Origin of the sequence: Blautia sp. SF-50 (assembly GCF_900101315.1) — a bacterium.
GTDB lineage: Bacteria > Bacillota > Clostridia > Lachnospirales > Lachnospiraceae > Blautia_A > Blautia_A fusiformis.
In genome coordinates this window covers 1-57,671 of the sequence record NZ_FMUW01000014.1, presented here as the reverse complement: position 1 = coordinate 57,671, position 57,671 = coordinate 1, and the positions used below count along the sequence as shown (strand labels likewise).

50 protein-coding genes, 8 tRNA genes, 1 rRNA gene and 1 riboswitch (1 of these 60 running past the window's edge) are annotated in these 57,671 nt (G+C 44.6%); of the genes, 16 read left to right on the top strand and 43 right to left on the bottom strand.

The window, feature by feature from the left end; all coding sequences use genetic code 11:
- Positions 1-1,591, bottom strand: partial view of a B12-binding domain-containing radical SAM protein gene (locus BLP57_RS10225; RefSeq protein ID WP_022426650.1) — the 5' portion only. Its footprint begins 95 nt before the window's first position; 1,591 of the gene's 1,686 nt are visible here — the first part of the coding sequence; it begins with the start codon at positions 1,589-1,591; its stop codon lies off the left edge, out of view.
- A gap of 222 nt (positions 1,592-1,813) precedes the next feature.
- Here BLP57_RS10225 and BLP57_RS10220 point away from each other — a divergent pair, with 222 nt between their 5' ends.
- The gene (locus BLP57_RS10220; RefSeq protein ID WP_092071439.1) at positions 1,814-2,494 is read left to right on the top strand and encodes a Crp/Fnr family transcriptional regulator; all 681 of its coding nucleotides are present in this window, start codon (positions 1,814-1,816) and stop codon (positions 2,492-2,494) included.
- Here BLP57_RS10220 and BLP57_RS10215 read toward each other — a convergent pair.
- The 3 genes from BLP57_RS10215 to BLP57_RS10205 all read right to left on the bottom strand — a co-directional run bounded on the left by BLP57_RS10215 (position 2,491) and on the right by BLP57_RS10205 (position 4,753).
- On the bottom strand, positions 2,491-3,399 hold the full coding sequence (locus tag BLP57_RS10215; RefSeq protein WP_092071436.1) for a DUF6020 family protein: 909 nt from the start codon (positions 3,397-3,399) through the stop codon (positions 2,491-2,493). The two genes, BLP57_RS10220 and BLP57_RS10215, sit on opposite strands and share 4 nt — an antisense overlap.
- A 102-nt stretch (positions 3,400-3,501) precedes the next feature.
- Positions 3,502-3,801 (bottom strand): thioredoxin, encoded by a 300-nt coding sequence (gene trxA, locus BLP57_RS10210; protein ID WP_021651804.1) that lies wholly within the window; start codon positions 3,799-3,801, stop codon positions 3,502-3,504.
- Positions 3,802-3,850: 49 nt separating this feature from the next.
- Entirely contained in the window at positions 3,851-4,753 is a 903-nt protein-coding gene (locus tag BLP57_RS10205) for an NAD(P)/FAD-dependent oxidoreductase (protein WP_092071433.1), read from the bottom strand.
- A gap of 310 nt (positions 4,754-5,063) precedes the next feature.
- Here BLP57_RS10205 and BLP57_RS10200 point away from each other — a divergent pair, with 310 nt between their 5' ends.
- Entirely contained in the window at positions 5,064-6,248 is a 1,185-nt protein-coding gene (locus tag BLP57_RS10200) for an iron-containing alcohol dehydrogenase (RefSeq protein ID WP_092071430.1), read from the top strand.
- A 130-nt stretch (positions 6,249-6,378) separates the two neighbouring features.
- Positions 6,379-6,451: transfer RNA gene (locus tag BLP57_RS10195), tRNA-Phe, on the top strand.
- Positions 6,452-6,555: 104 nt separating this feature from the next.
- On the opposite strand, the gene BLP57_RS10190 is transcribed toward BLP57_RS10195, so the two are convergent.
- Positions 6,556-7,635 (bottom strand): 3D domain-containing protein, encoded by a 1,080-nt coding sequence (locus tag BLP57_RS10190; RefSeq protein ID WP_092071426.1) that lies wholly within the window; start codon positions 7,633-7,635, stop codon positions 6,556-6,558.
- A gap of 162 nt (positions 7,636-7,797) precedes the next feature.
- Here BLP57_RS10190 and BLP57_RS10185 point away from each other — a divergent pair, with 162 nt between their 5' ends.
- Positions 7,798-8,487 (top strand): lysozyme family protein, encoded by a 690-nt coding sequence (locus tag BLP57_RS10185; protein WP_015524357.1) that lies wholly within the window; start codon positions 7,798-7,800, stop codon positions 8,485-8,487.
- Positions 8,488-8,653: 166 nt separating this feature from the next.
- Positions 8,654-8,726 (top strand) — tRNA-Gly (locus BLP57_RS10180).
- 165 nt (positions 8,727-8,891) lie between these two features.
- Here the strand turns inward: BLP57_RS10180 and BLP57_RS10175 are convergent.
- The 11 genes from BLP57_RS10175 to BLP57_RS10125 form a co-directional block, all read right to left on the bottom strand.
- On the bottom strand, positions 8,892-10,076 hold the full coding sequence (locus BLP57_RS10175) for a phosphoribosylaminoimidazolecarboxamide formyltransferase (RefSeq protein WP_092071423.1): 1,185 nt from the start codon (positions 10,074-10,076) through the stop codon (positions 8,892-8,894).
- A 38-nt stretch (positions 10,077-10,114) separates the two neighbouring features.
- A complete protein-coding gene (locus BLP57_RS10170; RefSeq protein ID WP_092071419.1) occupies positions 10,115-10,828 on the bottom strand; it encodes an IMP cyclohydrolase in 714 nt (237 codons plus the stop codon).
- Positions 10,829-10,914: 86 nt separating this feature from the next.
- Positions 10,915-10,996, bottom strand: a riboswitch (ZMP/ZTP riboswitch).
- 97 nt (positions 10,997-11,093) lie between these two features.
- On the bottom strand, positions 11,094-11,810 hold the full coding sequence (locus BLP57_RS10165; protein WP_242872606.1) for a peptidoglycan recognition protein family protein: 717 nt from the start codon (positions 11,808-11,810) through the stop codon (positions 11,094-11,096).
- A gap of 112 nt (positions 11,811-11,922) precedes the next feature.
- On the bottom strand, positions 11,923-13,377 hold the full coding sequence (guaB, locus tag BLP57_RS10160) for an IMP dehydrogenase (RefSeq protein ID WP_015524354.1): 1,455 nt from the start codon (positions 13,375-13,377) through the stop codon (positions 11,923-11,925).
- Positions 13,378-13,445: 68 nt separating this feature from the next.
- The gene (locus BLP57_RS10155) at positions 13,446-13,949 is read right to left on the bottom strand and encodes a DUF6106 family protein (RefSeq protein ID WP_015524353.1); all 504 of its coding nucleotides are present in this window, start codon (positions 13,947-13,949) and stop codon (positions 13,446-13,448) included.
- A gap of 113 nt (positions 13,950-14,062) precedes the next feature.
- The gene (gene groL / locus BLP57_RS10150; protein ID WP_022426640.1) at positions 14,063-15,682 is read right to left on the bottom strand and encodes a chaperonin GroEL; all 1,620 of its coding nucleotides are present in this window, start codon (positions 15,680-15,682) and stop codon (positions 14,063-14,065) included.
- Between the two features lie 47 nt (positions 15,683-15,729).
- Positions 15,730-16,014, bottom strand: a complete 285-nt coding sequence (gene groES, locus BLP57_RS10145; protein ID WP_015524351.1) for a co-chaperone GroES — start codon at positions 16,012-16,014, stop codon at positions 15,730-15,732.
- 297 nt (positions 16,015-16,311) lie between these two features.
- A complete protein-coding gene (codY, locus tag BLP57_RS10140; RefSeq protein ID WP_015524350.1) occupies positions 16,312-17,097 on the bottom strand; it encodes a GTP-sensing pleiotropic transcriptional regulator CodY in 786 nt (261 codons plus the stop codon).
- Between the two features lie 146 nt (positions 17,098-17,243).
- On the bottom strand, positions 17,244-19,316 hold the full coding sequence (topA, locus tag BLP57_RS10135) for a type I DNA topoisomerase (RefSeq protein ID WP_021651815.1): 2,073 nt from the start codon (positions 19,314-19,316) through the stop codon (positions 17,244-17,246).
- Between the two features lie 75 nt (positions 19,317-19,391).
- Entirely contained in the window at positions 19,392-20,279 is an 888-nt protein-coding gene (dprA, locus tag BLP57_RS10130) for a DNA-processing protein DprA (RefSeq protein WP_092071518.1), read from the bottom strand.
- Between the two features lie 25 nt (positions 20,280-20,304).
- Positions 20,305-21,840 (bottom strand): YifB family Mg chelatase-like AAA ATPase, encoded by a 1,536-nt coding sequence (locus BLP57_RS10125; protein WP_227589080.1) that lies wholly within the window; start codon positions 21,838-21,840, stop codon positions 20,305-20,307.
- 220 nt (positions 21,841-22,060) lie between these two features.
- Between BLP57_RS10125 and BLP57_RS10120 the strand changes: the two genes are divergently transcribed.
- A complete protein-coding gene (locus BLP57_RS10120; RefSeq protein ID WP_015524345.1) occupies positions 22,061-22,276 on the top strand; it encodes a helix-turn-helix domain-containing protein in 216 nt (71 codons plus the stop codon).
- A gap of 104 nt (positions 22,277-22,380) precedes the next feature.
- Here the strand turns inward: BLP57_RS10120 and BLP57_RS10115 are convergent, their stop codons facing one another.
- The 6 genes from BLP57_RS10115 to BLP57_RS10090 all read right to left on the bottom strand — a co-directional run bounded on the left by BLP57_RS10115 (position 22,381) and on the right by BLP57_RS10090 (position 33,354).
- Entirely contained in the window at positions 22,381-23,139 is a 759-nt protein-coding gene (locus BLP57_RS10115; RefSeq protein WP_092071416.1) for a hypothetical protein, read from the bottom strand.
- 60 nt (positions 23,140-23,199) lie between these two features.
- Positions 23,200-25,158, bottom strand: a complete 1,959-nt coding sequence (locus tag BLP57_RS10110; RefSeq protein ID WP_092071413.1) for a fructose-1,6-bisphosphatase — start codon at positions 25,156-25,158, stop codon at positions 23,200-23,202.
- A 98-nt stretch (positions 25,159-25,256) separates the two neighbouring features.
- Entirely contained in the window at positions 25,257-29,750 is a 4,494-nt protein-coding gene (locus BLP57_RS10105) for a PolC-type DNA polymerase III (RefSeq protein ID WP_092071410.1), read from the bottom strand.
- The gene (ispG, locus tag BLP57_RS10100; protein ID WP_021651821.1) at positions 29,750-30,814 is read right to left on the bottom strand and encodes a flavodoxin-dependent (E)-4-hydroxy-3-methylbut-2-enyl-diphosphate synthase; all 1,065 of its coding nucleotides are present in this window, start codon (positions 30,812-30,814) and stop codon (positions 29,750-29,752) included. Before ispG ends, BLP57_RS10105 begins: the two co-directional genes overlap by 1 nt.
- Before the next feature lie 84 nt (positions 30,815-30,898).
- A complete protein-coding gene (locus BLP57_RS10095; protein WP_092071406.1) occupies positions 30,899-32,047 on the bottom strand; it encodes a toxic anion resistance protein in 1,149 nt (382 codons plus the stop codon).
- Between the two features lie 71 nt (positions 32,048-32,118).
- On the bottom strand, positions 32,119-33,354 hold the full coding sequence (locus tag BLP57_RS10090; RefSeq protein WP_092071403.1) for a 5-bromo-4-chloroindolyl phosphate hydrolysis family protein: 1,236 nt from the start codon (positions 33,352-33,354) through the stop codon (positions 32,119-32,121).
- A 149-nt stretch (positions 33,355-33,503) separates the two neighbouring features.
- Here BLP57_RS10090 and BLP57_RS10085 point away from each other — a divergent pair, with 149 nt between their 5' ends.
- Positions 33,504-34,529, top strand: coding sequence for a branched-chain amino acid aminotransferase (locus tag BLP57_RS10085; RefSeq protein ID WP_021651824.1), 1,026 nt, complete (start codon positions 33,504-33,506; stop codon positions 34,527-34,529).
- A gap of 147 nt (positions 34,530-34,676) precedes the next feature.
- Here the strand turns inward: BLP57_RS10085 and BLP57_RS10080 are convergent, their stop codons facing one another.
- The gene (locus BLP57_RS10080; RefSeq protein ID WP_015524334.1) at positions 34,677-35,171 is read right to left on the bottom strand and encodes a dihydrofolate reductase; all 495 of its coding nucleotides are present in this window, start codon (positions 35,169-35,171) and stop codon (positions 34,677-34,679) included.
- Between the two features lie 23 nt (positions 35,172-35,194).
- A complete protein-coding gene (gene thyA / locus BLP57_RS10075; protein WP_092071400.1) occupies positions 35,195-36,043 on the bottom strand; it encodes a thymidylate synthase in 849 nt (282 codons plus the stop codon).
- A 224-nt stretch (positions 36,044-36,267) separates the two neighbouring features.
- Here thyA and BLP57_RS10070 point away from each other — a divergent pair, with 224 nt between their 5' ends.
- The gene (locus BLP57_RS10070; protein ID WP_092071392.1) at positions 36,268-36,798 is read left to right on the top strand and encodes a VanZ family protein; all 531 of its coding nucleotides are present in this window, start codon (positions 36,268-36,270) and stop codon (positions 36,796-36,798) included.
- A gap of 129 nt (positions 36,799-36,927) precedes the next feature.
- Here the strand turns inward: BLP57_RS10070 and BLP57_RS10065 are convergent, their stop codons facing one another.
- The 3 genes from BLP57_RS10065 to BLP57_RS10055 form a co-directional block, all read right to left on the bottom strand.
- A complete protein-coding gene (locus BLP57_RS10065; RefSeq protein ID WP_092071388.1) occupies positions 36,928-37,356 on the bottom strand; it encodes a hypothetical protein in 429 nt (142 codons plus the stop codon).
- A 37-nt stretch (positions 37,357-37,393) separates the two neighbouring features.
- Positions 37,394-38,938: a 4-alpha-glucanotransferase gene (malQ, locus tag BLP57_RS10060; protein ID WP_092071385.1), complete on the bottom strand. Its 1,545-nt coding sequence runs from the start codon at positions 38,936-38,938 to the stop codon at positions 37,394-37,396.
- A gap of 97 nt (positions 38,939-39,035) precedes the next feature.
- Positions 39,036-39,974 carry an alpha/beta fold hydrolase gene (locus BLP57_RS10055; RefSeq protein ID WP_092071513.1) on the bottom strand — a complete coding sequence of 313 codons (939 nt, stop codon included), beginning with the start codon at positions 39,972-39,974 and terminating at the stop codon, positions 39,036-39,038.
- A gap of 240 nt (positions 39,975-40,214) precedes the next feature.
- On the opposite strand from BLP57_RS10055, the gene BLP57_RS10050 reads away from it, so the two are divergent.
- The gene (locus BLP57_RS10050; RefSeq protein ID WP_242872605.1) at positions 40,215-41,378 is read left to right on the top strand and encodes a DUF5067 domain-containing protein; all 1,164 of its coding nucleotides are present in this window, start codon (positions 40,215-40,217) and stop codon (positions 41,376-41,378) included.
- A gap of 211 nt (positions 41,379-41,589) precedes the next feature.
- On the top strand, positions 41,590-41,805 hold the full coding sequence (locus BLP57_RS10045; protein WP_015524323.1) for a DUF378 domain-containing protein: 216 nt from the start codon (positions 41,590-41,592) through the stop codon (positions 41,803-41,805).
- A 105-nt stretch (positions 41,806-41,910) separates the two neighbouring features.
- Here the strand turns inward: BLP57_RS10045 and BLP57_RS10040 are convergent.
- The 5 genes from BLP57_RS10040 to epsC all read right to left on the bottom strand — a co-directional run bounded on the left by BLP57_RS10040 (position 41,911) and on the right by epsC (position 43,285).
- Positions 41,911-41,983, bottom strand: a tRNA-Gly gene (locus tag BLP57_RS10040).
- A 3-nt stretch (positions 41,984-41,986) separates the two neighbouring features.
- Positions 41,987-42,057 (bottom strand) — tRNA-Gly (locus BLP57_RS10035).
- A gap of 35 nt (positions 42,058-42,092) precedes the next feature.
- A tRNA-Gly gene (locus BLP57_RS10030) sits at positions 42,093-42,165 on the bottom strand.
- A 3-nt stretch (positions 42,166-42,168) separates the two neighbouring features.
- Positions 42,169-42,239: transfer RNA gene (locus BLP57_RS10025), tRNA-Gly, on the bottom strand.
- A 125-nt stretch (positions 42,240-42,364) separates the two neighbouring features.
- The gene (epsC, locus tag BLP57_RS10020; RefSeq protein WP_092071382.1) at positions 42,365-43,285 is read right to left on the bottom strand and encodes a serine O-acetyltransferase EpsC; all 921 of its coding nucleotides are present in this window, start codon (positions 43,283-43,285) and stop codon (positions 42,365-42,367) included.
- A gap of 156 nt (positions 43,286-43,441) precedes the next feature.
- Between epsC and BLP57_RS10015 the strand changes: the two genes are divergently transcribed.
- Together BLP57_RS10015 and BLP57_RS10010 are read left to right on the top strand one after the other, a co-directional pair.
- A tRNA-Ser gene (locus BLP57_RS10015) sits at positions 43,442-43,529 on the top strand.
- Positions 43,530-43,656: 127 nt separating this feature from the next.
- Positions 43,657-43,727 (top strand) — tRNA-Trp (locus tag BLP57_RS10010).
- Between the two features lie 172 nt (positions 43,728-43,899).
- Here the strand turns inward: BLP57_RS10010 and BLP57_RS10005 are convergent.
- From BLP57_RS10005 to BLP57_RS09970, 8 genes are all read right to left on the bottom strand, one after another.
- On the bottom strand, positions 43,900-44,328 hold the full coding sequence (locus tag BLP57_RS10005) for a cytidine deaminase (protein WP_092071379.1): 429 nt from the start codon (positions 44,326-44,328) through the stop codon (positions 43,900-43,902).
- Positions 44,329-44,364: 36 nt separating this feature from the next.
- Positions 44,365-45,156 (bottom strand): uridine phosphorylase, encoded by a 792-nt coding sequence (udp, locus tag BLP57_RS10000; protein WP_059085420.1) that lies wholly within the window; start codon positions 45,154-45,156, stop codon positions 44,365-44,367.
- Positions 45,157-45,309: 153 nt separating this feature from the next.
- Complete coding sequence (locus tag BLP57_RS18885; protein WP_092071376.1) at positions 45,310-45,504, bottom strand: PF20097 family protein; 195 nt, start codon at positions 45,502-45,504, stop codon at positions 45,310-45,312.
- A gap of 48 nt (positions 45,505-45,552) precedes the next feature.
- On the bottom strand, positions 45,553-46,152 hold the full coding sequence (locus tag BLP57_RS09990) for an NUDIX hydrolase (RefSeq protein WP_092071373.1): 600 nt from the start codon (positions 46,150-46,152) through the stop codon (positions 45,553-45,555).
- Positions 46,153-46,290: 138 nt separating this feature from the next.
- Positions 46,291-47,262: a D-2-hydroxyacid dehydrogenase gene (locus BLP57_RS09985; protein ID WP_092071370.1), complete on the bottom strand. Its 972-nt coding sequence runs from the start codon at positions 47,260-47,262 to the stop codon at positions 46,291-46,293.
- A gap of 71 nt (positions 47,263-47,333) precedes the next feature.
- Complete coding sequence (locus tag BLP57_RS09980; RefSeq protein ID WP_092071367.1) at positions 47,334-48,479, bottom strand: ABC transporter permease; 1,146 nt, start codon at positions 48,477-48,479, stop codon at positions 47,334-47,336.
- Positions 48,466-49,590, bottom strand: coding sequence for an ABC transporter permease (locus BLP57_RS09975; RefSeq protein WP_059085418.1), 1,125 nt, complete (start codon positions 49,588-49,590; stop codon positions 48,466-48,468). Before BLP57_RS09975 ends, BLP57_RS09980 begins: the two co-directional genes overlap by 14 nt.
- A gap of 12 nt (positions 49,591-49,602) precedes the next feature.
- Positions 49,603-50,532 (bottom strand): ABC transporter ATP-binding protein, encoded by a 930-nt coding sequence (locus BLP57_RS09970; RefSeq protein ID WP_059086850.1) that lies wholly within the window; start codon positions 50,530-50,532, stop codon positions 49,603-49,605.
- Between the two features lie 510 nt (positions 50,533-51,042).
- Between BLP57_RS09970 and BLP57_RS09965 the strand changes: the two genes are divergently transcribed.
- The 3 genes from BLP57_RS09965 to BLP57_RS09955 all read left to right on the top strand — a co-directional run bounded on the left by BLP57_RS09965 (position 51,043) and on the right by BLP57_RS09955 (position 54,018).
- A complete protein-coding gene (locus tag BLP57_RS09965; protein WP_242872604.1) occupies positions 51,043-52,056 on the top strand; it encodes a sensor histidine kinase in 1,014 nt (337 codons plus the stop codon).
- Between the two features lie 133 nt (positions 52,057-52,189).
- The gene (locus tag BLP57_RS09960) at positions 52,190-52,810 is read left to right on the top strand and encodes a response regulator (protein ID WP_059085416.1); all 621 of its coding nucleotides are present in this window, start codon (positions 52,190-52,192) and stop codon (positions 52,808-52,810) included.
- 65 nt (positions 52,811-52,875) lie between these two features.
- Positions 52,876-54,018, top strand: a complete 1,143-nt coding sequence (locus BLP57_RS09955; protein ID WP_092071364.1) for an RluA family pseudouridine synthase — start codon at positions 52,876-52,878, stop codon at positions 54,016-54,018.
- On the opposite strand, the gene BLP57_RS09950 is transcribed toward BLP57_RS09955, so the two are convergent.
- Entirely contained in the window at positions 54,000-55,406 is a 1,407-nt protein-coding gene (locus BLP57_RS09950) for an MATE family efflux transporter (protein WP_044961660.1), read from the bottom strand. The genes BLP57_RS09955 and BLP57_RS09950 overlap by 19 nt on opposite strands.
- A 309-nt stretch (positions 55,407-55,715) precedes the next feature.
- Between BLP57_RS09950 and BLP57_RS18270 the strand changes: the two genes are divergently transcribed.
- Positions 55,716-56,018 carry a helix-turn-helix transcriptional regulator gene (locus BLP57_RS18270; protein ID WP_242872603.1) on the top strand — a complete coding sequence of 101 codons (303 nt, stop codon included), beginning with the start codon at positions 55,716-55,718 and terminating at the stop codon, positions 56,016-56,018.
- Positions 56,019-56,256: 238 nt separating this feature from the next.
- Here BLP57_RS18270 and BLP57_RS09940 read toward each other — a convergent pair whose 3' ends face one another.
- Both BLP57_RS09940 and BLP57_RS09935 read right to left on the bottom strand, forming a co-directional pair.
- On the bottom strand, positions 56,257-56,868 hold the full coding sequence (locus BLP57_RS09940) for an ECF transporter S component (protein ID WP_059085414.1): 612 nt from the start codon (positions 56,866-56,868) through the stop codon (positions 56,257-56,259).
- A 465-nt stretch (positions 56,869-57,333) separates the two neighbouring features.
- Positions 57,334-57,671 (bottom strand): 23S ribosomal RNA (locus BLP57_RS09935); the annotation flags it as partial.

Here is a 57,671-nt window from a genome sequence, read left to right as displayed (position 1 = left end):
GCTTCTTTCCATCCCGGAACACCTCGATATGGGCGGTTTTCGGGATTTTTTTCGCTTTCCGGTAATCCCAGATCAGCCGCTCATACGGCTTCTGGTCTGAAGCAAAGGATGGCCTGCTCTTTAAATTCTCTCGAAGATAAAGATCCAGGAGCATTACATCGGAAAGTGCTTCCGACGGGATCTCTTTCTGTTCTCCGGCAAACTCCATAAGGATCTCATAGCGCCTCATCCTGGAATGAGAGATCTCCGAGTATCCTTTTTTCTCATAAAATCTGCCAAGTGCCTCATACATCCGGAAAGGATCGTCAAAATACTTCTCCAGAAATACAAGGGTATTTTTGAACTGCCCACTATTATAATACACTTCCACCATACTTTCCACCATTTTCAGCCTTAAAATCTCCCCGTAGGTCATCCAGGCTGTGGAAAGTACCTCATAGGGTTCCCGATCCTTGTAAAGAATCTGATATTCCCCTGTCATTTCCATCATGTGTGAACCCTTCAGCACCTTCAGAAAACCAAGCTGAAACTGTTCCGGACGCAGTGCGTAAACATCGCAGAAGGACTTGTGGAAGCTGTCGTATCCCTCATAGGGAAGTCCTGCGATCAGATCCAGATGCTGGTGGATATTTCCAAAGCTGTGGATCTGCTCTACAATCCCTTTCAGCTTTTCAAAATCCATGGTTCTCCGAATGGCTTTGATGGTCTGAGGATTGGTGGACTGTACACCAATCTCCAGCTGGATCAGTCCCGGACGCATGGTTTTCATCAGCGCCAGCTCCTCCGCACGGAGAAGATCTGCTGAAATCTCAAAATGAAAATTGGTGATTCCGTTATCATTCTCCGTAATATACCTCCAGATCTCCATGGCATGGTCATGCTTGCAGTTGAAGGTACGATCCACAAATTTGACCTGAGGAACTTTATTATCAATAAAAAACTGCAATTCCTTTTTTACAAGCTCAATATCACGGAACCGAAGCTTCTTATCTATGGAAGAAAGGCAGTAGCTGCAGGAAAAGGGGCATCCCCTGCTGCTCTCATAATAAATAATACGGTTTTTAAACTCTGTAAGATTGCTGTATGCAAACGGAACTTTACTTAAATCCATCAATTCCCGCCAGCCCGTGTGTACAATATCCCTGCCTTTGTTTTCATCACGAAAAGCCACTCCGCGGATCCCGCTCAAAGTTTCCGGTTTTCTTTCTATATAATAACCTGCCAGTTCATGGAAGGTTTCCTCTCCTTCTCCCACCATCACTCCAAAAAACGCAGGATTCTTTTTCAGAAATTCCACCGCATCGTAGGATACCTCCGGGCCTCCTGCCCAAAACTCCACCTGTGGAAGGATCTTCTTAAGATCCGGCACCAGCTCCCTGACAAAAGAAATATTCCAGATATAGCAGGAAAAGCAGACCACATCCGGCTGCTCCAGATAAATGTCTTTTAAAATGTCATCCCTGATCTGATTGATCGTATACTCTTTGACCACAACCCTGGAACTGTATTCTCCGGAACAGGATTTCAGGTTATATACCGCAAGATTGGAATGGATATATTTTGCATTGCATGCTGCAAGTAAGATTTTCAAATTTTATATTCTCCTAACTTCTGTCGGATAATTCTTTCCCCGACAGTTTTCATTATTTCTCTGTTGATCCTTTTCGCTTTATGATTATAACGTTCCCGCCACCGGATGTAAATAGAAAAACAGGGATTTCCCTCCTGCCGCAAAAATGCCGTTTTTGTTGTATTTCCATCCAAACAGCGTTAAAATGAGTACTATATATTTTTATAAAGGAGTAATCTTTTTATGGATCGAAACAGCTGTCTGAATTATTTTCAGGCGTTTCCCTTCTGGGAACATATGACGGAAGAAGATCAGAATTTTCTTCTTGATAACATTCGCGAGCTTCATTACCCGGCAGGTGCTGCCATACAGTCTGAAGAGCGCCAGTGCCTGGGAACTCTTTTTCTTCTGAAGGGAGTTCTCCGTGTTTATCTACTGTCCGCTCAGGGAAAAGAGGCTACCCTGTACCGTTTAAGGGACAGTGACATCTGCACTCTTTCCGCCTCCTGCATGCTTTCTGCCATTACATTTGATGTACAGATCGATGCAGAAACAGACTGTGATCTGCTTCTGCTTCCGGCAGTTCCTTTTTCCCGGCTGATGAAAAACAATATCTATCTGGAAAATTTCATCTACAAACGGACAACTGAACATTTCTCAGATGTGATTGCAGGAATCGAACGGACATTTTTTATGACCCTGACTCAGCGGATCGCAGCCTTTCTTCTGGATGAAGCTGCAGATACCGGTTCCGATGAGCTCGCTCTCACACAGGAAGCCATCGCCCGCTCCATCGGAAGTGCCAGAGAAGCTGTCAGCCGCAGCCTTAAAAAAATGAATAAAGACGGCTCTATCCAGATCTCACGGGGATCGATCCGCATTCTGGATAAAAGACGTCTTTATGAAATGATGAATACTTTTTAATTTGAAGATGTTTTAGGTGCCGGCTGCAGGATCCACCAGAACAGCATCGGCATAATAGTCATTACCGGCCACATATAACGGATCATCCCATTTACAGGAGACACAAGGCATATCAGTATATTCAGCACCGGTATGGCAAAGATCAGGAGTTTTTTCCATTGTTTCTTCACCAGAAGATACCCCATCAGCAACAGAGTAAGCCAGGTATACGTTCCTGCACTTAAGATAAGTCCCAGCCCAGGTGCACGCATCCATAATTCATCATAAAGCCTGAATAGATACTGGATTTTTTTTGGCCCAACAAAACTGACATCGATCCCGGATTTCTTCTGATACAGTTTATCTATGTAGAACCGGTACACGCCCTGCTGTCCTCTTCCCATATGGAACGGATCATTATAACTGTAGATATTATTCAATGTCGCCTGGATATATACTCCCGGATGACGACGGAACATGGCAAACCAGGCTTTAAAATAATCGTTCATGTATCCATCCAATTTAGGATCATTATCATCATCTCTGAACCTAAATGTAATTTTCACAGGATCCGACAGTTCCGGATTATACTTCTCGGCAAGAACATCATAATCCAGGATCCTGTTTATCGCTTTCTTCTCACTTGCGGTTACATCATCCGGATATTCTCTCAGATATCGGGCAGTCTGCTGAAACGGTACCGAAAGCATTTCACATCGGGATCCAGGTGCCACGCCAAGGGCAGGTGCTACCCCCTTTTCTACGCCCAGATAGCAGGCAAAAACACAGACAGCCACAATAAATGCATATTTCCTCGCGCCCTTTACCAGGAAGAAAAACAAAAGGATCAAAGAAGGCAAGGCCAGCGCTGTGATCATTGCCGCGATCACAGGCACTGCATTCTTTTTTATTATTTTCTCATCCATATTTTTATTAACCCTTGTCTAAAATTTTCAGTAAACCAACAATGCTCCGGAAACCGTTTCGGTTCCCAGAGCTGTATCTGTTTTTTCTGTTTTCTGTTTTGGTTACTGAAGCGCTGCCTCAAGCTCTGTCTTTGATGTCAGTCCCACAAAACGTGCGGTCTCTTTTCCTTCTTTGAATACCAGCAGTGTGGGGATACTCATGATCTTGTACTGCTGTGCCAGTGATGGCTCTTTGTCTACGTCAACCTTGCCAACCTCATATCCGGCTTCTGCAAGCTCTTCCACGACCGGAGCCTGACGTCTGCATGGTCCGCACCAGGTTGCCCAAAAATCTACCAATACCGGCTTTTCTGCCTTTAATACCTCAGTTTCAAAATTGTCTGTTGTAAAAACTTTTGCCATGATAAAATTCCTCCTTGATCCTGTATTTATTTTTAGTATCAGCTTATGCTTACGCCTTCAGAAGCTTCCGCACATACTGACAGGCGGAAAGTCCTGCCTGGGCACCGTCATGAACAGCTTTTGCCACCTGGAGAAGTCCACCGGTGCAATCACCTGCTGCATACAGTCCCGGAACTGTAGTCTCCATCTCTTCATTGACCCGGATATTTCCTTTTTCATTCAGTTCCGCTCCAATCTGGCGGGCCATCTCCGAGCTTCCGGCTGTACCAAGTGCTACAAAGACTCCCTCTGCCGGCACAAAAGAATCTGCTCCGGTACCTGCTTCCTGCATGGACACATCACTTTTCAGGCGGATGCCGGAAACACGCTCATCTCCTTCGATTGCCTGGATTTTCATGGTGTTAACCGGAAGCGGATTTTCTCTTGAAAATTCCGGTTTCTTTCCATCTGTAAAGATCGTCACACGGGAAGCGGTATGAGAAAGTTCTTCTGCTTCATGAAGAGCAAAATCACTGTTTCCAAGCACTGCCACTTCTTTTCCTCTGTAAAAAAATGCGTCACATACTGCGCAGTAGCTGACACCTTTTCCTTCAAATTCCTTTACTCCCGGAATCCTGGCAGAAGCTCTCCTGCTTCCGGTTGCCAGGATCACGCTGCGTGCCTCAAAATCTCCTGCGGTAGTTTTCACCTCAAAAGTATCAAAACCACCCATTCCCACAACCTGGACATCCAGGATCCGTACTCCAAGTGCTCTTGCCTGGGCAAGACCTCTTTCGAAAAGTTCTCTACCGGACAGCGGCTGCTCCAGTCCGTAATAGTTCTCGATCTTCTCCGCTTTTTCCAGTGAACCGATCCCTGTATTTATGATCAGCGGATCCATATTTCCTCTTGCCGCATAAAGTGCTGCCGAGATCCCGGCCGGACCTGCTCCTATGATAATGATATTCTCCATTTCAGACACCTGCTTTCTTCTTCGTTTGGATCTGTTCTATAATATACGCTTCGCATTGGTCTGTTTCTGTGATCAGGTCACTTTTCCTTCACAGAAGTCATTATATCACATTCCCCCAAAATTACACCTTTTTTCAATAGCTTTTATTTGCGTCTGTTTCTCTTCTATGCTATTATTATAACGACTTTAACCAATTAAATGAATCAAGATGATACCCCTGCGGGATCATAAATATCTGCTTGACCTGTAAGGAAACAGATTCGTTATATTTATCAATAGATCATGAATCATAAAAAGGAGCCTAATCTCTATGAGAAATTTTGAATATTTTACCCCTACCCGGGTTATTTTCGGAAAAGATACACACCTTAAGATCGGCACTGTTCTAAAAGAGCAGAACTGCAGCAAAGTACTGATCCATTATGGCAGCCACAGTGCAGTAAGCTCCGGTCTGATCGATGAGATCCGATCTTCTCTGGATGAAGCTGGAATTTCCTATGTCACTCTTGGCGGTGTGGTTCCCAATCCCCGTCTCTCCAAGGTACGTGAAGGTATTGAGCTTTGCCGCAAAGAACAGGTTGATTTTCTTTTGGCTGTTGGCGGTGGCAGCGTTATTGATTCCTGCAAGGCCATCGGCTATGGACTTGCCAATCCGGATACAGATGTATGGAACTTTTTTCTCCGCACCGAAACCCCAAAAGCCTGTCTTCCTGTAGGCGTTATCCTGACGATCGCAGCTTCCGGAAGTGAAATGAGTGGATCCTGTGTGATTACCAATGAAGAGGGCTGGCTGAAACGGAGTAGTGCCCGCAACGATCTGTGCCGCCCACGTTTTGCTATTTTAAATCCCCGCCTCACCTATACCCTGCCGCAATATCAGACCGAAAGCGGCTGTGTGGATATCCTGATGCATACTATGGAACGGTACTTTGTAAATATCGAAACCATGGAGATCACCGACAGTATCAGCGAATCTCTGATGCAGACCGTGATCTATAACTCCCGGATCCTGATGAAGGAGGCGGATAATTATACTGCACGGGCAGAGATCATGTGGGCCGGCAGCCTTTCCCACAATGGACTTACCGGCTGCGGAACCGGCGGTGGTGACTGGGCCTGTCACCAGCTGGAGCATGAACTGGGCGGCACCTACGATGTGGCTCACGGAGCCGGTCTTGCCGCTTTGTGGGGAAGCTGGGCACGTTACGTTTATGATGCAAATCCGGAACGCTTTGCCCAGTTTGCAGTCAATATCTTTGACATTCCCTGCAGTACCGACTTCAACAAAACTGCTCTTGCCGGCATAGAAGCCATGGAAGATTATTTCCGTTCCATCCAGATGCCTACCAGCCTTCATGAGCTTGGTCTTGATCTTACAGAAAAGGAGATTCATGATCTGGCGTTTAAATGCAGCTTTGAAGACACCCGAACCATCGGTGTGTTCAAACAGCTGAACATGAAAGATATGGAAAAAATCTATCTTGCTGCCAGATAAATCTGTAGCCATAATATTGCAGATGTTTTTTTGAAAATCAGATTTTTCAGAAAAACATCTGCTTTTTTTATTTTTTCCTTGCATTCTCTACATAAATGTGTTAAAGTAACAAAGTACTCGAAAGAGACATGCCCAGATAGCTCAGTTGGTAGAGCAGAGGACTGAAAATCCTCGTGTCGCTGGTTCGATTCCGGCTCTGGGCATTATTTTTTTACTCTGATCGCAGAATAGCCTCTGCTGGTCAGAGTTTTTTTATACAAAAAACTGCTGCAAATCCCTTGTGGAATCTACAGCAGTCTTTTTCTGATCACTGAAGCAAATAAACTTCTGTATAAAACACGCCCTTCTGCTCTGCTTCGGAGTGTGTTGCCACATATACATCAATGCAATTGGTCCGGATCGCTCCTCCACAGTCCTCTGCAACATAAACCTGTCCATTGATCACTACTTTGGAACCGTATGGGATCTGACTCGGATCCACTGCGATCGTACGGTTGGTAGTGGCCGTTACTCCTGTGGAAGTAATTCCATTCGCCCATGGTCCGCAGCAGATGCTGCACGGACAATAATGCGTGATCCGGAATGTTCCCAGTGGTTTCAGTGTCGCGTCAGAAGATACTGATACCGGCGTTCCGATCTGTACGCCAGCTGCGGTACTTCCGGAACCACCTGTGGAAGTTACACCATCCACCGCATCCGCAAAAACGCCCTCCCCGGAACTCTTGGTAAGGGATCCTGCTTTTGTATTCTTTTCCTGCTCTGCCTTGGCCACTTCCGTAGCCTGATAACCTTCCAGACAGCTGGTCGGAATATAGCCGACGTGATCTGAACCACTGTCATCTGTGTAAACGATCCTGCTCCAAATAGCATCTACCGTACCTGTTCTTTTCAACTCATCATCCTGAAGGACCTCTCCTACAACCTCTCCGTCCTTCTTGCCGGGATAATCCAGGATATCACTGTCCTGTGCCGCTGTAACTGTATCTGTAAATTTATTTACGATCTCCGTATCACTGAGCACACTGTCCGAAACATAACCGATGATCTTGTCCTCCCCTTTCTTTTGGAAGGTCACCTTGCTCCAGCCATTGTCACAGACTGCAACTCTTTCAAGTTTCGTTCCCAGGATCACAGAACGCAGCTCTGTACCACTGTCTCCCGGATTGGACCGGATTTCCGTATTTTTCGCTGTAACATAAAGCGTATCACTCTTCGCCAAAACATTTACTGTGTTTCCCGCCCCATCATCGATCTGAAACTGCTGAGGTGTTTTTTTCTCCTTTGTATATGTATCCAGTGTTGCTTCATATCCCAGTACCTCTGCTGATACGGATGCAGGGAAAAGCATAGAAGCACATAAAATAACTGCCAGAAGCTTTTTTCGCATGAAATCTTGCCTCCTTTATTCCGGCATTCTACGGTTTGTCCCGACTATCATAGCATATCAGATCATATTTTGCAATTTCACAGGACAGTCTTCAGAAATTTTTAACAAAAAGATCATATTTTTTAACTGGTCAAATCTATCCGTAACGGATACAATACTTATATGAATATAAAACACAAGAAACCAACCCTTACTAAAAAACAGCGCCACAAACTCCGTGTACAGCAGGTGCGAAGGCAGAAGATCTTTCTGACATGTCTTTTTCTGCTGATCGTGGGCTGTATCCTTCTGCGTTTTTCCAAATTTTCCGGCAGGCAGGAGGAAGCCCATCAGATCAATGCAGCCTGTGAAGCTTATCGCGATGAGGTCTCCAGCGAAGCAGCACAATATGATATGTCCGACTATGTAGACCTGCTCCTGGCCGTGATGATGCAGGAAAGCTCCGGGCAGGGTACTGATCCCATGCAATCTTCAGAAGGAGCCTACAACACCAGATATCCGCAGCAGCCCAATGGTATCACAGATCCTTCTTACTCTATTTCCTGTGGCATCCAGGAGCTGAAATATGCTCTGGATAAAGCCGGCTGTACCGGTCCGACTGATCTTTCCAAGATCCGTCTGGCTCTGCAGGCATACAATTTCGGAGCCGATTCCTATTTTGCTTATCTGGAAGAAAACGGTCAAACTGTGTGGACGGCCCAAAGTGCTCAGGCCTTTGCTCAGATGGCAAGCGGCGGCACACAACGTGATGAAGATGATCCCCTTCATGATCCTGCCGGTCCATGGGACTATGGTGACCAATACTATCCGGATCATGTTTTGCGCTATTACCACTTAGACAATAACTCATAAACCAGCGAAATATTGTCATATACAAGTTCTATTTCAGATGTCTGGAATAAACTTTATATGTTGTATATAATTTCAAAAAAATTCCAAAAAACATTTGACAGAATATAAAATCTATGCTAATATATGTCTTGTCGCTGAGGGAAATACTTGAAGCGATAAGACATATGCGATAGTGGCGTAGTTGGTAACGCGCGACCTTGCCAAGGTCGAGACCGCGGGTTCGAGCCCCGTCTATCGCTCTTCAGAACTCTGAGTTTTTCAGAGTTCTTTTTTTATTTTTAAAACTATCCTTTTTCGATCAAAAAGTCCCGAGTCTGATCTCTTTTTTCCAGAAATTCAGATTCGGGACTTTATATTTTTTATCTTTTATTTCAGCTGCATATCATGGCCAAGGCATGCATCTTTTAGTGGTGGAAAAGGCGGATTCCTGTAAATGCCATCACCATTCCATACTTATTACATGTATCGATAACTGCGTCATCACGTACAGATCCACCCGGCTCTGCAATATATTTTACACCGCTCTTATATGCGCGCTCGATATTATCACTGAATGGGAAGAATGCATCGGATCCCAGTGTCACGCCGGTAAGACCATCCAGCCATGCTCTCTTCTCTTCTTTTGTGAACACTTCCGGCTTCTCTGAGAATGTCTTTTCCCATGCACCATCTGCAAGGACATCCATATATTCCTCACCAATGTAAACATCAATGGCATTATCTCTCTCCGCACGTGTGATCGTGTCTTTAAACGGAAGCTCCAGTACCTTCGGGCACTGACGGAGGTACCAGTTATCTGCTTTCTGGCCTGCAAGGCGTGTACAATGTACACGGGACTGCTGTCCTGCACCAACGCCGATAGCCTGTCCATCCTTAACAAAGCATACGGAATTGGACTGTGTATATTTCAGGATGATCAGAGAAACCTGCATATCTCTCTTGGCTTCTTCCGTAAGCTCTTTATTCTCTGTTACAATATTGGAGATCAGCGCATCATCAATTGCCAGCTCCTGGCGGCCCTGCTCAAAGGTGACTCCAAATACCTGTTTGTGCTCCAAAGGTTCCGGTACATAGTTTTCATCGATCTGGATCACATTGTAATTGCCTTTTTTCTTCTGCTTCAGAATTTCAAGAGCCTCCTCTGTATATCCAGGTGCGATCACACCATCAGAAACCTCTCTCTTGATCAGCATTGCGGTATCTTTGTCGCAGACATCAGAAAGAGAAATGAAATCACCAAATGATGACATACGATCTGCACCTCTTGCTCTTGCATACGCACATGCAAGCGGGGAAAAATTCTTCCAGTCCATATCATCTACCCAGTAGATCTTTGCCAGTGTCTCATTCAGCGGAAGTCCGATGGAAGCACCTGCCGGAGATACATGCTTAAATGAAGTTGCTGCCGGAAGTCCGGTTGCTTTCTTAAGGTCACGTACCAGCTGCCAGCCATTAAAGGCATCCAGGAAGTTGATGTATCCTGGTCTTCCGGAGAGTACCTGGATCGGAAGCTCACTTCCATCTGCCATATAGATCTTTGATGGTTTCTGATTTGGGTTACATCCGTATTTTAACTGTAATTCTTTCATGAAAAAGCTCCTCCGTTCTCTGTGATATCCCTATTTTCTTATTTATTCTTGTTTACGATCCTAGATTCATAATTTCCTGTCTCAATGTCAATAAAACGAACAAAGAGAGAAACTTTATTATCCTGGTTCAGGCTCTTCCAGAGGAGATCCGCAAACTCATCAATATCGTTTGGGATCTCTACCAGCTTCGGCTCTCCCTCGAAACTTGGAAGTGGATTTCCATCGCATTTATAAGTATGGATAAAACGTCCCTGCCCTGCTGCCGCATTCTCGTAGGCAAATGTATAACGAAGACAGGAATCCGGATTTCCGTTATTGCTCTTTAAAATAGACACCGCATAATTGAATTTACCGTTTTCAACATGAAGAACACCCGAAATACGAGGTGTATAGTTCGGCGCATCCGGCTCAAACTCTCTGCTGCGAAGAGACTGTTCAAAGGTGAGCTGTCTGTCCATTCCCTCATAGATCGTATCTGTCTGATCACCGTTTGTTACGATGGTCTTATTTCCAAGGACACGTACCGGTGCATAAATGATCAGGCTCGGGTCTGTAAGCTTGGATGGATCAAAAGCCTGTGTACGAATTCCTTCCCCATCCTCAACAAAAATACGGTTTCTGCTGTTCTCGCTTCTTCCCATAATAAAATATGCAGTAACTGCATGTTTCCCGTCAGCGGAACGTCCGATCACAATTCCTCTTCCCGGATAGGAATTTTCTTTCAGTTCTTTTTCAAGTGAAAATGTCGTCATTTTTCACAGTCCTCCTTGTCTAATGTAAGGCCCGGGGCTTATCCCAGGATATGAACGGTAACAAAAAACCGCCTGGACACCCCTTATCAGGCTGCCCAGGCGGTCGGCTTCTCACTTCACTGCACTCCCTGTAGGTAATCCTACTTTCCGCCAGTCATGCAGCTTCTGCTGTTATACTACAATACTTCTTCTTAATTTTCAAGCCCCTATTTTCAGAAATTATTTTTCCAGACTTCTTGTTGCTCACAAAATAAACAATAACACTTTATTTCCCCTGTAATGCATAATCTGTCTGGATCTGTGCTGCAATGTCTGATTTCATCTGGATCCATGCATCGGGATTTTCCACGTAATACTTCGGACAGTCTTTACCTGTGACATCATAATGACGGATCACCTGATCCGAAGTCAGTCCAAAGCGTGTACAAAGCCACGCTGTCAGCTTTACCGCCGAATCATAGGTTGCTGTATTAAACTGCCCTGTTTCATCCGGATGGCAGCATTCAATGGATATGGTATCTACATTTCTGGAATTTGTGGCATAGGATATTTCCGAAGTGGGAATACATTGTACCACTTCTCCCTCCAACCCTATCACAAAATGACTGCTGACTTTGTTGTCCTGCGTTGTCGCAAGATTTTCAAAATAATTCCGATTGGATACGGCAGTAGATCCCGGATTGGCCGTATAATGAATGGCTATATAATTTACCTGTTCCATAGAAATCTGTGGTCTGGAATAGGAATTCGGTGTCAGAAGCTCCACATCAATAAAAGGTGCTCCTTCTGCCTGCCATTGTTCCGGTCCGCCATTTCCGCTGGCATTCCCGGATATTTCTTCCTGTCCGGACTGAGTTTCACTCTGTTCCATGCGCATCTCAAAAAATGCGTATCCTAACGCACACGCAGCAAAAGCAACGATCACAATGATACATATCAGCACAATCCTCTGCAGGATCTTGATCGGGTTCTTTTTTCTCAAAGACTTCTTTTTTCTTCTGGAAGACCCGGAGGAAGTTTTCTTTACGGAAACAGGCCGCCCGCTATGGGACGGCCTGGGTGACTTTTTACCGGTCTTACCTTTTTTTCCTTTATTATTCATCTACACTGTAGTTTGGAGCCTCTTTTGTAATGTGGATGTCATGTGGATGTGACTCTTTAAGAGATGCAGCTGAAATCTTGATGAATCTGCCTGTTGTCTTAAGCTTCTCAATATTTTCTGCTCCACAGTAACCCATACCGGATCTTAAACCACCGATCAGCTGGAATACGGTATCCTCAACGTGTCCTTTATACGCAACACGACCCTCAACACCCTCCGGCACAAGCTTCTTTGCATTCTCCTGGAAATAACGATCCTTGCTGCCATTCTCCATAGCTGCGATAGATCCCATTCCACGATATACTTTATATTTTCTTCCCTGATAAAGCTCGAATGTTCCCGGGCTCTCGTCGCATCCTGCGAACATGCTTCCCATCATGCAGACATTGGCACCTGCTGCGATGGCCTTGGTGATATCTCCGGAATATTTGATACCGCCGTCTGCAATGATCGGGATTCCGTAGCTGTTAGCCACTTCATAACAATCCATAACTGCAGTAACCTGCGGAACACCAATACCTGCAACAACACGTGTTGTACAGATAGATCCCGGTCCGATACCAACTTTAACTGCATCTACTCCAGCCTCGATCAGAGCCTTGGTAGCTTCGCCTGTTGCAACATTACCTGCGATTACCTGAAGCTCCGGATATGTTGCCTTGATCTCGCGGACTGCTTTTAAAATGTTTTCTGAATGACCATGTGCAGAATCAATTACGATCACATCTACATTAGCCTTCACAAGCGCATCAACACGTGCAAGCACATTTGCTGTGATGCCAACCGCAGCACCACAGAGAAGTCTTCCCTGTGCATCCTTGGCTGCAAGCGGATACTTGATCTGTTTCTCGATATCCTTGATGGTAATGAGTCCTTTTAAATTAAAGTCATCATCTACAATGGGTAATTTCTCCTTACGGGATTTCGCAAGGATCTTCTTGGCATCCTCAAGTGTGATTCCTTCCTTAGCTGTGATTAGTCCTTCTGAAGTCATGCACTCCTTGATCTTTCTGCTGAAATCTGTCTCAAATTTAAGATCACGGTTTGTAATAATACCTACCAGTTTTCTGCCTTCTGTGATCGGAACACCGGAAATACGGTATTTCGCCATCAGGTCATTGGCATCCTTCAGTGTATGCTCTGCTGAAAGATAAAATGGATCGGTGATAACACCGTTCTCAGAACGTTTAACTTTGTCAACCTCTTCTGCCTGTGCCTCAATGGACATATTCTTGTGAATGATACCGATACCACCCTGTCTGGCCATAGCAATTGCCATTCTGTGCTCTGTAACTGTGTCCATTCCCGCACTCATCATGGGGATATTCAGCTTTACTTTCTTGGTTAAATACGTTGAAACATCAACCTGATTCGGAATTACTTTAGAATAAGCCGGAACCAGCAGGACATCATCAAACGTAATGCCTTCACCAATAATAGTACCCATTGCATTTCCTCCCTTTGTGTAAGATATTTTAAATTTGTGAACTAGTGTAACAAAAAACAAGATTCATGTCAATCCAAAAAAACTTTACTCGGTGCAGAATTTTTCATGGTATTGGCAAGTTCATCATCCAGTTCCAGGATCACCTTGCAGGTTTCTCCGCTGTCTCTTACGATCATGGCATAGCGCTTATGATCCTCAATACCTGAGGAAAAGTCTATGGTTTTCATCTTCTGATTTCCGTTGTAATAATCCATTCTGTGGGATTTCAGAGGTGCCACAAGATCAGCCTCCGCAAGCTGAAGTGATTTTACTCTTTTCCTCTTTGACTTGGACATGATCATATCAATATCCAGTTCCCCGTTAACAAACAGATATTCATATTCCAGGTCTGTTTTCGGAATTACAAAATAGCATGCAACACCAAGAGCGATAGCCGGAACCAGAAGAAGTGCATTCAGCACCAGACCTCCCAGAACCATGATCACGGTCAGTGCAATAAGACCGTATTTTATAGCAAGATCCTTCCCTGTCTGTTTCTTCTTTACCAGAAGTTCTGAATATAAGTCACTCATTTGCTTCTTCCTTTCGTAATTTACTGATTTCTTTTGATTATAACACAAAAAGAGAGCCGCGTCCATGACGCAGGCCCTCTCATTTTGTAAATTATTTACCTGCCTGCTTGAAATTACATCATTCCCATTCCCGGGTTTGGTGCCGGAGCAGGAGTATCCTCTTTGATCGTAGAAACTACAGCCTCTGTTGTAAGAAGTGTAGATGCAACACTTGTTGCGTTCTGAAGTGCACTTCTTGTAACCTTTGCAGGATCAAGGATTCCATTCTCAACCATGTTTACATATTTCTCATTCAGAGCATCAAAGCCTGTACCTACCTCAGACTCTCTTACCTTGTTGATGATAACAGCGCCTTCCAGTCCTGCGTTTGCAGCAATGTGGAACAACGGAGCCTCAAGGGCTTTCAGGATCACATAAGCACCTGTCTTCTCATCTCCCTCAAGTGTTGCTGCAAGCTTTGCAACCTCTTTGGAAGCATGGATATAAGCAGAGCCGCCGCCTGCGATGATACCTTCCTCAACAGCTGCTCTTGTTGCTGCAAGAGCATCCTCAAGACGAAGCTTTGCTTCTTTCATCTCTGTCTCAGTAGCAGCACCTACACGGATAACAGCTACGCCGCCTGCCAGTTTTGCAAGTCTTTCCTGAAGTTTTTCTTTATCAAACTCGGATTTTGTCTCCTCGATCTGCGCACGGATCTGAGCAACACGTTTTGCGATGGCATCTTTATCGCCAAGGCCGTCAACGATAACTGTATTCTCTTTTGCAACCTTAACGGATTTTGCACGTCCGAGCTGCTCCATTTTAGCTTCCTTCAGATCAAGACCGAGCTCGTCAGAGATCACCTGTCCGCCTGTCAGGATCGCGATATCCTGAAGCATCTCTTTTCTTCTATCACCATAGCCAGGTGCTTTAACAGCTACTACCTGGAAGGTTCCTCTCAGTTTGTTAACGATCAGGGTTGTGAGAGCCTCACCCTCAACATCTTCTGCAATGATGAGAAGCTTTGCACCAGCCTGAACAACCTGCTCAAGAAGCGGAAGGATCTCCTGGATGTTGCTGATCTTCTTATCTGTGATCAGAATATACGGATCATCAAGAGTTGCCTCCATCTTCTCCATATCTGTAGACATGTATGCGGAAATATATCCACGGTCAAACTGCATACCTTCAACAAGGTCAAGCTCTGTATGCATGGTCTTGGACTCCTCAACAGTGATAACACCATCCTTGGAAACCTTCTCCATAGCGTCTGCAACCAGCTGTCCAACCTGCTCATCACTTGCAGAGATTGCGGCTACATTAGCGATCTGAGCTTTTCCGTTGATTGCCTGGCTCATGTTCTTGATTGCTTCTACTGCAACATCTGTTGCTTTTTTCATTCCTTTTCTGAGGATGATCGGGTTCGCTCCTGCTGCCAGGTTCTTCATTCCCTCATGTACCATTGCCTGTGCAAGTACGGTTGCTGTTGTAGTACCATCACCAGCTACATCGTTTGTCTTGGATGCAACCTCTTTGATGATCTGAGCACCCATATTCTCGAATCCGTCCTCAAGCTCGATCTCTTTTGCAATGGAAACACCATCGTTTGTGATAAGCGGAGCACCGAAAGATTTGTCAAGTACTACATTTCTTCCTTTCGGTCCAAGTGTTACTCTTACTGTATCTGCAAGTTTATTTACACCAGCTTCAAGTGCTGCTCTTGCTTCTGCGCCGTATTTGATCTCTTTTGCCATGATAAAATGACCTCCTATTTATATTGATATACGATAAGATGTTTATATTATTTAATGATTGCCAGGATATCTTCCTGCTTTACAATAATATAATCCGTTCCATCCATCTTTACTTCTGTTCCTGCATATTTGGAATAGATAACAGTATTTCCGACTTCTACTTCCATTTTTACTTCTTTCCCGTTTACAACTCCGCCAGGTCCAACTGCAATAACCTCTGCCTGCTGTGGTTTCTCCTGTGCCTGTCCCGGAAGCACGATTCCGGATGCTGTTGTCTCTTCTGCTTCAACCTGTTTTAATACTACTCTGTCGCCTAAAGGTACTAACTTCATGATCTATGTTCCTCCTTTATAAGTTTCATCTTCGTCTGCTAGCACTCACTTTATACGAGTGCTAATCACTATGGCTATATTAGTGAATTTCACATATTTTCGCAACCCTTTTAAGATATGGTTTTTCTATATTATTCTGGTTTTATCTCTTTTATGCTCTTGTTTTCTCTTGTTTTCTTAATTTCATTATTTATTTTAATTTTATGAAACAGACAAAAAAGAGACTCCCACGCTAGCGGGAAGTCTCTTTTGTCACGTTCTTTATCTTATATCAAGCATCTGACAGTGCTGATCACATTATGCCTTCTTGCTTCTCTGTGCTTTTATCTCCTCAAGCTCATCAAAGATCACTTCATTAAGAACTTTAATGTAAGTTCCCTTCATACCGGATGAACGGGATTCGATCACACCTGCACTCTCGAATTTACGCAGTGCATTTACGATCACGGATCTGGTGATACCTACACGGTCAGCGATCTTGCTGGCAACCAGGATACCCTCATCCCCATCCAGCTCATCAAAAATATGGATGATCGCCTCAAGTTCTGAGAAGGACAGTGTACTGAATGCCGATTTAACGATCTGCTGTTTTCTGTCTTCTTCTGCGTTCTCGTCATGAACCGCACGCATCATTTCCAGGCCAACAACTGTTGTACCATACTCGCTGACGATAATATCCTCAATATCATAGGGATGATCATTGCGGTACATGAATAACGTTCCCAGTCTCTCACCTGCAATATCGATCGGATTCACGATTCCCTGATAATTTCCGGGTACATGCTCAAAGCCAAGTGTCTGGAGATTGACATTCTCCTTTGTGGAAAGAACACCAAGAAATCTCTCATTCAATAACGGGTCGATATGTCCGCCGATCTTGTCATCGATCAGCTCTGTGATCTCATCCACACCCGGGCAGATACTGACTCCCAGAACCTTACCTTTCTTACTGAGTACCAGGATATTGGAACTTAAGGTTTCCATGAGCACCTGGCAAATGTCGTTAAACACTACCTTGCTTGAGCTGCTGTTATGCAGAAGCTTATTGATTTTTCTAGTTTTATCTAGCAACTGAACGCTCATTTTTCCTCCTTTCACTTTCGTACCTTGAAAGAAATCGTTTTTCTAGTCTAATATTACACGTTATTCTGGAAATTTACAAGACATTTTTATATTTTTTTTATTTTTAACGGGATTTTCTGAAAATTAATAGAAAAGCATTTATTCAATCAATCTTCATCTTTTGGTTTTTGTTCCACATATCCGCAGGTTTCCTGGCTGCAAACCAGCTTATTTCCCTTTTCGAGCATATAATTACCACATTTCGGACATTTCTTTGCAGAAGGTTTCTGCCAGGACATAAAATCACATTCCGGATTATTCTCACATCCGTAATATTTTCTGCCTTTTTTCGTTTTTTTCATGACAATTTCGCCGCCGCACTTCGGACATGCAACACCGATCTTCTCATAATATGGTTTTGTATTACGGCAGTCCGGAAATCCGGGGCATGCAAGAAATCTTCCATGAGGACCGTACTTGATCACCATGTTGCGGCCACAGTTGTCACAGATCACATCCGTAACCTCATCCTGTATATCAACTTTCTCAAGCTCTTTCTCAGCCTCATCCACATCATGCTTCAGATCCGGATAGAAGTTACGTACAACCGTTTTCCACTGTACGGTACCTGCTTCCACGCAGTCCAAAAGCCCCTCCATAGTTGCTGTAAAGTTTACATCCACAATACTTGGAAAAGCCTGTTTCATAATATTATTAACAACCTCTCCAAGCTCTGTGACGTAAAGATTTTTCTGTTCCTTGGATACATAGCGTCTGCTGATGATCGTTGTGATGGTCGGCGCATACGTACTCGGACGTCCAATTCCAAGCTCTTCCATAGTCTTTACAAGTGAAGCCTCTGTGTAATGTGCCGGCGGCTGTGTAAAATGCTGCTCCGGCTTCAGTTCTTTCAGCTTCAGCTCCATACCCTTTTCAAGACTTTGACTTAAAACATTGCCCTTTTTGTCATCGCCCTCTTCTGTGTACACAGACATAAAGCCATCAAAGGCAACCTTGGATGCTGCAACCGTGAACACATACTCACCTGCTCCGATCTTGACAGACGTGGTCTCATAACGTGCCGGTGCCATTCTGCTCGCCGCAAAACGTCTCCAGATCAGCTGATATAAACGGAACTGATCCCTGGTCAGGGATTCCTTCACCAGAACTGGTGTCCTCGCAATATCTGTAGGACGGATCGCCTCATGAGCATCCTGTATCTTCTGTCCGTTTTTGATTGCCTTCTCTGTCTGAGAAACATAATCCAAACCATACTGCTCAGAAATATAAGTTCTTGCTGCTGCATCTGCTTCCTCTGAAATTCGAGTAGAATCTGTACGCAGATAGGAGATCAGACCTACCGTACCACTGCCTTTTACATCCACACCTTCATATAACTGCTGTGCCAGGCGCATAGTCTTCTGCGTAGAAAAATTCAGTGTCTTGGCAGCTTCCTGCTGCAGAGTACTTGTGGTAAACGGAAGGGGAGCGTTTTTGATCCTCTCACCTTTTTTTACTTCTGTGATCTCATATTTACAGTCTTCCAGACTTTTCAGGATCTCATCCATTTCCTGACGGTTTCTGATCGGAAGTTTTTTATCTGTTCCATAGAACTTGGCTGTCAACGGTTTCTTCTCACCCTTTACCTGAAATTCACCCTCCAGGCTCCAGTATTCTTCAGGAATGAATGCATTGATCTCATCTTCTCTGTCACAGATGATACGCAGTGCCACAGACTGTACACGGCCTGCACTTAAGCCTCTTTTTACCTTGGCCCAGAGCAGCGGACTGATGGTATAACCTACCATACGATCCAGCATACGTCTGGCCTGCTGTGCATCTACCAGATTCATGTCCAGTTCCCTGGCCTGCTTGATGGACGCCTTAACTGCTGTTTTTGTTACTTCATTAAATGTGATTCTGTGCATCTTTGCAGTATCTGTCTTCAAAGCCTGCATCAGATGCCAGGAAATTGCTTCTCCCTCACGGTCAGGGTCAGTTGCAAGATAGATCTTATCTGCTTTTTTTGCTTCTTTACGAAGTTTTGCAAGAAGTTCACCTTTTCCTCGTATTGTGATATACTTCGGTTCAAAATCATTGTCCACGTCAATACCAAACTGGCTCTTGGGGAAATCCCTCACATGACCGTTGGACGCTTCTACTGTATAATTTGCCCCCAGAAATTTCTTTACTGTCTTCATTTTAGCAGGTGACTCTACTATCACCAGATTTTTGGCCATTTTACCTCTCCTAATCTCATTCTGCCTTCCTGTCCGGCTTAAAAACTCCTGCTAAATCTCCGGGCAAAAAAGCATTTATTCAAGTCTGATATAATACTGTCTCCCGGTTTCCTTCACAAGCCCCATCAAAATAAGCTGTCCCAGGATCCCGGCTGTTTTTCCCGGTGAAAAACCGGTTTTTCTGATAATATGATCCAGATTTTTTGGTCGTAAATCGAGACAACTATACACCAAATCCAAATCCGTTGCAAGTCCCAACTTGCTTTTTTCAGACAAATTTGTCTTTTTTTTCACAGATAATCCCCACTCATCCAGAAGTATTTCCGGAGAATATGCAATTCCTGCTCCGTCGTAGATCAGCTTGTGACAGCCTCTGCTCAGCGCATCATTTACCGCTCCCGGAATGGCGTATACCATCTTCCCCTGTTCCAGTGCACAGGCAGCTGTGATCAGTGATCCGCTCTTTTCTTTTGCTTCCACCACAAGCACCAGATCTGCCAGTCCGCTGATGATCCGGTTCCTTGCCGGAAAATAATATGCCCTGCCTTTGGTACCTGGTTCATATTCGCTGATGATCCCTCCGTTTTTTTCGGGGATCCTCCGGTAAATACCTCTGCTGGATGAAGGATAACAGATGTCCACACCATTTCCCAGCACGGCAAAGGTCGGGGTACCACCTTCCAGAGCACCCTTGTGGCCCTCAGCATCAATGCCGGCCGCCATACCGCTGATCACCTGTACCCCATGTTCGCTTAAGAATTTTCCGTAATTAAATGCCTGTATCCGTCCGTAAGGACTGCACAGCCTTGCTCCTACAATTGCAGCTGTAGGTTTGTCATCATCCGGAAATCTTCCAATATAATATAATTGTTTTGGCATACCGGGAAGTTCCTTAAGTCTTGCCGGATAAACACTACTGTCCTTCCGGGCACACCGGATCCTTGTTTGCTGTATTTCTTCCATATAAAATACCTTCCTTTTTTCTGTTTTATGACCAGTATTTCTTGTCATATGCCCGGTAAGCCAACGCCTCGCAGATATGTTCTTCCTTTATCTTTTCGGAAGATTCCATATCCGCGATGGTCCTGGCCGTTTTCAGGATCTTATGATATGCTCTGGTACTGAATTGAAACTGCTCATATGCCTGCTCCAGAAGTTTGTCTGCCCCTCCCGTCATTACACAGTATTTTTCCAGTTTTCTTCCGTCAAGCTCCCCATTGAAGCAAAATTTTTCCTTTTTGTAACGTTCTCTCTGGATCTCCTGTACTGCTTCCACCCTCTTTCTTATTTGCGCAGAGGATTCCCCTGCAATTTTCTTTTTCATTTTTGAAAAACTCACTGCCGGAACTTCTGTGCAGATATCAATACGCTCCAGGAGAGGCTGGCTGATCTTTCCAAGATAATGCGTGATCTCCCCTGACGTACAACGACATCTGTTCATATCCGGGTAAAATCCGCAGGGACAGGGATTCATCGCTGCCGCCAGCATAAAACTAGCCGGAAAAATATAAGTTCCGGCAGCTCTGGACAGATGGATCTCCTTATCTTCCAGCGGCTGACGCAGGATCTCCAGGCTTTTTCTGGAAAATTCCGGCATCTCATCCAGAAAAAGAACACCTCTGTGTGCAAGAGTGATCTCCCCCGGCCCCGGTATCCTGCCGCCACCTGCCAAAGCCTGAGGGGAACTGGTATGATGCGGACTTCGAAAAGGCCTCTGCCGGATCAGCGGATCTTTTTCCGTGAGAAGTCCTGCCACACTGTATACCTTGGTGATCTCCAGGCTTTCCTCAAATGTCATCTCCGGCATAATGGTCGGCAGACGTCTTGCCAGCATGGTCTTTCCGGATCCTGGCGGTCCGATAAAAAGAATATTATGAAAACCGCTCACTGCGATCTCTGCCGCCCGCCTGGCTCCTTCCTGCCCGCAGATGTCCGCAAAATCAACCTTTGGTATTTCCGGTTTGTTTTCTGTTTTTTCTTTTTCCTGATACGCAGCTGTATAAGTGTTTGGGTCTCTCAGACATCGGATCATGGCATTCAGACTTTTTACTCCAAACACCGGCATATCCTTCACCAGATTCCCCTCCCGGATGTTTTCCTCCGGAATAACGCAAAAGCGTAAGCCCAGCTCTCTTGCGCGGATCACCCGAGGCAAAACTCCGGCAACCCCATGGATCTCTCCATTCAGACTGATCTCTCCTACGATCATAACTCCTTCCAGAAGATCCGGTTCCAGAATTCCGGCAGCCGCAAGTACTGCAGCCGCCACAGGCAGATCAAAACCGGCTCCTTCCTTTTTCATATCGGCAGGTGCAAAATTTACAGTTACTTTTTTTGGTGGCAGACAAAGCCGGTTGTTCTTAAATGCAGTCCGGACTCTTTCCTGGGCCTCTCTCACCTGGGCAGAGGGAAATCCTACCATAGCAAAAGAAGGCAGACCATCACTGACATCTGCCTCAACCTGGATCTCACGTACTTCCATTCCGTAGATCGCTGCTGATAAAACACTCGCAAACAAATACATTCCTTTCTGCGAAAAAAACGGATCCCGATCTTCCATCTTTTCGTCTTTTCAGGTCAGGCGGATATTCGAAATCCGCATTGGTTAAAAACAAGGGAATTTTCAGATAGACATTTTCTGAATTTTAGAAGATAATAAATTTAGTATAGTCCATTTTGCTCTCTTTTGCAAGGGTGCATTTCGTTCTGTTTTATACTTTCAATAGAAAGAAGAGGTGAGCACAATGAAATTTCAGCGTATTCAGGATTTACGTACAGACGCGGATCTGTCCCAGAGAGAATTAAGTGAGATTCTTCATATCAGTCAGCGTTCTTATTCCCATTATGAAACGGGATCCCGTAATATTCCTATCGAAATGCTTATCCGGCTGGCAAATTATTACGACACCAGCATCGATTATCTCGTCGGCCGCACAGACCGCAAAAAAATGATCAAATAAAGAGATCCCCGGAAATGTGGAACAGTTTCGGGAATTCCTGTATCGGGATTCCCTGATTGTCAAAATCCGGGGATTCTTTATTTTACCGTGTTTTATTTTTTTGATCATTCCGTATAATAGGTTTCTTCTTCTCCGTAGGGAATCTCATATTCTTCTGTATTTTCATCAGAAGAATCTTCACTGCTTTCGCTGTAGGATTCCTGTTCATAGGAATTTTCGTTGCTTTCATTATAGGAAGCATCCTCTTCGGAATTTTCGGATACTTCCAGGGATGGCTCCTGCCGGGTCATAATAGACTCTGTTTTCGGATAGGTTAGAGATCCATCTCCCCGTTCATATGTTTTTACCTTCACATAAAGCTCACCACTTTTATCGAAAACAAACTCTCCTTTTGCCTTATTCCCTTCAGAATCCTTAAAACGGAACTGTGTGGCATTTCCTGCTACCTCTGCAGTCACATCTGCTTCTGCGGTCATGGAAGGATCTTTTCCATTCACTCTCTTATAGGTAAAGGAAACAGATTTCAGACTGATATCATAAATATCGATCGTTGTCAGCCCGTCTTCGCTGTACCAGATCCCTTGATAATTTTCCGGTTCAAATGCCGGAAGGATTGTCGGGACCGGTGTCAATGACGGTGTCGGTGTCGCTGTCGGAACCGGTGTTGCTGTTGCTGCCGGAGTTGCTGTCACCTCCGGAATACTGTCCAATGCAGCCAATGCGGCCTCTCTTCGTTGTTCTTTTTCCACCTTATCCCTGTGGGAAACATACAGCATCCCTCCCAGTCCTGCCAGAATAAACAGAATGATCAACAGGATCAGAACTGCTCTCAGCCGTTTTTTTCTTCTTTTGTTTTTTCTCATCTGCATTACCTCTGTTTACTATAGCATACAGGAAACCCTTCTTGTATTTCTCAATTCTGCTTATTTTTTCTCTTTGATGATACCTTTTCTGTAAGCTTCCAGAAGCTGGATCAGCTCACTGATCCTTTCCTTCAGAGCAGTTCCGGTATCAGTATCACCGACCAGAGTACGTTTGTTATTGTAGTGAACTGCCACCCTGTTGGAAACAATATCCTGCTCCTTGGCTACCGCTTCTTCCGCAGAAGTAAAAGGCTCATGAGCAGACAGGATCAGCCCGTAGGAATTATAAACCAGTGTATAGCCGGCAATCCCCGTAACCTTCTGATATGGTCTGGAAAAACCGCCGTCGATCACAAGAACTTTGCCATTGCATTTTACAGGACTCTCTCCCTCACTCTGGTGAACCGGCACATGCCCGTTGATGATGTGACCTTTTTCCGGATCCAGTTCAAATTCACGGAGCAGATCATCTACAACATTCTCATTTTCCAGAAGATGATAGTAGGCATTTTTAGTTTCTTTATGTGTTTCCTTATCTTTAATAAAATAACGTTCAAAGGTGGTCATCTTGTCTTTTCCGAACAGCGGTGAATTCGGAGCTGCCCAGATATACCACATAATATCCCTGCCTTTACGCTTTTCATCCTCATTTACAGAGAAAAATGCCCGGCGCACATAAGTTTCAAGAACATCGTACAATTCTTTTCCTTTGTAGGTTTTTCCATAAATCTGGACTTCTTTCAGACTTCCATCCTCATTAAGCGGAATACTTCCATGGAACAGAAGATTTCCATTATAAGTTTTATAAAGGCCTCCCTTGTCCAGAAGAAGCCGGACATGATTCTGCAGTTTCTCGCAGTTTCGGAACGCGGAATCCAAGCGTTCCATTACATCCTTTTCCTCTGTGGTAAGTTCATATGGCTTTTTCCAGTCAATAGTAGGAAAATATGTATCGGTCAGCGGATATTCTTTTCCGTCCGGAAGTGTGATCATTCCCTTTTTCGGATCGATCCTATGAAGCAAACAACGCTTTTCCATATGGAATTCTTTGTGCCGGCGGATCAGCTGCCCCTCCAGCTTAAACTGGATAATGGCAATAGCCTTGTGCATTTTCCGTCCAAGCTCTTCTTCCAGAATACTATAGTTATTGGCATCTCCCTTCATCTCAAAAGCAGCACATGGATCATCCTTATAAGCCTCCATTGCAAAGGTTGCCAGAGGCATGAGATTGATCCCATATCCATCCTCAAGAATATCCATATTTCGGTAACGGATGCTGTTCCGGATCACCGTTGCAATGCAGGCTTTCTGTCCTGTAGCAGCTCCCATCCAGACCACATCATGATTTCCCCACTGGATATCCAGCGAATGATATTTCATCAAACGATCCATGATGAAATGCGGGCCCGGACCTCTGTCATAAATATCTCCCAGCACATGAAGATGATCCACAACAAGACGCTGGATCAGTTCTGCCAGGGCAATGATAAAATTCTCTGCCCGGCCGATCTCAATGATCGTATTGACGATGGCATCGTAATATGCTTCTTTGTCCAGAACTTCCGCTTTCTCTGTGATCAGCTCCTCGATCACATATGCATAGTCTGCAGGAAGTGCCTTACGGACCTTGGAACGGGTATATTTGGATGCCGTTGTCTTGCATACTTCGATCAGACGATAAAGTGTGATCTTGTACCAGTTCTCCATGTCTTCTTCCTGTTTTTTTACAACCTCCATCTTTTCCTTCGGATAATAGATCAGTGTGGCAAGAGAACGTTTGTCGCTGTTGCTTAAGGTATGTCCGAATACATCATCGATCTTTTTTCGTACAGCCCCTGATCCATTCCGAAGAACATGGGAAAACGCATCGTATTCTCCATGAATGTCCGACATGAAATGCTCGGTACCTTTCGGAAGGTTTAATATAGACTGCAGATTGATGATCTCTGTTGAAGCCTTTGCTATAGTAGGATATAGCTCCGCAAGTCGCTGCAGGTATCTTAATTCTTCTTTTTTCATAGTATCTGGTATCCTCCTGGGAGTTCTCACTGCCAGATCAGCCTTCAGGATAAACGGCAGTATTTTTTATTTATTGTAAGCCCTTCCGGTATCATATATCAACCCGTAAAATCAAACAGTGACATCTGATTGGACTGCGGGATATCTCCAAAAAGATCCATATCATCCATCAGATCGATAACGGTCTTGCTGACCTTGGTACGATCACGGAAATCATCCTTGGAAAGGAATCTGCCTTTTGCGGCAGCATCCACAACTGCCTCTGCTGCCTTATCTCCAAGACCCTCTATGGTATCCAGAGCAGGCATCAGTTTATCTCCGATGATCTGGAACCGGTGTGCCTTTGCCTTATAAAGATCGATCGGCACAAAATCAAAACCTCTGGCGTACATTTCCTGTACGATCCTCATATCCTTCAGTGTATCCTGTTCCTTCTTGGATGCCTCATCACCTTTTTTCCGGATCTCCGCCATATAATATTCCAGACGTTCTTTTCCCATGCACATCAGTTCATAGGAAAAGGAAGTGGCACGGATACTGAAAAATGCTGCATAATAAGCCAGTGGATGAAACACTTTATACCAGGCGATACGATACGCCATCATAACATAAGCTGCCGCATGGGCTTTCGGGAACATGTACTTGATCAGCTTACAGGACCAGATATACCAGTCCGGAACATCATGCTCTTTCATAGTCTGGATCCATTCCTCACGAAGCCCCTTTCCCTTACGGACACTCTCCATGATGGTAAACGCCAGACCACTTTCCACTCCTTTTCCGATGAGATAGATCATAATATCATCTCGCGTACAGATTGCTGTGGAAATGGTAGCTGTACCATTCTGGATCAATACCTGGGCATTTCCAAGCCATACATCCGTACCGTGGGAAAGTCCAGCAATACGTACCAGGTCGGAAAAATATTTCGGCTTGGTATCGATCAACATCTGCATGGCAAAGTCTGTACCAAACTCCGGGATCCCGAGGCATCCCAGCCTGCAGCCGCCGATATCCTCCGGGCTGATCCCCAGAGCCTGCGTTCCCGCAAACAGGGACATGACATCTCTCTGGTCCAGCGGAACTGTTCTTGCACTGATGCCAGTCAGATCCTCCAGCATACGGATCATTGTCGGATCATCGTGTCCAAGTATATCAAGTTTCAGAAGATTTCCGTCAATGGAATGGTAATCAAAATGTGTGGTGATGATATCACTGTTCACATCATTGGCCGGGTGCTGCACAGGTGTAAATTTCTCAATCTCCTCACCCATAGGCAGTACGATGATACCTCCCGGATGCTGGCCAGTGGTACGGCGGACACCGGTACAGCCCTTCACGATACGGTTGATCTCACAGTAACGCTTGTGCTGCCCCCGTTCCTCATAATAGTTCTTCACATAACCAAATGCGGTTTTTTCCGCAAGGGTACCAATGGTTCCCGCCTTAAAGGTCTGCCCTTTTCCGAAGATAACCTCTGTATACCGGTGGGCATTGGCCTGATATTCACCGGAAAAGTTCAGGTCGATATCCGGCTCCTTATCACCTTTAAAACCAAGGAATGTCTCAAAAGGAATATCAAAGCCTTCCTTATTCATCCTGGCACCGCATTTCGGACAGATCTTATCCGGCATATCACATCCTGCCATACCCGCGTATTTTTTCACCTCAGGGGAATCAAAATCACTGTATTTACAGTCCGGATTCGGACAGAGATAATGAGGCGGCAGAGGGTTTACCTCCGTGATACCGGACATGGTCGCTGCCAGAGAAGAACCTACAGAACCACGGGATCCAACCAGATAGCCGTCCTCATTGGACTTCCACACAAGCTTCTGTGCAATGATATACATTACCGCATAACCATTGGAGATAATAGAATTCAGCTCCCTGTCCAGACGGTCCTCCACGATCTTCGGCAACGGATCTCCGTACATTTCGTGGGCCTTCGTGAAACAGATATTCTTAAGATCCTGCTCGGAGTTCTCAATGACCGGTGGAAATTTATCCGGATGGATCGGTGATATCTTCTCGATCATATCCGCGATCTTATTGGTATTGGTGATCACCACCTCTTCCGCCTTTTCACTTCCCAGATAGGAAAATTCCTCCAGCATTTCCTCCGTTGTACGAAGATAAAGCGGGGCCTGGTTATCTGCATCAGAAAATCCGTTTCCTGCCATGATGATCCGTCGGTAAACCTCGTCCTGAGGATCCATAAAATGCACATCACAGGTGGCAACCACCGGTTTTTTGAACTGTTCTCCAAGTTTTACGATCTTCCGGTTTATCTCTTTTAAGTCTTCCTCAGAATTGATCATATCATGTTTTTCATCCGCAAGCATAAACGCATTGTTCCCAAGAGGCTGGATTTCCAGATAGTCATAAAAATTTACCAGTCTGGCGATCTCCTGATCCGGTGCATTGCGAAGAAGTGCCTGATAAAGCTCTCCTGCCTCGCAGGCACTTCCCACCAGAAGGCCTTCCCTGTATTTTTCCAGCACGCTTTTGGGAACCCTTGGTCTTCTGTGATAGTACTTTAAATGGGACTGGCTTACCAGCTTGTACAGATTGATCCTTCCGGTCTCATTTCTTGCAAAAACAATAGCATGGTATGTGGGCAGCTTTCGGATGGTATCCGGTGAAACCGCACCCTGCCTGTTCATCTCATCCACATCAAAAATATCTCTTTCTTCCAGCATCTTTACAAACCGCACAAAAATCTCTGCGGTACATGCCGCATCATCCACAGCTCTGTGGTGATGATCAAGAGAAACACCTACTGCCTTGGCTACCGTATCCAGTTTAAAACGGTTCAGGGCAGGAAGAAGGAATCTAGCCATACCAACGGTATCCACATAAGTAAAATCATCCGAAATCCCCTGCCGTTTACAGTTTTCAATAATAAAGCTCATATCAAAGTCCGCATTATGGGCCACCATCACGCAGCCCTCACAGAATTCCAGGAATTTCGGCAGTACTTCCTCTATCACAGGTGCATCCAGGACCATGGAATCATTGATGCTTGTCAGCTGCTCAATACGGAACGGAATGGGCACTTCCGGGTTTACAAAGGTGGAAAAACGATCTGTGATCTGTCCTTTTTCCACTTTTACCGCGCCAATCTCAATGATCCTGCAGGTTAGTGCTGAGAATCCCGTAGTCTCAATATCAAAAACAACAAAATCTCCATCCAGACGCTGCCCTTTGGAATTGGTGACCATACCCTTCAGATCGTCTACCAGATACGCTTCCATTCCATAGAGCACCTTAAAATCAGACTCCTTTGGAACACAACCGCCCCAGGCATCAAAGCAGTGATTTGCCTCCGGGAAGGACTGCACCACGCCATGATCCGTGATAGCGATAGCCTTATGTCCCCACTCATAGGCACGTTTTACCAATGCCTTTGCATCGCTGACACCATCCATATCGCTCATCTTGGTGTGACAGTGAAGCTCCACACGCTTCTGAGGACTGGTATCCATTCTTGTGCTGGTAAAATTGGCGATTTTCTTGATACCTGTAATATTTCCAATAGTAAGCTCACTGTCAAAACGGTCAATGGTGGTAACTCCCTTCAGCTTCAGGAATGCGCCTTTTTTTACACTTTCCGTCACTTCCGGAACCTGCTCGTTACGCAGAAACATCTTCACAACAATACTGTCCGTAAAATCGGTCACAGGGAAGATCAGGATCGTTTTCTCATTTCGGATCTCACGAGCTTCCACATCCATAACCTGACATCGGATGATAACCTCACCCATCTCACCGGTAATGCTCTCCAGCGGAATCGTTTCTCCATCAAAATCTCTGCCGTAAACCACATCCGGATTGCTGTCCCTGCGGAATCCGAAGCTGCCGCGGAAATCTCCCTTCTGAACCTTCTGCTGTTTTTTGTCAACGGATTTCTTCTCGTTTGTCTTTTCGCCCCTCTTATCTCCAGAGGTTTTCTTTGTCTCTTCCCTGGCTGTATCCTCCTGCTTCGGTTCGCTTTCCTGATCCCCGCTGAGTTTGGCATGCTTCAGGACATTTTCCACTTCCTGTTTGATCTGAAGTGCAGCATTTTTCCGGTATTTACTCTCTTTCACTTCCACAAAATCCAGTTCCACTTTCAGATCCATACCGCAGCGTTCACAGAAAACCTTATGAAAATATTCAACAAGTATTTCGCTTTTCTGTCTGGAAATAACCGTATCCGGAAGCTCCATACGCAAGGTATCTTTTCCTGTAAAAATGATTTTTGATCTACGGAACAGATTGTACTCCAGCATGTTATAGTTGCGCAGCTCCATCTCCATACTGGAACGGTAGCTTTCCAGAAAGTTCTCCGGTGTATACTGCTCGGAAAGATGAAATTTTTCCACAACTGTTACAGTCATGGGAATCCCCGGAAAGCACTGCCGTTCGATCTCATCCTCCAGCGCAAAAATATTCTTCTTGTGTATCCAGCGGCTGCTTTCGATATAAACCCTCAAATGAGTTCTTCCGGGGTTCATGGAAACCTTTGTCACAAATACCATGTCCAGAAGTTCTTCCAGCTCTTTCTTCACTTTAAGATGCGGAAATACATCAAAAAAATCTTTCTCCATTATGACTCCTGCTCATTCCAGGTAAGAAGTTCCTGACGAAGTGTATCCAAAAGATCCGTTTCCGGTACTTTTTTTACAACCTCTCCATGCCGGATCAGAAGACCAACACCATCGCCTCCTGCAATTCCGAGATCTGCTTCCTTCGCCTCTCCCGGTCCATTTACCACACAGCCCATAACCGCAACCTTAATATCAAGAGGAATATCCTGTACCATGGTCTCTACCTGGTTTGCAAGGCCGATCAGATCGATTTTTGTTCTTCCGCAGGTCGGACAGGAAACAACCTCCACGCCTCCTTTGCGAAGTCCCAGCGTTTTCAGGATCCTTTTGGCTGATTTCACTTCTTCCAGCGGTGCGCCTGTCAGAGAAACACGGATGGTATCTCCGATTCCCTGATACAGAATGATCCCAAGTCCGATAGCTGATTTGATATTTCCCGAATACAGAGTTCCTGCTTCTGTAATTCCCACATGAAGAGGATACTGTGTTTTTTCTGCGATCAGTTCATGGGCTCTGGCGCACATGAGAACATCAGAAGATTTGATGCTGATCACAAGATTGTCATATCCCATCTCTTCAATGATGTGCACCTTATCAAGAGCACTCTCCACAAGTCCTTCGGCTGTAACACCGTGATATTTTTCTACCAGTTCTTTTTCAAGGGAACCGCTGTTTACTCCTACACGAATAGGGATATTCCGTTCCTTTGCTGTATCCACAACTGCCTGGATCCTCTCTTTGGAACCGATATTTCCCGGATTGATACGGATCTTGTCCGCACCGTTCTCCATGGCTGCAATGGCAAGGCGATAATCAAAATGGATGTCCGCAACCAGCGGAATATGGATCTGTTTTTTGATCTGGGATAAAGCCTTCGCAGCTTCCATAGTAGGAACTGCGCAGCGGATAATATCACAGCCTGCTTTTTCCAGTGAAAGGATCTGCGCAACCGTTGCTTCTACATCTTCAGTTTTCGTATTGGTCATGGACTGGATAAGGATCGGATTTCCTCCTCCGATAACACGATTTCCAATTTTTATTACTTTTGTATGATCTCTGTACATAAAAATCTCCTTTATGAATCCTGAAAGGCAGGTGTCTTCAAACGCCCTGCCTTTCCTTTCCGAACTATCTTTTTACTCTTACTCCTAACGTCGGATCTCCAGCAGCTTTGTTTTCAGTTCGTTTTCCATACGTCTCATATCTGCCTCTGCTGCCTGACGTTTTTCACGGCCTTCCTGCTGGATCTTCATCACATCATCCAGTGTCTGGATCAGTTCCTGATTGGTTTTTTTCAGAGTTTCAATATCTACAATACCACGCTGGGATTCCTTTGCAGTTTCCACAGATGCCAAGTGAAGCGTTTCCGCATTTTTCTTCAGAAGTTCATTGGTAAAATCCGTAACCTGCCGTTGTGCCTGTGCGGCTTCTGTGGAGTGCGCGATCCCTAGAGCCAGCACCATCTGGCTTTTCCAGAGAGGAATGGTATTTACAATGGTTGTCTGGATCTTCTCGATCATCGTCGTATCATTGTTCTGGATCATGCGGATCTGCGGTGCAGTCTGCATAGAAATGGTTCTGGTAAGCTCCAGATCATGAAGCTTTTTCTCAAAGCGGTCACATTTGCTTTCCAGATCATTGGCAGCCTGTGCATCTTCCGGAAGTCCGCTTGCCGCTGCCTTCTGATGCAATTCGTTGAGCTTGCCTTCTCTGACTTCCCTAAGCTTCTTTTTACCTGCAAGAATGTACATGGAAAGTTCTTTAAAGTATGCAAGGTTCTGCTCATACATTTTATCCAGCACGGCAGAATCTTTCATCAGACGCATCTGGTGCTGCTCCAGAGCTTCCGTGATCTTCGTCACATTTCCCTCGGCCTTTGTGTAACGGTTTTTCAGAGTTTCCACCTTCGCTGTCTGTTTTTTGAAAAAGCCGAAAAATCCCTTTTCCTCTGTGGCATCAAAATCCTTCAATTCTCCTACCACATTTGCAAGAAACTCTCCTGCCTCCCCAAGATCCTGTGTCTTCACATTTACCAGCGCTGCATCAGAAAAATCTGCCATCTTCTTCTGAGTGCCGGCTCCGTACTGCAGGATCTGGTTTGTATTTTCAATATCGATCTTTGCTGCAAAATCTTCTACGATTTTCTGTTCCTGTGGAGATAACACCGGTTCCTCTACTGCAGGCTCCTGGGGTTTCTCCGGTTCTTTTTTTGCAATTTCTTCTTTTTCTTCCGTGAGATCCGGTTCCAAAGTCAGCACCGGTGCTTCTACCTCAAAGTCTTTAAATTCTTCTCCCATAAGCATTCTCCTTGATCAGTTGTACCTTCCGGCAGATGTCTGTATTCCAGCTTCTGATCTGCTCGTTGTACTTATTTCATTTCCGCATTCTGTTTCATTTTTTCGAAATCATCCTCTGTCAGTCCCTCCTGTGCCAGAACCGTATGCAGCACAGAAATATCGGTGGATACATCCCATGCGGTATCCCGGAATATGGAATCCAGAAGTTTCTCAAAAGCAATATTCAGTGTATCAATGGTTTCTTCAATTTCTTTCTTGGAAGCCGTGATATTCTCGCCCTGTACAGGCTGTCCATCCATATCCTCATAAGCATCCAGAAGCTTCACAGTCATGGGCAGATAGTAATCCATCATTTTTTTAAGATCCGGAATCACCTCCGGATGCTCTCCTGCACGCTCAAAAATTTTCTGAACGATCATTTCCATCCTGGAAATCTTTGCGGAAATTTCTTCTCCGGGAATGGCGTCATTGCTCTCACGGATCTTTACCAGAAATTCATTTCCTTTTCTCAGGACTTCCTGGGCTTCCGGACTCATATTCTCCTCCAGCTGAACCTTAGGATCTGCTTCCTGTTTACGAAGCTCCAGCTGCTTCTGTGTTTCCAGATACTGCTGATAGGTCTCATTACTTGTGATCAGACAGGTTCCCTGCTCATCCACATGGCCTTCCAGAAACCAGCCCTTCTGGATCATTCTGCTGATATCTTTTTTTACAAATTTCTCGTTCTTTCCTGCTGCCTGGGCAAGCTTCTGAAAATTACAGTAGGTGTGGTCTCCCAGCGCACGGATATATTTCTGGAAACGTCCCAGTCTTCCGAGACGGCTTGTTCCTGCTCCCAAAAGAGCACCGCCACCTGCTGCGCCTGCACACATCACTCCAAGCACACCTGCTGCAAGTGCACCGCTGTGTCCAATGCCCATCCAGATCAGAAGCACCATGGCTCCAAGCCCCATGCCACTTAAAAGTATCCCACCGGAAACTGCCATCATCATGCCTTTGAGATTCTCACCGGTAGTCTTTCCGTAGAGCAGTTCCGACTGTTTCCTTGCAGCCTGCTGCTTTGCTTTTCTGCTTCTTCCGTAATAAGGGCTCTGGTATGTATAGCTTTTCTTACGGAATTCCGGATCAGCACCCGGATCAAACACGGAATTCAGCGCATTTTTCAGTGCTTCGCTTCCGGAATCAATGGCCTTATTTACAGTCTGGTTGATCGTATGGCTTAATTCGTGATAGCTGTTTGAATTCACTGCATTATCTACAATATCCTGCATCTTTTTTCCAAGGTCTTCAAATTCGTGATTGTCCATTTTTCCCTCCAGTCCATAGATAATTTTTATTATATCGAAATCATATTAAAATTACAAGCAAATGAAAAAAAGGAACAAAAAACTATTGAAGTCATCACTTAAAAGTTTTACAATGGTAAAAAGTAAAAATTGTAAACGGAGGAATCGTTATGGAAAAAAAGAACATCGACTGGTCCAGCATCGGATTCGCTTACATGCCAACCGACTACAGATACGTGTCTAATTTTAAAGATGGAAAATGGGATGAGGGTACTTTAAGCACAGACCCTAATATCGTACTCAACGAGTGTGCTGGTGTGCTTCAGTATTCTCAGAGTGTATTCGAGGGTCTGAAGGCATACACAACAGAAGACGGACATATCGTTACTTTCCGTCCTGACCTGAACGCAGAGCGTATCGCTGCATCTGCGGCAAGACTTGAAATGCCGGTATTCCCGAAGGAAAGATTTATCGACGCTGTTGAGCAGGTTGTTAAGGCAAATGCTGCATGGGTTCCGCCATATGGTTCCGGCGCAACACTTTATCTTCGCCCGTACATGTTTGGTTCCAACGCCGTGATCGGTGTTAAACCGGCTGACGAATATCAGTTCCGTATCCTTACAACACCGGTTGGTCCGTACTTTAAAGGCGGCGCCAAACCGATCACGATCCGTGTCAGCGACTATGACCGTGCCGCACCTTGCGGAACCGGTAACATCAAGGCTGGCCTGAACTACGCAATGAGCCTTCATGCTATCGTAGATGCTCACAAACAGGGCTTTGATGAGAACATGTACCTTGATCCCAAGACTCGTACAAAAGTTGAGGAGACAGGCGGAGCAAACTTCATCTTCGTTACTAAAGACGGCAAGGTTGTAACACCGAAGTCTGACAGCATCCTTCCTTCCATCACACGTCGTTCTCTGATCTACGTTGCAAAGGAATACCTTGGACTGGAAGCTGAAGAGCGTGAGGTCTACTTCGATGAGGTTAAAGATTTTGCAGAGTGTGGTCTTTGCGGTACTGCTGCAGTTATCTCTCCTGTCGGAAAGATCAATGATCACGGCAAGGAAATCTGCTTCCCAAGCGGAATGGAGAAGATGGGTCCGGTCATCCAGAAGCTGTACGACACACTGACCGGTATCCAGATGGGACGCATCGAAGCACCGAAGGGATGGATCCACGTAATCGAGTAATTACCGGATTTTCGTCATTATACATAACATTAAGCACAAAAAAACAGACCGCCGTATTTTTTTCGGTGGTCTGTTTTTTTATTATTTCTTCATTGTTTTTCTGTACAAAGCGGGCATTCTCATTCTGCTTTATGATCTGTGCTCACATTATCTATCTTTTCTCTCGTATTTTACAAACGCATATTCCAGATCAAAGTATGTCTGTTCTTCACTCTCCGCTGTGATCTCCCAGTCCGGGTCCTCATCCAGGTTTGGGAAATACGCATCCGCTTCATATGCAAAATCGATTTTTGTCACATGAGCTGTATCACAGTACGGAAGCATCTGTTTGTAAATACTGTCTCCGCCGATACAGTACACATCCTCTGCCGGATATTTCTCCACTTCCTTCAGTGCTTCCTCGATGCTGTGAACGATCACCGCACCTTTTACCTGATAATCCCTGTTGCCGGTGATCACAATGTTGGTTCTGTTTTTCAGAGGAAGTCCATTTGGAAAAGACTCCAGTGTTTTTCTTCCCATAACAACCACTTTTCCTGTAGTTTCCTCACGGAACATCTTCATATCTGCCGGAATACTTACCAGAAGTTCATTATTTCTTCCGATTCCCCAGTTTTTATCTGCTGCAACAATAATATTCATTCTTTCTTCCTTTCTTTATGCAATTATACTGCAATGGGAATATTTTTGATCTGTGGCCATGTCTCATAATTCTCCACGATCAGATCATCGGTGGTGAATTTATAAAAATCCTTTATCTCCGGATTCAGTTTTACTGTCGGTGCAGGATACGGTTTTCTGGAGATCAGTTCTTTAATTACCGGAATATGACGATCATAAATATGGCAGTCTGCGATCACATGAACAAGCTCTCCGGCTTCCATATCGCAGGCCTGTGCGATCATCATGAGAAGAAGAGAATACTGACACACATTCCAGTTGTTTGCAGCCAGGATATCCTGAGATCTCTGGTTCAGCACCGCATTAAGGACCAGCTTGTCTTTTCCGGGTTCCTTGGTTACATTGAAAGTCATGGAATAGGCACATGGGTAAAGATTCATCTCGTGGAGATCCTGATGTACATAAATATTGGTCATGATCCTTCTGCTGTACGGATTGTTCTTAAGATCAAAAAGAACTCTGTCTACCTGATCCATCATTCCCTCTTTATACTGATGCTTCACACCTAACTGATAGCCGTAGGCTTTTCCGATGGAGCCCTTCTCATCTGCCCAGCTGTCCCAGATGTGGCTGTGAAGATCATGGATATTATTGGATTTCTGCTGCCAGATCCATAGAATCTCATCCATTGCACTCTTTAACGCTGTTTTTCTTAAAGTCAGTGCCGGAAACTCCTTCCGGAGATCATAACGGTTCACAACACCAAATCTCTTGATGGTATAAGCCGGAGTTCCATCCTCCCACACAGGACGTACCTTCTCACCTTCTGTGCTGGTTCCGTTCTCTATGACATCTTTGCACATGTCAATGAATATATTATCTGCAAGACTCATTTGTTGATTTCCTCCTGTAATTTTCTTCTATTCGATCCCGGGCTGCTTTTTTCTTAAAAATGCCCCTGAAATTTATTTTATATTCTAACACATTTCAGTCCTTACTGTCCACTTCCCCTTTAACCTCCTATCCCATTTAACCTTCTCTCCCTGTTTTTCCTTTTCCCTGTTCTTTTTCTGTATTTTTCTGGACTTTTCCATGCGGGAGTGCTATATTAAGAGCCATGAAAATACTGATTACATTATTAAAACCTTTTTCTTTTGCACCTGCGATCCTGATGATGTGCGTAATCTACTCTTTTTCCGCACAGACCGGAGATGTTTCCGGTGCCTTGAGCTACAAGATCAGCTACCAGATCGTAGAAATCAAAAACGAAATATTAGCTTCCGGCAAAAGCCTGGAACAGCTTTCCCAGGAAGCTGCCGGTATCGAATTTTATGTCCGTAAGGCTGCTCACATGACAGAATACTGCCTGTTGGCCATATCTATTTCCTTTCCCCTCTATGTATACGGAGTTCGGGGAATCTGGCTGATGCTCCTTGCCGGATTTGTATGTGTGGGATTTGCCGGACTTGATGAATACCACCAGTCTTTTGTAGAGGCCCGCGGACCTTCCGTAAGGGATGTAGGGATCGACAGCTGCGGAGCAATGATCGGAATTTTGCTGGTACAGGCATTCTGCTGGTCTACCTTACATACCCCCAACAGAAAAAAATCTCGAAAAAAACGCAGAAACGCGCAAAGACGCAGATAACTATTTTGCGATCTGCCTGATCTAAAAAACGGAACATACATAAGGATTTTTTTGCCTTATGATGTTCCGTTTTTGCTATTACTAATCGTCATATCTCAGCAGGCATTTTACTCTCACCTGCATCCGGCTTTATTTTTCGTCTTTCTCCTCCGGTGCATCATCCAGATTTTCCGCAAGATGCGCCCGCTCCGCAATTGACATTTTTTTCTTTGCCACGGTTTCCGGATTTTGAGAAGCTTCCTCTGCCGCTTTTTTCGCAGCAGCTTCTTCCAGCTCATGTTTCTGTGCGCCAGCCTTTGCAAGATTACGGATCGCCATGATCAGAAGCACTGCTCCGATCACAACAAAAATACCTCCCGCTGCCAGAAATACCACACCGGAGTCTTCTGCTCCGCTTATGACACTGGCGCAGAGACGATATCCTGTATACACAAGATAGCCTCCTGCAAAGATCCACAGAAGACTGCTTCTTGTGGAAGAATTTCCCTGTCCGGAATTCTTTTCCTCAGCAGTTTCCTGCTGCAGCTCTTCCTTATTTTCTCTTTTCTGTTCTTCCATGATGTATTTCTGTCCTTTCTGATATCCTTATATTTCTCTATTTGTCAGATATCTTTTCCCTGTCAGCTTCTGTTTTTTCCTTCTCTTCCGTTTCTTCTTTTACAAGTCTTCCATAAAGCTTTGTCATTTTATAAATCTTCTGAATAATTGTTTCATTGAGCTGGCCTTTTTTCATACGCCACTTCCAGTTGTCACCAAGAGTTGACGGTTCATTGATCCTTGCCTCATTTCCAAGGCAGAGATAATCCTGTACCGGGATCACACAGCGATCTGCAACACTGGACATCGCCGCACGTATCATGCTCCACACTGCCGCAGTCTCATGCTTGCCCTCACAGCCAATATAGGCCCTGGCAAAATTTCGGTCATGCTGGCTCAGATTGCGGAACCATCCTCTTGTTGTCTCATTGTCATGAGTACCTGTGTAAACAATGCAATTCCTTTCATATCTGTGCGTCAGATACGGACTGTCCTCATTCTCGTCAAAAGCAAACTGCAATACCTTCATTCCCGGGAATCCGGATTCTTCCACCATCTCGATCACACTGTCTGTAAGGAGACCAAGATCCTCTGCGATCACATCCAGCTTTCCAAGATTCTTTTCAAGCGCACGGAACAGATCCATTCCCGGTCCCTTTTCCCAGTGACCGAACTCCGCAGTTTTATCTCCGTACGGAATGGAATAATACTCATCAAAGCCTCTGAAATGGTCGATCCTTACCACATCATAAAGCTTCATACAATTTGCCATTCGGCGTGTCCACCATGCATAGCCTGTTTTCTTGTGATATTCCCAGTCATAAAGCGGATTTCCCCAGAGCTGCCCCGTAGCGGAAAAAGCATCCGGCGGACATCCAGCAACGCCGATCGGAATATTTTCCTTATCAAACTGGAACAATTCCGGCTGTGCCCAGGCATCCGCACTGTCAAACGCAACGTAGATCGGGATATCTCCGATCATCTCCACTCCCTTAGCATTTGCATAAGCTTTCAGTGCTGTCCACTGTTTAAAAAAGCAGAACTGCTGGAAACAGTAAAATCCCACTTCTTTTGCAAGCTTCTCTCTTTCTTCAGCCAATGCAGCTTTTTCTCTGTTTTTGAGTTCCGTAGGCCATTCGATCCAGCTGATCCCATTCAGGCTGTCCTTGATTGCCATATACAGGCTGTAATCTTCCAGCCAGGCAGCATTTTCTTTTACAAACTTCCGGTACTCCTGATCTGTCTCACAGTCATAATTTTCAAAGGCTTTTCTCAAAAGCCGAAATCTGGAATTATAAATCTTCTCATAATCCACATAGCTCTCGTTTGTACCCCAGTCACAGTCCTCGCAATCACTTTTATCCAGATATCCCTCTTTTACAAAAGCCTCCAGATCAATAAAATACGGATTTCCCGCAAAGGTAGAAAAAGACTGGTATGGTGAATCTCCATATCCGGTAGGTCCGAGAGGAAGAATCTGCCAGTATTTCTGTCCTGCTCTTGCCAGCTGGTCTACAAACTCATATGCTTCCTCAGAAAAGCATCCGATCCCATATTTCGATGGCAGACTGGACACTGGAAGTAAAATCCCACTTGCTCTCATAATTTACGAATCCTCCTGTTTTCTCAGTAGTTGCGCCCTCTCACAGATGTCTGCAGGAGCACTCAGATTTTTATTATATCACTCTGTCACAGAGCGTTCAAAGTCCTTTTTTGCAGATATATGTAAATATATCATGATAAACCTTTTCCCTGTCTTTCTCATTCAGGATCTCGTGGCGCATTCCCGGATATAATTTTCCCCGGACATCCCGGTATCCTGCACAACGCATAGCACGGACAGCCTTCGCAAACTGTCTCACATTTCCCATGCAGGGATCCTCCGCCCCACTGATAAACAGCACCGGCATTTCCGGCTTTGTACACTTCCAGTGCTTCACATCATAGGCTCTTTTCATCAGGTCAAAAAGTGCCAGATATGCATCATCCGTAAATGTAAATCCACAGTATTCTGAATCCGAATAATCCTGCACAACCTGCGGATCAGAGCAAATCCAGGAAAAACGGTTTTTTTCTTTTTTAAAGTGCATTGCATAGCTTCCAAAAGACATCATCTCGATCAGACCCGCACTGTGTTTAGGCCCGAAAACAGTCTTTCCCGCCTTTGCCAGAGCTACTCCGACCGGACGAAATACATTATAGCTGGGTGAGCCGCAGACGATCAGCATATCCATACAGCTGTCATGATGAGCTGCATAGGCACGAACTGCCAGAGAGCCCATGCTGTGTCCGAAAAGGATCAGCGGAATACCCGGGAAATGATCCTTGATCAAGCAGTTCACCGTATGGATATCCTGCAGCATGGCATCCGCCCCACCACCGTACATATACCCAAGATCCTCTTTACTGCGTACGCTTTTCCCATGGCCACGGTGATCATGGATCACACTTATATATTTTCGCTCTGCCATATATTCCATAAAAGGAATGTAGCGTTCCTTGTACTCACTCATTCCGTGAACGATCTGTATGATCCCACGGTATTTCTCATTACGTTCCAACTCCGGCACTACTGCTAAGCAGGAAATTTCCAATCCGTCTGCTTTTGAAGGAAATGAATACTGAATTGTCCGTAACATATATTTCACCTCACCTTTTCTGCTGCATAAAGCGGGCATTCGCATTCCGCTTTGTCACCTGTACTCAACCACTTTTTCTGTGTCTTCCAGTATATCATAACACAGGGGGTTTCTCAAACAGTAAACCTATGATATAATCGTTACGGTAACATAGGGTGATGCTGTTTGCCCGCAAATGCAAACAGATATCCTCTGACTTACCCACCCGAAAACCAGAATGACTTATTGTAAGGAGGAATAATGAATACAGAAGACAATAATGATTTTTATGACGATGAGCTCTCCAGATCATTGATCTCCAATGATTTTGAAGGCGACACTCCCCACAGAAAGAAAAAAAGCAAAAAGCCTCTCGTGATCTGTCTGATCATCCTTCTGATCGCTGCCACAGCCGGCGGAACCGCCTGGTATATGATGCAGCGCCATAAACCGGTAGAAGCCACAGAAGAATTTCTCACAGGCATGCAGAACATGGATTTTACCACAATGGAGAACCTTCTCCAGAGTCATGATCTCAGTGCTCTGGATGATGCAGATATCCGTGATTCTGCTTACACAGATTTCTTCACTACCGTCAACAAAAAAATGACCTACAAGATCACCAAAAACAAATTTGACATCCAGAACGGAACTGCCAGGATAACGGTTCACATGAAATATATTGACGGAACCAATATCTATGCAGCAACTATTCAGGAATACACCCGTAAGGTTGCTGTCGCAGCCTATGCCGGAAAGGAAATGACACAGGATGATATCCAGGAAATGCTCGCTGCACTTCTTGCCGAAAATGCTTCCACAGCTGATGAGAAATACAGTGAGATCGATATTACCTATCCTCTGATCAAAATCGGCAGCGACTGGAAGATCGTTTCTCTGGATGACACCACAGTCAAGGTTATGTGTGCAAACTTCAAAAGCGTAAAAGACGAAATATCATCCCAGCTTACGGATGACAGCACAGATAGCAGTTCTGCCGCTGCAGAGGATTCTTCCACCCCAGACAGCACGGCTTCTGCTGAGGGCACAAGTGCATCCATTGATATTACAACTGACAAATTCTCCGTCCGTTTCAAACAGTTTGCGATTTCCAAGGACTACGGCGGAAATCCCTGTCTGATGATCTACTACGACTATACAAACTCCGGTGATTCCCAGTCCAGTGCATTTGTAGACTTCACCCTACAGGCTTCCCAGAACGGAGAAGTTCTGGAAGGAACTTATCCGGAAGCCAGCGATGATGCTGTAGATAACTACATGAGCACCATTGATCCCGGAAAAACCGTCACTGTATGCCAGGTATTTCTTCTGAAGGATACTACCAGTGATGTAACGCTTCAGGGCAAAGAAACTCTGAATGTAAGCGGCGGACAGACAACCTCTCAGATTCTGAAGCTGAAGTAAGATATCGGAATCGCCTGGCGGATATTTACGATCCAAATTCGATAAACCGGAAATTTACATTTTATCTTGCATATGAAAGGAAAACGGAAATTTCTCCTTCATGATTTTTTCATGGCTGGCAGAAATTTCCGTTTTTCTTTTTCTCATTCCTGTGTATATTTTTTCGATTCTATGAAAAACTATTTCATGTATAACGAAAGGATGGTGACTTATGTCAAATAAATGTCTGCAGTACTTCACCCTGACCATTGCTGTGGTCGGTGCCATAAACTGGGGTCTGATCGGCTTCTTTAATTTTAATCTGGTAGCATTCCTGTTCGGAAGCATGAGCTGGCTCTCCCGGATCATCTACGGACTTGTAGGCTTATGCGGGCTTTATCTTCTGACCTTCTATACTCTGATCGATCAGGGTGAAACAACTGAATAAGCTACGCAGTAACACATAACGCGAAAAATCCTCTGCTGCATAAAAATAAAGCAGAGGATTTTTTCGCAACAAAAAAGAACTCTGATCATCCTCAGAGTTCCGAAGAGCGATAGACGGGGCTCGAACCCGCGGTCTCGACCTTGGCAAGGTCGCGCGTTACCAACTACGCCACTATCGCACAAGCGGGTGATGGGAATCGAACCCACGTATCCAGCTTGGAAGGCTGGTGTTCTACCATTGAACTACACCCGCAGTTATGAAATTATAAATCTTCATCCTTCGATGAGAGCGATAGACGGGGCTCGAACCCGCGGTCTCGACCTTGGCAAGGTCGCGCGTTACCAACTACGCCACTATCGCATAAGCGGGTGATGGGAATCGAACCCACGTATCCAGCTTGGAAGGCTGGTGTTCTACCATTGAACTACACCCGCGCATCGTCGCTTCGGTGATTACCGATCGCTTGACCGCTGCAACGATGATTAGTATATAGCATGCTGTTTTATTTGTCAACAGGTTTTTTTAAATTTTTTATTTTTTTTATTTATTGGATTTTTTATCAATACTCCCATACATTTGTGGCAGAAACCTGGGCCTTCGGTTTCTTGATCACAAGCTCCGGACTTTTTGCACTGACCTTGGTATTTGCAGGAATGGATTCTGTGATAAAGGTATTACCACCTATAATCGTATTCTCTCCTACAACCGTCTCACCACCGAGCACTGTGGAATTAGAATAGATCGTTACATTATCACGAATCGTCGGATGACGTTTTACATTGGCAAGCTGCTGTCCCTTTCTTGTGGAAAGCGCTCCCAGTGTTACTCCCTGATACAGTTTTACATTATTTCCGATCTCTGTAGTCTCACCTACAACCACACCGGTACCATGATCGATAAAGAAATACTCTCCGATGGTCGCTCCCGGGTTGATATCGATTCCTGTACGGCCATGAGCATATTCTGACATCACGCGCGGGATAAATGGGATCTCTTCTTTATAAAGAACATGTGCCAGACGATACACGTAGATAGCAAATAATCCCGGATATGAAAAAATGATCTCTTCCTTGCTCTTGGCTGCGGGGTCACCATCAAAACCAGCCTGTACATCTGTCAGAAGCAGTCTCTGGATTTCAGGAAGCTGCTCAAAAAATCCACCGGCAGTTCTGTCTGCATGAGCTGCTGCTTCTTCCGGTTCCTCTCCGTGATAAAGAAGTGCGATCTCGATCTGATTCTTCAATCTGTCATAAAGATCATTCAGTCTGTGTCCCACATAATACTCCGGAAATACGGTAGCACTGGTATCCGTACTGAAATATCCCGGAAATACAATAGATTTCAGATCTCTTACTATATCAATGATCACCGAACGGTTCGGCAGACGTCTGCCGCTCTTCGGCATAAAAAGTTCTTCTGAAGCATAATTCTCAGTAAGACCCTTCACCGCCCTGAGAATCGCTGATTTCTTATCGCTCATAATTCCCTCCATTTCTGCACATCCACTTCTGTCTGCACACTTTATCTCATTATCATATTATAGTCTGGAAGATTCGTCAATAATACAAAAAAGAAAAGTTTTAAAAAAGATTGACCTTTCTCCGGATACCTTATATAATAATAAAGGTTTGCATCCGGAGATGTACCCAAGTGGCTGAAGGGTCCGCACTCGAAATGCGGTAGGTCGGGCAACCGGCGCGAGGGTTCAAATCCCTCCATCTCCGCTTTTCTGCCGATTTATGACAGGAAGAATTTTATTTATATTTTATTATACAAAAAGCACTCTCATCTCTTGACAATTGTATATTTTATATGTATAATTGCAACAGTGATGAAAACATAATTTAATATAGGGGATTGGTCAAATGGTATGATAGGGGTCTCCAAAACCTTTGGTGGGAGTTCGATTCTCTCATCCCCTGCTATTAGAATCGCTGAAAAATCTTAATTAAGGATTTTCAGCGTTTTTTATTGTATGGCAGAAAAAGTGATCGCCCGGCCTGTCATATCAACATCCGGGCGATCACTTTTCAATATTTTACTTCTCACTGCATTCATATCGTGAAAATCTCTGCACATATCCACATGCGCTTATCACTTCAGTTTCTTCAGATTATCCGGTCCAAATCCAAATGGCAACAGTTCCTTTAACGTAAAGATATCATATTTTTCTCTGCTGACTGCCAGTATGATCTGAAAGGTTTCCGGATCACAGAACTCCATCATAACCTGTCTGCATACTCCACAGGGTGCTGCATACTCTGTAGGAACACCATCCTTGCCGCCAACGATACAGATTGCCTGAAAGTCTCTCATGCCTTCACTGACCGCTTTGAAAAAAGCAGTTCTTTCCGCACAGTTTGTTGGAGTATAGGCAGCATTTTCTATGTTACACCCGGTATAATAGGTACCGTTTTTTACAAGAAGTACCGCCCCTACATGAAAATGTGAGTATGGCGCATAGGAATAGTCCATCTGTCTGATTGCCAGATCGATCATTTCTTTGATCTGTTTTTCTTCCATAGTTTTCCCACCTTTCCTGAATCAGGCATGTATACGTTATTCTTCTTTTTTCTGTGCCTGATCTGCACGGATCAGTTCACGGATCGCCTGTACTGCAACCTGGATTGCCTTATCGGTATCATGTACCACAGGATTATCCAAACCCAGCTTTTCTCTTTCCTGATTTGCAAGCACCAGGAAGCAGGAGCCCACACGTACTTTTAAATGGCTTGCCACTATAAAAAGAGCAGCGGATTCCATCTCCGACGCAAGACAGCCGAGACGTTTCCACGCTTCCCATTTATTCATCAGTTCATAGCTGACCGGCTTGGTTTCCGGCTCATGCTGGCCATAAAAGGAATCCTTACATTGTACCACACCTGTGTGGAATTCACATCCTTCTTTCTTTGCTCCTTCCACAAGTGCATTGATCACTTCCAGATTTGCCACTGCCGGGAATTCAATAGGTGCATACTCTTTGCTGGTGCCCTCCATACGGATCGCACCCGTTGCAACAACAATATCACCACTTTTTACCTCCGGCTGCATTCCACCGCAGGTTCCGATGCGTACAAATGTGTCAGCCCCGCACCGATAAAGCTCTTCCATTGCGATAGAAGCGGACGGTCCGCCGATTCCAGTAGATGTCACACTTACCTTCACTCCGTCCAGTGTTCCGGTGTATGTTACGTATTCCCGGTTATCTGCTACCAAAACCGGATCATCAAAATACTGTGCGATCTTTTTGCAGCGTTTCGGATCTCCCGGTAAAATAACGTAACGTCCCACTTCTCCTTTTGCTACCTGAATGTGATACTGTCTGTCCGCATCCTCTGAATAATTTTTCATGTTTGTTTCCCCCTTTCTCAGCTAACAGTTTCCCTATTCCTTATGAATAAAAAAAAGACTGCATTTTCATACAATCCAGTCCTTTATTCTTTTATTTTAACCTTGCTTCCCAGCGATCCCCGCAAAACTATATCCTGCATTACAATAAGAAGATCATTCATAAGATATAAGGATCTTCTTACAATGCTCGCAGCGATAAGCCTCGATCCGATCACCATATAGCATTTTCGACAGGCCTTTTTCGGTGTTTAATCGCATAGCTTCACCTCTGCTCCTCCATTCTATTCCTGAATTGAAGGAATGGATCTGGCCTTCACACATTTCGCCTCCGCAATATGGACATTTCATCTTATTTTTCTATGCCTCCTCCGGCTTTTCGTATTTGCTCAGTCAATGTCAAACCTCTTTTGTCTTTATCCCATTATAACATAGATTCATTTTCTTCAAAAGCTTAATATAAACATGTTCCACAAACCACGGTTCTGTTGATCTCATCAATGCTTCTTCCGGTGAAAACCAGGCTACACCGCTGTTTTCATCTGCTTTTATGGAAACAGCCTCTTCTGAATCTGCCTCAAGGAGATATGTTAGGTTAAAGTGCAGATGGCTGGATACATATTTTCCTTTTTTCATATGGCCGTCTACAGTCAAGGATTCCAGGGAAAAAATCTCTTCTGACACCGGACGAACATTGGAAATCCCTGCCTCTTCTTTTACTTCTCTGACAGCAACGGACAGTAAATCCGTCTCACCATCTGCATGTCCTCCAAGCCAGGACCAGGAATTGTATATGTTGTGATATACCATAAGGACTTTCGTCCGTTCTCTGTTTACTACCCAGGCAGAAGCTGTCATATGGGCTACTGCATTTTCCCTGGAAAAAGCATTCTCATTATTTCTGATCCAGTCCAGGATCAGGATTTTATCTTTTTCTTCCTGCTCATTATATGGCTTGTATTTTTCTATCTGATCGATCAGTTTCTGGCGTGTTATCATTATGCACTCTGTCTCTTTCTTAAATATCCATAAATGTATTTTTAGTCAAGCGGATAAAAGCATCCGCTTCGCTACTTGCTCATAACCGGATAACTGCTTCACAGTTTATCAGAAGGAGCTTGTAACTATCTTTTTTATTTAATACCCATCCTTTAACCGGACAATATTTTTTAATTTTTTTCCATTCAGATATCGTTCCAGATTTTCCATGCAGATGTTCCAGATCATATCCTGGACTTCAGCGTTTCCACCGAAACTCGGGCCTGCAATGTGTGGAGTGATAAGGACGTTTTCCATATTCCAAAGAGGTGATGTCTCCGGCAATGGTTCTGTTTCAAATACATCCAGGACCGCTCCTTTTAAGTGGCCTTCCTCCAGTACTCTGATCAGGTCTTCTGTTGGAATGAGGCTTCCTCTTCCTACATTAACCAGAATTGCATCTTTTTTCATGGAATACAGCCGTTCGTAATTCAGAAGGCCTTTTGTTTCCGGTGTTCCCGGGAGACAGCCAATCACAATGTCCGCTTTCTGAAGCTGCTGATCCAGCACTGTCAGATCATATACCTCATCAAACTCTTTCATCTGCTGCAAATACTCCGGGACTGCAGTTCTTTTTATTCCAGTCACATGCGTTTCAAACGCTTTCATTCTATGGGCAATATTTCTTCCTATATCCCCTGTTCCCAGGATGAGAATGTTTTTTCCATATATGGTTTCTGATGATCTATTCTGTACCCAGAGGTGTTTCTGTTTGTTCTTCCAGTAGTTCGGAAGTTCACGGTACAGCGCAATGATATTCCCGATCACATATTCTGATATGATCTTTCCAAAAGCGCCGGAAGCATTGGTTAATGTAACTCCTGTCGGGAATGCTTTCATTTTTGTATATTTGTCCGCACCGGCCCAGGTCAGCTGGATCCAGCGAAGATTTTCTGCTTTCAGGATTTCTTCTTCCTCTGGCTCTCCGATCACTACTTCTGCTGCTGCGATCGCATCCTCAGTTTCTTTGCCCTGAAATGTAAATTCGCACTGATCTCCGAATTTTGTTGCAAACTGATTTTGAATTTCTGCATTGCATTGTGGTTTTAGTAAAACTTGTATTTTTTTCATGTTTTTCTCCGCAAATCATCTTTATCAGCTATATCCTACCATAATTAACAGCCATCTGCTATTATTTTCTGTTATTTCTGCTGTTGATACCTGGTCACTGCCAGGATCATGCAGACAAAAACTACCGCAAACATAGCTTCCAGTCCAATGCCTTTCCACACCGATACAGCTGCCTCACCTGTTAGGTGGCTATAACTTCCAAGAGTCTCATTTACGTTTTCATACCAGTACACAGGAAGAAACTGAGACACCTTCAGGACGTTTCTGTCCATAATGTTCATGGGAACAAACACACCACACAGAAAGCACATTCCAAGAGACAGGATATTTGCGATCCCGCTTAACATGTTGCTGTTTTTTACAAAAAGACCGATCAGATAGGAAAGTGAAAGTGCCACTGCCATCATTACCAGAGTGTTCAGTACATAGTATCCGAAATTTTCTGAACTGAGAAATGTTTTTCCATATATAAGGATGGCTCCAGCCATACCGATTCCCCATAAGCCCCCGCCCATGATAAACATGGCCAGAAGCCCTTCCAGACTCTGTCGTCTTGCAGAGATCGCAGATGCCTGCATTCTCTTTGGTATATCGTCTTTTTTGAGAGCCATCAGAACATATCCCATCACATAGCAAAGTAATGCAAGAAACAGATATGGAATATATCGGAAATAATAGAGCCATCCGGACGTACCACTGTTTTCATCTGTATCCAGCATGGTGACTTCTCCTCTTTTTTTATCCAGGATCGCTGTTGCCGCTTCCTTCTGGGAAAAACCGGCTTTCAGATATGTCCGCATTGTATTCAGGCAGCTCTCAAGCTGCTGATCCACATAATATGCCGAATAAGATCCGGGCACCTTGGTCACAGAAATACTTTCGCCGTTTACCATACAGTTCTCATAAAAATCCTCAGGAATCACCACGATGTATTCTACATTTCTGTAAAAAAGCTCTTCCTGAAGCTTCTCCCTGTTATCCTCCAGCATGGTCACGTGATGCGTACCTTCAATCCATTTTACCAGTCCTTCTGCAAGTGGTCCGTTGTCTTTATCCACCACTCCGATCTTTATTTTTTCGCTTTCATAGCTGGTATAAGTTTCCTTACCGGCCGCTGCCTGAAGTGCCATTGTCACTCCGAAAAAAATGCCCAGATACAGGAGGATCAGACCTGTATTTTTTTTCATGATCCTCATATAGCCTTTAAATACTGTCATAACGTTCCCTCCTGACCATGAAAAAGGATGCCATCACCAGCACCACGCACATTACCGCCAGTGTGATCAGATTTCTATAGTATCTGGTCATATCATCATATACATTGATACAGTAAAACGCATCTGAGATCAGTGATGCAGGATTGATCCGGTTCACAAACGGAACACTTTTTTCCACGATATCCTTCATATTTCCGTTCATCAGTCCGGCAAGAAAGCTGCTTACCATAGAGATTCCAAGCATGAGCCCGATTCTGACGCCTTCCTGCATTTTTCCGAAGCTGCCTATAAACATTCCCATAGATACACCGATGAGACTTCCGAAAAAAGATACCACCAGCATTTTTCCCATCTGTCCCTGAAAATCCAGATTGAGAATATACCGGAGATACAGGATCAGAATGATCACGTCCACATAGCCCAGAGCAAAAGATGTCAGCTGGTCTGTAAGGATCAGCTTCAGCTTGTGGGTCGGCGTTACACACCGTCTGGCTGCCAGAGGTGTGATATTGGCCTGGATCCCGATCGCAGAGCCAAATCCGATAAAGCATCCATACAGGCAGGCCATGGCGATCAGTGCGTAAAAGAACTGCACATTTCCGTCAATGGTCCGGCCACCAAGAGAGACTTCCCTTACCAGGCTGTCGGAACTTAACAAGGATTTCATGGTTTCCATATCCATCTGCGGATTTTTTTTCATGATATTGGTGATGGTCGTTCTGGTGTTTTCGCAGCTGTCGAGAACTGTCTGAAGGATACTTTCTTCTATTCCGATTCCTGCTACTGTAAGGGAAGGCTCTTTTCCCACATAATAAATCCCTTCTACTTTTTTATCCTGCAGTGCTTCCAGCGCTTCCTTTTCCGACATTTCTTCTGCTTTTAAAAGATCCGGACTGCTTTTTTCCACTTCATCCAGATAGGTCATAAAAAACGTATCCGCAGAAGCTTCCTTCACCACTGCCACCGGGACCGTCTGAAAATCTGCTTCATTGATATTTCCGAATGCAAAATAGAAAAAAGTTCCAAGCACAAGCGGAAAGACCAGCGGCCAGAATACAATGTTAAAATTCCGGATCTTGGAAAGAAAACTGTATTTCAGTAAATGCAACATCTCCCATCCCTCCTAATCTCTCAGCTGTTTTCCGGTGATCTCCAGAAAGACATCATTTAATGTAGGCAGTTCGGAAAAGACTCTTCCAAAAGAAATATCCTGGCTTTGCAGATAATTAAGAAGACGGATCAGGTTATGCTTCGCATCGGTACAGCGCACGACCAGCACCTGTTTTTCATACTGCACATCAAACACATGCTCCAGTGTGCGGATATCCCGGAGATTTTTTTCTTCCAGGGCAATGGCTTCTACGGTGATGGTCTCTCCTGTTTTGATCATCTGCTTCAATTCTTCCTTTGTTCCCTGAGCGATGACTCTTCCGTGATCCATGATGGCGATCCTGGTACAGATCTGCTCCACCTCTTCCATGTAATGGGATGTGTAGATAATGGTGGAGCCCTGGTGGTTCAGCGTCTGGATCCCTTCCAGGATCTTGTTTCTGCTCTGTGGGTCTACAGCTACCGTCGGCTCATCCATAATGATCAGTCTCGGCTTGTGGGCGATCCCGCAGGCAATGTTCAATCTTCGTAAAAGGCCTCCGGAAAGCTTCTTCGGGTACATTTTGCGGAAATCTTCAAGACCTGTAAATTCAATGGCATCCTCCACCAGCTCTTTTCTCCGTTTCCTGTCCCGTATGTAAAGGCCGCAGAAATAATCGATATTTTCCTGCACTGTCAGCTCATCAAAAACGGCTACATTCTGAAGCACGATCCCAATCTGTTCCTTGAGCTTATAGCTGTCCGGCTTCATCTCTTCTCCGAATATCTTTATTTCACCTCTGTCATATTTCAGAAGTGACAAAAGGCAGCTGATGGCCGTTGTCTTTCCCGAGCCGTTGGGACCAAGTAATCCGAAGATCTCACCCTCCCGGATATCCAGTTCCAGATGATTCAGTGCGGTAAGATCACCATATCGTTTTACCAGATTTTCTATGTGGACCATACTCTGTGGCATATGTTTTCCTCCTTTTTTACAGTCCGTTAAGCAGGACTTTTATGTCTTTTTCGCAGAAATTCATATTTCTTCTATGATGCCATTATATCCTTTTCTTCTGTCTGCTCCAAGTGTTGAATGTCACCACCTGCGAATGACAAATGTCATGTCTTTTTCAGAAAGATAGATTTTTCTTTGCAGGGAAGGAACCGGTATATTATAATAAAGGCACATTGATTTCAGAAATTTGTGCAGCAAAAGGGGTTCTCCCGGAACAGGATACGATAATTTTAGCCGGTTATCTGCCTGACTTTCGGAAAATGCTGTAGTAGAAAGGAGGGTATATTTTTTATGCGTTATTTTACAGATTCCATACTATTGCTTTTATACAGTACTTTAACATTTTTTTATGTGCCTGCAGATCAGGCTCTTGTGTTTGCCCTCCTTTTTGCGGTGATCCTTTGCTGCATTACTTATCTGTGCAGGGTATGTAAAACAGAATCCTGTTCACACAATTCTTTGCCAGTATTGAAACCCGCCGGAAATATCATTCCGGTTCTTGCAGGAAGCTATGTGATCTTTGGATTATGTTCCCTGTGGTTTTCGGATTTTCTTCTGTTTTTCCCGCTGCTTCTGTATCAGACCTTATCTGCCGGGCTTTTTCCTCTGGCAGTGGCTGAGCTTCCACTTTGGGGATTTCTGGTTTTTCAGATCAATAGATTTCCGGCAGTTCTTTGTCTGCTTGGGATTTTTGGTTTCGTTCTCTCATTTTTTCTCTGGCTCTATGCCGGAAAATATCAGGCTCTTTACCAGGATTTTCATCAGATCCGGGATGACAGTGAGGAACATACGCTTCTTCTTTCTGAAAAAAACAAGGCACTTCTGGAAAAACAGGATTACGAGATTTATGCTGCTACATTGCGCGAGCGAAACAGAATTGCCAGAGAGATCCATGATAATGTGGGACATGTACTATCCCGTTCTATCCTTATGACTGCTGCCTGCAAAACCATCAACAAAAATGATTCTCTTGATCCTCTGCTTGGAAATCTGGAAGAATCCCTGAACGGTGCTATGAACAGCATCCGTTCCAGTGTACATGATCTTCATGACGATGCGATAAATCTGGAAGATGCCATAAAAGGACTTGTAAAGGATTTCACCTTCTGCCCGGTGAATCTTACTTATGATATGTCCAGGCAGATTCCAAGAGAGGTGAAATACAGTCTGATCAGTATTACAAAGGAAGGGCTTTCCAATGTGATGCGGCATAGTAATGCGGATTCTGTGGATATTCTTCTGCGGGAGCATCCTGCACTTTATCAATTGTGCATTGAGGATAATGGGACACCGGAAAATGGAATTCCGGATATTCAAACTGGATCAGACAGCAATAAGGCCAAAAATATTTCCGGTGGTATGGGACTGTCCAATATCCGTGACCGTGCAAAGGCGCTGGGCGGTACAGTCCAGATTACGCAGGAGAATGGTTTTCGGATCTTTGTGACGATCCCGAAATCTGTTTCTAATTGAATCAGACAGATATTTCTCACTTTGCCGGAAACCTTCCTGATTTGATCAAAGTACTTTCCCGGCATATTGGATCCGTCTGTTTTTTCTGATCTGTAAATTTACTTTTTATAACTCATAAACAGGAGATTTTGACATGAAAATTATAATCGTAGACGACGACTGCCTGGTTGCAGGAGCACTAAAAACCATTCTTGAAGCAAACCCGGATATCGAAGTGACTGCCACCGGCTCTGATGGTGAAGAAGCCTGCTCTCTGTACAGAGAGTATCTTCCGGATATTCTTCTGATGGATATCCGTATGAAAGGAATGGACGGACTGGAAGCTTCCAGAAAGATCCTGGGCGGATTTCCGGAGGCAAAAATTCTTCTTCTGACTACTTTTTCCGATGATGAATATATTGTAAAAGCCCTCCGCCTCGGCACAAAGGGTTATCTTCTGAAGCAGGATCATACCAGCATTCTTCCGGCTCTTCAGGCGGTTTACTCCGGCCAGACCGTGTTCGGCACAGAGATCATATCCAAAATCCCTGAACTCCTACAGTCCTCCGACGGATTTGATTATGCTTCCAGAAACATCAGCGAACGGGAGCTGGATATCATCCGGCTGATCGCCAACGGATACAGCAATAAGGAGATTGCCACAGAACTTTTTCTCAGTGAGGGAACGGTACGAAATTATCTCAGTTCCATTCTGGATAAACTGCAGCTGAGGGATCGGACTCAAGTTGCTGTTTTTTATTATCAGCATAAGTAAAAATCTCCTGCATCCAAATTCCTGTAAATATTTATTAATTTAATAGAATCGGAGGATTCCTCACAATGAACGGCTATCTTACTATCTATATCCCGAAAACAGCTGTTCCGGCACCTGTCTCCCGCTTTCTTCGCACGCAGGCAGGTCTTACAAAAAAGCAGATCAGCCAGGCGAAGTTTCGTCCCGGTGGTATCCGGAAAAACGGACAGCAGTGCCGGGTAACGGAAACCGCTTATCCCGGGGATCAGATCATAGTATGCCTGGAAGCGGACGATGTGGATTCTACCCAGCTGGAATCTTCATCCTTTACTGTCAATTTGTCCAATCACCATTTCCAGTTCTCCGCAGACGCAATTTCATATTCTGATTCCGCAGCTTCAGAATTTGCAGGTTCTGATGTCAATTCTCACATTTATCATTCACTGGCTGCAACGTCACAGTTTCTTCCTGAGTTGGCGATCATATACGAAGACCAGGATATCCTCGCCATAAATAAACCTGCCGGGATTGTCACTCATCCTTCCGGTTCTCACTACAGTGACAGTCTCGCCAACCAGGTGGCTTCCTATTTCCGTTCCAAAGGAGAGCCTACCAAAGTCCGGTCTATCGGACGATTGGATAAAGAAACCTCCGGTATCCTGCTCTTTGCCAGGAACCAGACTGCTGCCGCCAGATTACAGAACCAGCGTGAAGAAGGGATTTCAGAGAAAACCTATCTGGCTGCAGTTTCCGGTTTCATGCCTGTGGATGAAAATGGAGCTTTTCACAGGATCTCCGTTCCCCTTGCACCTGACCCGGATAACCGTCTGAAAATGGTCGTATCCACAGATGGCACGCTTCCCGGAAGCAAACATGCAGAAACCCTTTATTCTGTTCTGAAATCTACCGGCCCTGACGCAGCAGCTCCGTCTTCTCTTGTAATGCTCCGTCTGAAAACCGGCCGTACCCATCAGATCCGTGTACACATGGCATCTCTCGGGCATCCTCTTCTGGGTGATTCTCTGTACTGTTTATCGGACATATCGAATCCGTTTTCCCGGGCTGCACTCCACGCATGGAAGCTTAAATTTCAACTTCCATTTTCAATTGATGAATCTGCTTCCGACACCCGGGCTTCCATGCATCATGACAAAAATGACAAAAAAGAAATCTCCCTGGAAGCACCCCTCCCGGAAGATTTCAAAAAATTCTATGAAACGATATTCTGAAGCCATACGCCTTTTTTTACAAGGATAAATCCAATGACACATTTCATCATATCCGCTGCCTGGACCATTGCGTAGATCACAAGTACGGGCAGACCTGTAAAACGGCTTAAGGTAAATGCGATCGTTACACTTACCACCCAGATAAACACACTGTCAAACAGAAATGTAACGATGGTCTTTCCACCGGAACGCAAAGTAAAATATGTTGCATGCAGGAATGCATTCTGCGGCATGAAAAATGCTGTGAGCATAATAAAATATTTCGCCAGAGTACGTGCCTCAGTATTGGTATTGTAAAGCCTTGGAAACAGTGGTGCCATTACAAACATCACAGCTGCCACGCAGGTACAGCAGAACACAGAAAATGCGATCATCTTGTTGTCCGTATCTCTGGCTTCCTTCATCTTACCTGCCCCCAGAAGCTGTCCTACAACAATGGCTACCGAATCTCCAAGTGCGATAAATACGATATTAAATACATTGTTGATGGTATTGGAAATATTTAATCCCGCAACCACGTTCAGTCCACGAACTGAATAACACTGTGTCAGCATGGCCACTCCGGCTGCCCATAAAGTCTCATTCAGAAGCAGCGGGGTTCCCTTAATAAGTATCTTCTTTGTCAGGTTCGCCGGAACCTTTAATGTTGAATACAGACCCTGTGCAAAAATATTCTTTTCTGTATGCTTATGTGTCCAGCTCAGGACAATGCAGGCTTCCACATATCTGGAGAGTACTGTGGCAACAGCCGCACCTCTTACTCCCATTTCCGGGAATCCAAATTTACCATAGATCAGAAGATAATTAAATATCAGATTGATCAGCACAGCCACGATCCCGGCCTTCATGGGAAGTACGGTCTCACCACATTCACGTAAGGTACTTGCATAGACCTGCACCATCATAAATGGCGGAAGTCCCAGAAGCATGATCCATAAATACTGTTTCCCATAAATAAGAGTATCCCTGATCTCCTGTGCGGTTCCGTCACCTTTTAAATACATGCTGATCAGTGAACCCCCAGCTGTCAGAAACAGTATAATGGTGATCGCTGTCAGAATCACTGCCATCCACAGTTTATAACGAAGTGTCTGGCGGACACCCTCATGATCCTTCTGTCCGAAATACTGTGCTGTAAAAATTCCCGCTCCGGACACCCCGCCGAAAATACATAGATTATATACAAAAATCAGCTGATTGACGATCGCCGCTCCAGACATCTGTTCGGTACCGATACGACCGATCATAATATTGTCCAGAAGACTGACAAAATTTGTGATCCCGTTCTGTACCATGATCGGTACTGCAATAGACAGGACCATCAGATAAAACCTCTTATCTCCTACGAACTTTCGGAAAAAAGAAGATTTCTCTTTTACCTTCTCCATAAATTCTTCCCCCTTGTTTTTCGTTTTCCTTCATCCAAAATTCTCCACAAAAAGAAGACTGCCCACCCGAAACAGTCTTCCCTTTCGTAAGCGTTGTAGCTACTACCTTACTACAAACTTCTTTTATTTTCAATAGTCTTTATAACGATAAATCTCCGCTTTTTTTGTATCTTTTTACTCCACCATACGACTCTCGTCTGCAATATCCTGATCTTTGAACTTTTGTTCCAGCTGTGTCACAATTTCAGTGTCAAAGTTTTTCAAAGTGATCTAAGCCGGCTGAAAAAAGATCTGGACCGGCTGAATCTGGTGCTGAATTATATTTCTGAGAATTACAAACGGCCTATTTCTCTGGATGAGATTGCAGGTGTTGCTTATCTCCAGACTGGATATTTCTGCCGTTTTTTCAAGAAAAAGATGGGGGGTACATTTCTGGAATATCAGAATGAATACAGACTTTCTTTTATCTACAAAGATCTGATCAATACGAAAGACCCCGTGCATGTGATCCTGGAACGCCATGGATTCACCAATTATAAGCTGTTTCGACGGATGTTCCAGGAGCACTTCGGGTGCACACCTACGAAGGTGCGGGAGAATATGCGGAAATAACAGTACCTTCTCTTACACCATCCAGTCTTCCCGCAAATACGAAGGAAAGTACCGCAGCAATCACTGCCATGGATACGTCAAAACAGATCCTGGTTATTCCGAAATTTGTTTTCTATGTGAGGATAACCATATAAAAAATGATCCTATACACGCATAAAAAACAGCGAAATGAATTTTAACTTCCATTTCGCTGTCTTGTGTTATTTCTTGTTTTCTATTATTTTTTTAGTATGTCGTTTTACGCAACCTGATTTTTGTTGTTGGTAACTGTGATCAGATGACTTTTGATCAGTACCGGACGTACTGCATTATAGATGATCGCTACCAGAATTACAGATACAACTGCATTGATAAAGGTTGCCGCCGCACTCATTTTTGCAAGTGCCTGTGCCAGTTCCTGTGGCTGTCCCAAAATGTACTGTTTGTAGAAATATCCTACGATAGGATCTGCAATTACGTTAAATGCAAGTCCTGCAACAGATGCGATCACACTCCATTTGAAAACATATTTTTTATCTGTACTCTCATTGATCTTTGCAACCTTGTGTGCCACAAGACCTACGATCAGACCGATACAGAATTTCAGTATAAAGGTTTTCGGTGCGCCTGTGATATAAACAGGGTCCATGATATCTGCAATTCCCATTCCGATAGCTCCGGCAAGTCCGCCATATACGCCACCCAGAAGCAGTGCTGCAAGTACGCAGAAAGCATTTCCGATATGAATGGATGTTGCGTCTCCGCCCGGCACCGGGATCTTAATCTGCAGAAATGTGAAGGATACATAACATAAAGCTGCTAATAACGCAGTTTCTGCAAGTTTAACTACTGTGTTGTTCTGTGTGTTCATAATAATTCCCCTCTCGTTTCGTTATTACCTTTGTTATTACTTTAATGTATGATTGTATTAATGTAGGAATGTAATAACTTGGATGTTATAGTACCGCTTGTTTGGGTATATTACAAGGGGCAATTTTTATGTTTTTTTAGGGGACAGTTTTTATGGGTAATAAAAAAGTGGCTGTTTAAGCCACTCTTTCATGATTGTATATTCAAAACTACATACATGTTCTGTTGATGATCGTTAATCTTTTTTGAATCAATTTTAACCTGCGTACCGATTCGCCTTTTTTCACGGGCTCGCAGCTAAAGCTACATCACCTGTTCTTTTGGCTACTCCAGCGGTGGTCATCTCGCGACTCCGTCGTTCGATGTCATTTGCTTCGCAAATGTTCAGTCTGTACCATAAATGGTTCTCCACAAGCAAGCTTGTTCCGCCCCATTTCTGTTACATCCTGCCCGCTTCCTCGGCTTTTTGGTCAAGCCCTCACCCGATTAGTAACAGTCAGCTCCATGTGTTACCACACTTCCACCTCTGCCCTATCTACCTCGTCGTCTTCAAGGGGGTTTACTTCACTAAGAATGGGATATCTCATCTTGAGGGGGGCTTCACGCTTAGATGCCTTCAGCGTTTATCCCTTCCGGACTTGGCTACCCGGCCATGGCTTTGGCAAGCCAACCGGTCCACCAGCGGTCCGTCCATCCCGGTCCTCTCGTACTAAGGACAGCTCCTCTCAGATATCCTGCGCCCACGCCGGATAGGGACCGAACTGTCTCACGACGTTCTGAACCCAGCTCGCGTACCGCTTTAAT

Coding starts and splice junctions, on each gene's coding strand:
- BLP57_RS10220 (WP_092071439.1), top strand. CDS start 1,814: ATGGATCGAAACAGCTGTCTGAATTATTTTCAGGCGTTTCCCTTCTGG.
- BLP57_RS10215 (WP_092071436.1), bottom strand. CDS start 3,399: ATGGATGAGAAAATAATAAAAAAGAATGCAGTGCCTGTGATCGCGGCA.
- trxA (WP_021651804.1), bottom strand. CDS start 3,801: ATGGCAAAAGTTTTTACAACAGACAATTTTGAAACTGAGGTATTAAAG.
- BLP57_RS10205 (WP_092071433.1), bottom strand. CDS start 4,753: ATGGAGAATATCATTATCATAGGAGCAGGTCCGGCCGGGATCTCGGCA.
- BLP57_RS10200 (WP_092071430.1), top strand. CDS start 5,064: ATGAGAAATTTTGAATATTTTACCCCTACCCGGGTTATTTTCGGAAAA.
- BLP57_RS10190 (WP_092071426.1), bottom strand. CDS start 7,635: ATGCGAAAAAAGCTTCTGGCAGTTATTTTATGTGCTTCTATGCTTTTC.
- BLP57_RS10185 (WP_015524357.1), top strand. CDS start 7,798: ATGAATATAAAACACAAGAAACCAACCCTTACTAAAAAACAGCGCCAC.
- BLP57_RS10175 (WP_092071423.1), bottom strand. CDS start 10,076: ATGAAAGAATTACAGTTAAAATACGGATGTAACCCAAATCAGAAACCA.
- BLP57_RS10170 (WP_092071419.1), bottom strand. CDS start 10,828: ATGACGACATTTTCACTTGAAAAAGAACTGAAAGAAAATTCCTATCCG.
- guaB (WP_015524354.1), bottom strand. CDS start 13,377: ATGGGTACTATTATTGGTGAAGGCATTACGTTTGATGATGTCCTGCTG.
- BLP57_RS10155 (WP_015524353.1), bottom strand. CDS start 13,949: ATGAGTGACTTATATTCAGAACTTCTGGTAAAGAAGAAACAGACAGGG.
- groL (WP_022426640.1), bottom strand. CDS start 15,682: ATGGCAAAAGAGATCAAATACGGCGCAGAAGCAAGAGCAGCACTTGAA.
- groES (WP_015524351.1), bottom strand. CDS start 16,014: ATGAAGTTAGTACCTTTAGGCGACAGAGTAGTATTAAAACAGGTTGAA.
- codY (WP_015524350.1), bottom strand. CDS start 17,097: ATGAGCGTTCAGTTGCTAGATAAAACTAGAAAAATCAATAAGCTTCTG.
- topA (WP_021651815.1), bottom strand. CDS start 19,316: ATGGCCAAAAATCTGGTGATAGTAGAGTCACCTGCTAAAATGAAGACA.
- dprA (WP_092071518.1), bottom strand. CDS start 20,279: ATGGAAGAAATACAGCAAACAAGGATCCGGTGTGCCCGGAAGGACAGT.
- BLP57_RS10125 (WP_227589080.1), bottom strand. CDS start 21,840: ATGTATTTGTTTGCGAGTGTTTTATCAGCAGCGATCTACGGAATGGAA.
- BLP57_RS10120 (WP_015524345.1), top strand. CDS start 22,061: ATGAAATTTCAGCGTATTCAGGATTTACGTACAGACGCGGATCTGTCC.
- BLP57_RS10115 (WP_092071416.1), bottom strand. CDS start 23,139: ATGAGAAAAAACAAAAGAAGAAAAAAACGGCTGAGAGCAGTTCTGATC.
- BLP57_RS10110 (WP_092071413.1), bottom strand. CDS start 25,158: ATGAAAAAAGAAGAATTAAGATACCTGCAGCGACTTGCGGAGCTATAT.
- BLP57_RS10105 (WP_092071410.1), bottom strand. CDS start 29,750: ATGGAGAAAGATTTTTTTGATGTATTTCCGCATCTTAAAGTGAAGAAA.
- ispG (WP_021651821.1), bottom strand. CDS start 30,814: ATGTACAGAGATCATACAAAAGTAATAAAAATTGGAAATCGTGTTATC.
- BLP57_RS10095 (WP_092071406.1), bottom strand. CDS start 32,047: ATGGGAGAAGAATTTAAAGACTTTGAGGTAGAAGCACCGGTGCTGACT.
- BLP57_RS10090 (WP_092071403.1), bottom strand. CDS start 33,354: ATGGACAATCACGAATTTGAAGACCTTGGAAAAAAGATGCAGGATATT.
- BLP57_RS10085 (WP_021651824.1), top strand. CDS start 33,504: ATGGAAAAAAAGAACATCGACTGGTCCAGCATCGGATTCGCTTACATG.
- BLP57_RS10080 (WP_015524334.1), bottom strand. CDS start 35,171: ATGAATATTATTGTTGCAGCAGATAAAAACTGGGGAATCGGAAGAAAT.
- thyA (WP_092071400.1), bottom strand. CDS start 36,043: ATGAGTCTTGCAGATAATATATTCATTGACATGTGCAAAGATGTCATA.
- BLP57_RS10070 (WP_092071392.1), top strand. CDS start 36,268: ATGAAAATACTGATTACATTATTAAAACCTTTTTCTTTTGCACCTGCG.
- BLP57_RS10065 (WP_092071388.1), bottom strand. CDS start 37,356: ATGGAAGAACAGAAAAGAGAAAATAAGGAAGAGCTGCAGCAGGAAACT.
- malQ (WP_092071385.1), bottom strand. CDS start 38,938: ATGAGAGCAAGTGGGATTTTACTTCCAGTGTCCAGTCTGCCATCGAAA.
- BLP57_RS10055 (WP_092071513.1), bottom strand. CDS start 39,974: ATGTTACGGACAATTCAGTATTCATTTCCTTCAAAAGCAGACGGATTG.
- BLP57_RS10050 (WP_242872605.1), top strand. CDS start 40,215: ATGAATACAGAAGACAATAATGATTTTTATGACGATGAGCTCTCCAGA.
- BLP57_RS10045 (WP_015524323.1), top strand. CDS start 41,590: ATGTCAAATAAATGTCTGCAGTACTTCACCCTGACCATTGCTGTGGTC.
- epsC (WP_092071382.1), bottom strand. CDS start 43,285: ATGAGCGATAAGAAATCAGCGATTCTCAGGGCGGTGAAGGGTCTTACT.
- BLP57_RS10005 (WP_092071379.1), bottom strand. CDS start 44,328: ATGGAAGAAAAACAGATCAAAGAAATGATCGATCTGGCAATCAGACAG.
- udp (WP_059085420.1), bottom strand. CDS start 45,156: ATGAAAAATTATTCAGAGGATGCGGACAGACAGTATCACATTCAGGTA.
- BLP57_RS18885 (WP_092071376.1), bottom strand. CDS start 45,504: ATGAAATGTCCATATTGCGGAGGCGAAATGTGTGAAGGCCAGATCCAT.
- BLP57_RS09990 (WP_092071373.1), bottom strand. CDS start 46,152: ATGATAACACGCCAGAAACTGATCGATCAGATAGAAAAATACAAGCCA.
- BLP57_RS09985 (WP_092071370.1), bottom strand. CDS start 47,262: ATGAAAAAAATACAAGTTTTACTAAAACCACAATGCAATGCAGAAATT.
- BLP57_RS09980 (WP_092071367.1), bottom strand. CDS start 48,479: ATGACAGTATTTAAAGGCTATATGAGGATCATGAAAAAAAATACAGGT.
- BLP57_RS09975 (WP_059085418.1), bottom strand. CDS start 49,590: ATGTTGCATTTACTGAAATACAGTTTTCTTTCCAAGATCCGGAATTTT.
- BLP57_RS09970 (WP_059086850.1), bottom strand. CDS start 50,532: ATGGTCCACATAGAAAATCTGGTAAAACGATATGGTGATCTTACCGCA.
- BLP57_RS09960 (WP_059085416.1), top strand. CDS start 52,190: ATGAAAATTATAATCGTAGACGACGACTGCCTGGTTGCAGGAGCACTA.
- BLP57_RS09955 (WP_092071364.1), top strand. CDS start 52,876: ATGAACGGCTATCTTACTATCTATATCCCGAAAACAGCTGTTCCGGCA.
- BLP57_RS09950 (WP_044961660.1), bottom strand. CDS start 55,406: ATGGAGAAGGTAAAAGAGAAATCTTCTTTTTTCCGAAAGTTCGTAGGA.
- BLP57_RS09940 (WP_059085414.1), bottom strand. CDS start 56,868: ATGAACACACAGAACAACACAGTAGTTAAACTTGCAGAAACTGCGTTA.